The sequence below is a fragment of the Flavobacterium sp. HSC-32F16 genome (assembly GCF_024171645.1).
GTDB lineage: Bacteria > Bacteroidota > Bacteroidia > Flavobacteriales > Flavobacteriaceae > Flavobacterium.
In genome coordinates, this window is the sequence record NZ_JALKAC010000003.1 from 57672 (window position 1) to 115342 (window position 57671).

The 57671-nt window shown below is 32.7% G+C and carries 50 protein-coding genes (2 of these 50 cut by a window edge); 28 read left to right on the forward strand and 22 right to left on the reverse strand.

All coding sequences use genetic code 11. From position 1 onward, the window contains the following. From gyrB to asnB (L1276_RS11680), 4 genes are all read right to left on the reverse strand, one after another. Window positions 1–1303 carry the 5' portion of a DNA topoisomerase (ATP-hydrolyzing) subunit B gene (gene gyrB, locus L1276_RS11665; RefSeq protein ID WP_253787978.1) on the reverse strand. 638 nt of this gene lie to the left of the window's left edge, so only the first 1303 of its 1941 coding nucleotides appear in the window; the start codon lies at window positions 1301–1303; the stop codon falls past the left edge of the window. A 364-nt stretch (window positions 1304–1667) separates the two neighbouring features. Beyond that, on the reverse strand, window positions 1668–4406 hold the full coding sequence (locus L1276_RS11670; protein ID WP_253787980.1) for a pitrilysin family protein: 2739 nt from the start codon (window positions 4404–4406) through the stop codon (window positions 1668–1670). Window positions 4407–4610: 204 nt separating this feature from the next. After that, on the reverse strand, window positions 4611–6227 hold the full coding sequence (asnB, locus tag L1276_RS11675; RefSeq protein WP_253787982.1) for an asparagine synthase B: 1617 nt from the start codon (window positions 6225–6227) through the stop codon (window positions 4611–4613). 312 nt (window positions 6228–6539) lie between these two features. Beyond that, complete coding sequence (asnB, locus tag L1276_RS11680; protein ID WP_253787985.1) at window positions 6540–8216, reverse strand: asparagine synthase B; 1677 nt, start codon at window positions 8214–8216, stop codon at window positions 6540–6542. 504 nt (window positions 8217–8720) lie between these two features. On the opposite strand from asnB (L1276_RS11680), the gene L1276_RS11685 reads away from it, so the two are divergent. Genes L1276_RS11685 through L1276_RS11695 form a run of 3 tightly spaced genes read left to right on the forward strand, consistent with a single transcriptional unit; the run spans window position 8721 to window position 10051 of the window. Continuing rightward, window positions 8721–9149 carry an SRPBCC family protein gene (locus tag L1276_RS11685; protein ID WP_253787987.1) on the forward strand — a complete coding sequence of 143 codons (429 nt, stop codon included), beginning with the start codon at window positions 8721–8723 and terminating at the stop codon, window positions 9147–9149. Continuing rightward, window positions 9124–9585: an EVE domain-containing protein gene (locus L1276_RS11690; protein ID WP_253787990.1), complete on the forward strand. Its 462-nt coding sequence runs from the start codon at window positions 9124–9126 to the stop codon at window positions 9583–9585. The genes L1276_RS11685 and L1276_RS11690 overlap by 26 nt, the downstream gene beginning before the upstream one ends. Before the next feature lie 10 nt (window positions 9586–9595). Continuing rightward, window positions 9596–10051 (forward strand): MarR family winged helix-turn-helix transcriptional regulator, encoded by a 456-nt coding sequence (locus L1276_RS11695; RefSeq protein ID WP_253787992.1) that lies wholly within the window; start codon window positions 9596–9598, stop codon window positions 10049–10051. A gap of 37 nt (window positions 10052–10088) precedes the next feature. Here the strand turns inward: L1276_RS11695 and L1276_RS11700 are convergent, their stop codons facing one another. From L1276_RS11700 to L1276_RS11715, 4 genes are all read right to left on the reverse strand, one after another. After that, entirely contained in the window at window positions 10089–10538 is a 450-nt protein-coding gene (locus L1276_RS11700) for a hypothetical protein (RefSeq protein ID WP_253787994.1), read from the reverse strand. 180 nt (window positions 10539–10718) lie between these two features. Next, window positions 10719–12476 (reverse strand): TonB-dependent receptor, encoded by a 1758-nt coding sequence (locus tag L1276_RS11705; RefSeq protein WP_253787996.1) that lies wholly within the window; start codon window positions 12474–12476, stop codon window positions 10719–10721. 146 nt (window positions 12477–12622) lie between these two features. Continuing rightward, complete coding sequence (locus L1276_RS11710; RefSeq protein ID WP_253787997.1) at window positions 12623–13486, reverse strand: PhzF family phenazine biosynthesis protein; 864 nt, start codon at window positions 13484–13486, stop codon at window positions 12623–12625. A 91-nt stretch (window positions 13487–13577) separates the two neighbouring features. Next, complete coding sequence (locus L1276_RS11715) at window positions 13578–16595, reverse strand: tetratricopeptide repeat protein (RefSeq protein ID WP_253787999.1); 3018 nt, start codon at window positions 16593–16595, stop codon at window positions 13578–13580. Between the two features lie 298 nt (window positions 16596–16893). Here L1276_RS11715 and L1276_RS11720 point away from each other — a divergent pair, with 298 nt between their 5' ends. From L1276_RS11720 to L1276_RS11730, 3 genes are read left to right on the forward strand one after another with little or no spacing between them, the layout of a single operon-like run. Then, entirely contained in the window at window positions 16894–17577 is a 684-nt protein-coding gene (locus L1276_RS11720) for a cell division ATP-binding protein FtsE (protein ID WP_253788001.1), read from the forward strand. After that, complete coding sequence (locus tag L1276_RS11725) at window positions 17577–18458, forward strand: glycosyltransferase (RefSeq protein ID WP_253788009.1); 882 nt, start codon at window positions 17577–17579, stop codon at window positions 18456–18458. The genes L1276_RS11720 and L1276_RS11725 overlap by 1 nt, the downstream gene beginning before the upstream one ends. Before the next feature lie 7 nt (window positions 18459–18465). After that, complete coding sequence (locus L1276_RS11730) at window positions 18466–19392, forward strand: glycosyltransferase family A protein (RefSeq protein ID WP_253788011.1); 927 nt, start codon at window positions 18466–18468, stop codon at window positions 19390–19392. On the opposite strand, the gene L1276_RS11735 is transcribed toward L1276_RS11730, so the two are convergent. Both L1276_RS11735 and L1276_RS11740 read right to left on the reverse strand, forming a co-directional pair. After that, complete coding sequence (locus tag L1276_RS11735) at window positions 19375–19782, reverse strand: FdtA/QdtA family cupin domain-containing protein (RefSeq protein WP_253788013.1); 408 nt, start codon at window positions 19780–19782, stop codon at window positions 19375–19377. The two genes, L1276_RS11730 and L1276_RS11735, sit on opposite strands and share 18 nt — an antisense overlap. Further along, on the reverse strand, window positions 19779–20606 hold the full coding sequence (locus L1276_RS11740; protein WP_253788015.1) for a glycosyltransferase family A protein: 828 nt from the start codon (window positions 20604–20606) through the stop codon (window positions 19779–19781). The genes L1276_RS11735 and L1276_RS11740 overlap by 4 nt, the downstream gene beginning before the upstream one ends. 41 nt (window positions 20607–20647) lie before the next feature. On the opposite strand from L1276_RS11740, the gene L1276_RS11745 reads away from it, so the two are divergent. Continuing rightward, window positions 20648–21775 (forward strand): glycosyltransferase, encoded by a 1128-nt coding sequence (locus L1276_RS11745; RefSeq protein WP_253788017.1) that lies wholly within the window; start codon window positions 20648–20650, stop codon window positions 21773–21775. Window position 21776: 1 nt separating this feature from the next. Here L1276_RS11745 and L1276_RS11750 read toward each other — a convergent pair whose 3' ends face one another. From L1276_RS11750 to L1276_RS11780, 7 genes are all read right to left on the reverse strand, one after another. Further along, complete coding sequence (locus L1276_RS11750; RefSeq protein ID WP_253788020.1) at window positions 21777–23105, reverse strand: hypothetical protein; 1329 nt, start codon at window positions 23103–23105, stop codon at window positions 21777–21779. A 109-nt stretch (window positions 23106–23214) separates the two neighbouring features. Beyond that, on the reverse strand, window positions 23215–24489 hold the full coding sequence (locus L1276_RS11755; protein WP_253788022.1) for an O-antigen translocase: 1275 nt from the start codon (window positions 24487–24489) through the stop codon (window positions 23215–23217). Between the two features lies 1 nt (window position 24490). Continuing rightward, entirely contained in the window at window positions 24491–25591 is a 1101-nt protein-coding gene (locus L1276_RS11760) for a DegT/DnrJ/EryC1/StrS aminotransferase family protein (protein WP_253788024.1), read from the reverse strand. Then, window positions 25588–26538, reverse strand: coding sequence for a FemAB family protein (locus tag L1276_RS11765; protein ID WP_253788026.1), 951 nt, complete (start codon window positions 26536–26538; stop codon window positions 25588–25590). The genes L1276_RS11760 and L1276_RS11765 overlap by 4 nt, the downstream gene beginning before the upstream one ends. Before the next feature lie 105 nt (window positions 26539–26643). Next, window positions 26644–27246: a trimeric intracellular cation channel family protein gene (locus tag L1276_RS11770; protein ID WP_253788028.1), complete on the reverse strand. Its 603-nt coding sequence runs from the start codon at window positions 27244–27246 to the stop codon at window positions 26644–26646. Window positions 27247–27332: 86 nt separating this feature from the next. Next, complete coding sequence (locus L1276_RS11775; protein WP_253788031.1) at window positions 27333–28181, reverse strand: hypothetical protein; 849 nt, start codon at window positions 28179–28181, stop codon at window positions 27333–27335. 121 nt (window positions 28182–28302) lie between these two features. Beyond that, window positions 28303–29046, reverse strand: a complete 744-nt coding sequence (locus L1276_RS11780) for an RDD family protein (RefSeq protein WP_253788033.1) — start codon at window positions 29044–29046, stop codon at window positions 28303–28305. A gap of 20 nt (window positions 29047–29066) precedes the next feature. On the opposite strand from L1276_RS11780, the gene L1276_RS11785 reads away from it, so the two are divergent. From L1276_RS11785 to L1276_RS11865, 17 genes are all read left to right on the forward strand, one after another. Continuing rightward, window positions 29067–30047, forward strand: coding sequence for a stage II sporulation protein M (locus tag L1276_RS11785; protein WP_253788034.1), 981 nt, complete (start codon window positions 29067–29069; stop codon window positions 30045–30047). Between the two features lie 12 nt (window positions 30048–30059). After that, the gene (locus tag L1276_RS11790) at window positions 30060–30827 is read left to right on the forward strand and encodes a DUF4129 domain-containing protein (protein ID WP_253788036.1); all 768 of its coding nucleotides are present in this window, start codon (window positions 30060–30062) and stop codon (window positions 30825–30827) included. Continuing rightward, entirely contained in the window at window positions 30827–32032 is a 1206-nt protein-coding gene (locus L1276_RS11795; RefSeq protein WP_253788038.1) for a DUF4350 domain-containing protein, read from the forward strand. Before L1276_RS11790 ends, L1276_RS11795 begins: the two co-directional genes overlap by 1 nt. Window positions 32033–32057: 25 nt before the next feature. After that, window positions 32058–33071: a MoxR family ATPase gene (locus L1276_RS11800; protein ID WP_253788039.1), complete on the forward strand. Its 1014-nt coding sequence runs from the start codon at window positions 32058–32060 to the stop codon at window positions 33069–33071. Between the two features lie 99 nt (window positions 33072–33170). Continuing rightward, window positions 33171–33779, forward strand: a complete 609-nt coding sequence (locus L1276_RS11805; RefSeq protein WP_253788041.1) for a hypothetical protein — start codon at window positions 33171–33173, stop codon at window positions 33777–33779. A gap of 23 nt (window positions 33780–33802) precedes the next feature. Further along, window positions 33803–35134 (forward strand): DUF58 domain-containing protein, encoded by a 1332-nt coding sequence (locus tag L1276_RS11810; RefSeq protein WP_253788043.1) that lies wholly within the window; start codon window positions 33803–33805, stop codon window positions 35132–35134. Between the two features lie 60 nt (window positions 35135–35194). After that, on the forward strand, window positions 35195–36562 hold the full coding sequence (locus tag L1276_RS11815) for a S41 family peptidase (protein WP_253788044.1): 1368 nt from the start codon (window positions 35195–35197) through the stop codon (window positions 36560–36562). Window positions 36563–36686: 124 nt separating this feature from the next. Next, on the forward strand, window positions 36687–37772 hold the full coding sequence (locus L1276_RS11820; RefSeq protein ID WP_253788045.1) for a phosphoglyceromutase: 1086 nt from the start codon (window positions 36687–36689) through the stop codon (window positions 37770–37772). Between the two features lie 173 nt (window positions 37773–37945). After that, a complete protein-coding gene (locus tag L1276_RS11825) occupies window positions 37946–38734 on the forward strand; it encodes an RNA methyltransferase (protein ID WP_253788046.1) in 789 nt (262 codons plus the stop codon). Between the two features lie 200 nt (window positions 38735–38934). Then, window positions 38935–41157 carry a bifunctional (p)ppGpp synthetase/guanosine-3',5'-bis(diphosphate) 3'-pyrophosphohydrolase gene (locus tag L1276_RS11830; RefSeq protein ID WP_253788047.1) on the forward strand — a complete coding sequence of 741 codons (2223 nt, stop codon included), beginning with the start codon at window positions 38935–38937 and terminating at the stop codon, window positions 41155–41157. 88 nt (window positions 41158–41245) lie between these two features. Further along, window positions 41246–41710, forward strand: a complete 465-nt coding sequence (locus tag L1276_RS11835; protein WP_253788048.1) for a Fur family transcriptional regulator — start codon at window positions 41246–41248, stop codon at window positions 41708–41710. 91 nt (window positions 41711–41801) lie between these two features. Then, complete coding sequence (locus tag L1276_RS11840; RefSeq protein ID WP_253788049.1) at window positions 41802–43073, forward strand: adenylosuccinate synthase; 1272 nt, start codon at window positions 41802–41804, stop codon at window positions 43071–43073. Window positions 43074–43127: 54 nt separating this feature from the next. Continuing rightward, a complete protein-coding gene (locus L1276_RS11845; RefSeq protein ID WP_253788050.1) occupies window positions 43128–43712 on the forward strand; it encodes an NUDIX domain-containing protein in 585 nt (194 codons plus the stop codon). 93 nt (window positions 43713–43805) lie between these two features. After that, window positions 43806–45266: a lipopolysaccharide assembly protein LapB gene (locus tag L1276_RS11850; RefSeq protein WP_253788051.1), complete on the forward strand. Its 1461-nt coding sequence runs from the start codon at window positions 43806–43808 to the stop codon at window positions 45264–45266. A 36-nt stretch (window positions 45267–45302) separates the two neighbouring features. Then, window positions 45303–46796, forward strand: a complete 1494-nt coding sequence (locus L1276_RS11855) for a S41 family peptidase (RefSeq protein ID WP_253788052.1) — start codon at window positions 45303–45305, stop codon at window positions 46794–46796. Window positions 46797–46834: 38 nt separating this feature from the next. Beyond that, window positions 46835–47626, forward strand: coding sequence for a DUF4261 domain-containing protein (locus L1276_RS11860; RefSeq protein ID WP_253788053.1), 792 nt, complete (start codon window positions 46835–46837; stop codon window positions 47624–47626). A gap of 95 nt (window positions 47627–47721) precedes the next feature. Further along, window positions 47722–48618: a L,D-transpeptidase gene (locus L1276_RS11865; RefSeq protein WP_253788054.1), complete on the forward strand. Its 897-nt coding sequence runs from the start codon at window positions 47722–47724 to the stop codon at window positions 48616–48618. Window positions 48619–48736: 118 nt separating this feature from the next. Here the strand turns inward: L1276_RS11865 and guaB are convergent, their stop codons facing one another. From guaB to L1276_RS11885, 4 genes are all read right to left on the reverse strand, one after another. Next, entirely contained in the window at window positions 48737–50209 is a 1473-nt protein-coding gene (gene guaB / locus L1276_RS11870; protein ID WP_253788055.1) for an IMP dehydrogenase, read from the reverse strand. 141 nt (window positions 50210–50350) lie between these two features. Then, window positions 50351–51751 (reverse strand): DUF5723 family protein, encoded by a 1401-nt coding sequence (locus tag L1276_RS11875; RefSeq protein ID WP_253788056.1) that lies wholly within the window; start codon window positions 51749–51751, stop codon window positions 50351–50353. Next, window positions 51748–52293, reverse strand: coding sequence for a hypothetical protein (locus L1276_RS11880; protein ID WP_253788057.1), 546 nt, complete (start codon window positions 52291–52293; stop codon window positions 51748–51750). Before L1276_RS11880 ends, L1276_RS11875 begins: the two co-directional genes overlap by 4 nt. 74 nt (window positions 52294–52367) lie before the next feature. After that, window positions 52368–53234, reverse strand: a complete 867-nt coding sequence (locus tag L1276_RS11885) for a hydroxymethylglutaryl-CoA lyase (RefSeq protein ID WP_253788058.1) — start codon at window positions 53232–53234, stop codon at window positions 52368–52370. A gap of 403 nt (window positions 53235–53637) precedes the next feature. Between L1276_RS11885 and L1276_RS11890 the strand changes: the two genes are divergently transcribed. Together L1276_RS11890 and L1276_RS11895 are read left to right on the forward strand one after the other, a co-directional pair. Continuing rightward, entirely contained in the window at window positions 53638–54249 is a 612-nt protein-coding gene (locus L1276_RS11890; protein ID WP_253788059.1) for a SatD family protein, read from the forward strand. After that, window positions 54246–54959 (forward strand): DUF3307 domain-containing protein, encoded by a 714-nt coding sequence (locus tag L1276_RS11895; RefSeq protein WP_253788060.1) that lies wholly within the window; start codon window positions 54246–54248, stop codon window positions 54957–54959. Before L1276_RS11890 ends, L1276_RS11895 begins: the two co-directional genes overlap by 4 nt. On the opposite strand, the gene L1276_RS11900 is transcribed toward L1276_RS11895, so the two are convergent. Beyond that, window positions 54948–55979, reverse strand: a complete 1032-nt coding sequence (locus L1276_RS11900; RefSeq protein ID WP_253788061.1) for a quinone-dependent dihydroorotate dehydrogenase — start codon at window positions 55977–55979, stop codon at window positions 54948–54950. The two genes, L1276_RS11895 and L1276_RS11900, sit on opposite strands and share 12 nt — an antisense overlap. A gap of 211 nt (window positions 55980–56190) precedes the next feature. On the opposite strand from L1276_RS11900, the gene L1276_RS11905 reads away from it, so the two are divergent. Continuing rightward, window positions 56191–56781: a hypothetical protein gene (locus tag L1276_RS11905; RefSeq protein WP_253788062.1), complete on the forward strand. Its 591-nt coding sequence runs from the start codon at window positions 56191–56193 to the stop codon at window positions 56779–56781. A gap of 39 nt (window positions 56782–56820) precedes the next feature. Beyond that, a protein-coding gene (locus L1276_RS11910) for an OprO/OprP family phosphate-selective porin (protein ID WP_253788063.1) crosses the window boundary here: on the forward strand, window positions 56821–57671 show its 5' portion. Its footprint extends 370 nt past the window's final position; only the first 851 of its 1221 coding nucleotides appear in the window; its start codon is at window positions 56821–56823; its stop codon lies off the right edge, out of view.

A 57671-nucleotide genomic window follows, 5' to 3' on the forward strand; every position in this document is an offset into this window, starting at 1 on the left:
CCTCGACTAAGTATACCTCACATCTTGCCGGATCCTGCTCAGAACAATCTGATAATTTTCCTGGCAGTCCGCCTCCACCCATAACAGTTTTACGCTGTACCATTTCACGGGCTTTTTTCGCAGCGTGACGAGCCTGAGCAGCTAAAATTACTTTTTGAATAATGATACGAGCGTCATTTGGATTTTCTTCCAAATAATTCTCTAACATTTCTCCAACCGCCTGAGAAACAGGAGAAACCACTTCTCTATTTCCTAGTTTTGTTTTTGTTTGTCCTTCGAATTGAGGTTCTGAAACTTTTACCGAAATAATAGCCGTTAATCCTTCACGGAAGTCATCTCCCGCGATTTCAAATTTCAATTTATCTAACAATCCAGAAGCATCAGCATATTTTTTAAGGGTTCTTGTTAAACCACTTCTAAAACCTTGCAGGTGTGTACCTCCTTCGTGTGTGTTAATATTATTTACGTAAGAAAAAATATTCTCCGTATAACTTGTGTTGTAGATTAAGGCAACTTCTACCGGAATTTCACCTTTATCATTATCCATACTGATTACGTGGGAAACAATTGGCTCACGGTTACCATCCAAATAACGAATATATTCTTTAAGTCCTTCATCAGAGTGAAACACTTCACTTCTGAATTCACCTTTATCATCCACTTCTCTTTTATCTGTAAACGTAATTGTGATTCCTTTGTTTAAGAAAGAAAGTTCACGCATACGCGCTGACAATGTATCATAAGAGAACTCTATGGTCTGTGTAAAGATTGTACTATCGGGATAGAAAGTCTGACGTGTACCTCTTTTATCTGTTTCTCCAATTTGTTTTACCGGATATAATGATTTTCCTCTTTCGTATTCCTGCTCGTAGATTTTTCCTTCTCTAAACACAGTCGATTTCATATGAACCGAAAGTGCATTTACTACAGAAACCCCAACTCCGTGAAGTCCTCCAGAAACTTTATAAGAATCTTTATCGAATTTACCTCCGGCACCAATTTTAGTCATTACAACCTCAAGTGCAGAAACTCCTTCTTTTTTATGTAAATCAACTGGAATACCACGACCGTTATCTTCAACTGTAACCGAACCGTCTTCGTTAATTGCAACACCAATGGTATCACAATGTCCTCCCATCGCCTCATCAATAGAGTTATCAACAACTTCATAAACCAAATGATGAAGCCCTCGAACTCCTACATCTCCAATATACATCGATGGACGCATTCTTACGTGCTCCATTCCTTCTAATGCCTGAATACTATCTGCTGAATAATTGTTCTTCTTGATTTCTTCGCTCATATAATTTATTCTAAAAAATGTATTTACTGTCTAACACGCAAATATATAAAAACGCAGACTATATACCCATAAAATTCCGACTTAAAGCACTTAAGTTATTAACACAATTGTCTGAAAAACCAAAAAATAATCCTAAAAGTCAATTTTAAATTCCAAATTCATAAATTCCAAATTCTAAAAATGGGAATAACACAAAAATCATTTTGGAAATCTTAAATTCTTGACTTCAAAAATTTCAAATTCCAAACTTTAGCTTTAAAATAAAAAACCGAAATGACATCAAAAATGCATTTCGGTTTTTATGATTAAAATTCTATTTTTAATTTGGAGTTTGGAGTTTTAAAACTTGGTGTTTTCCCAACTCTTAGTTTTTCTTATTAAAATCTCCTGCATAAACTGAACTCATTTTATCCAAAGAAATATATTTTTTCAAAACCTTATTTACTTCCTCAACTTTTAACGCTTTAACTTTAGCTTCAAGTTCATCATAGTCGTCCAAAGGCACATTGAATTGTAAATAAGTGTTAACCAACTCCATTAAAGTATTATCAACTCCTAATCTTGTTTTTCTTTCATTCTGCCAGCTCACCAGATTCGATTTTAATTCTTCTGCTGTAAATCCGTCTTTTACTGCTTTTGCAATTTCTTCTTTTGCAGCCGTTTCTACCGCATTTTTTTTAGTTGGATTCAAGAAAGCATAATAACTCCATGCTGCAACATCATTTGTGATTGGTACATCCACAAAAGAACCTGCACCGTAACTTATTCCTTCTTTTTCTCTTAACCTCATCGGGATTCTTGCACTTAAAAAGCCACCGCTTCCTAGCATTTCATTTGCCATAACAAATGCTGGATAATCTGCATTTTTTCGATCCATTCTAAAACTGATTCTGCCTAAAGCAACTGCATTTTCTTTATCTGGCGTAATAATATCTTTATCCGCTTTTTGAGTTTCAAAATAAGTAGGTAAAGCAAGTTCATATTTCGATTTAGAATTCCATTTTCCAAATGTGTTTTCTAAAATTTCTCCTGTACTTTTAGCATCTAAGTCCCCTACTACACTTCCTACTCCGTTATTACCGCCTAATATGTTTTTGTAAAAATCAACAATTTCAGATTGTTTGATTTTTTTGAAAGCATCTATTTGTTCCTGAATAGTTGGCGTGTAAAAAATACTGCCTTTTGGATATTTTGTAGTTTGTCTTGTAATTTCTGTAAAAGCAACAGCCTGAGGATCATTTAAACTAGACTCTAAATATGTATTGTACTCGCTGATTGTTTTAGCCAATTCGTTTTCCGGGAAAGTTGAATTAGTCAGCAAATCTGCTAAAATCCCCATTACTTCTTTAAAATTTTCTTTATAAGTACTAACACTTACAGATAAAGTTTGTCTTGAAAAATTAAAATTAACAGACGATTTTAATTGATCTAATCGATCCTGAATTTGTTCTTTAGTTTGTGTTTTTGTTCCTGTTTTTAACAACTGAGCCAAAATTCCGGCAACGTCTGTTTTTCCATTTAAATCTTTCTCATTACTAACCGGAAACTTAAAACTTGCCTGAACTTTTCCGCCTTTGATTTCTTTTTTAATCAATCCGTATTTTATTCCGTTGGTTAACTTTCCTTCAACAAAATTTTGTTTTAGATTTTTGATAGACGCTTCAAATGAGGCTGCTTCTTTTTCCAGAGCTTTTCCTTTGTAATCTTTTGTAACTGCTAATAATTGTTCATCTGTATATTCATTAGCTTTTATTCTTACTTCTTCTTTAGCCGGAATAAAGACACCAACTGTTCTGTTATTTGCTCTAAAATATTTTTCAGCAACTCTTTGAACATCTTCTTTTGTCAATTTCTCAATTGCATCTCTATACAAAAAACCAAGTCTGTAATCTCCGGCACCAATAATTTCGGTAAGGTTTATAGCGTAGGAAATTGTATTGTTTTTAACCGCTTCTATTTGCTTGATAATTTTTGCTTTTGCTCTGTTTACATCCTGATCTGTATATTTTGTTGTTGCGATTTTATCCAGTTCAGTTCTAACAATTTCTTTCGTTTCTTTTACATCTTTATCATTGGGCACCGCTACTCCAAAGTAAATAAATCCGGCATCTCTTACAGTAGGCTGCCAAAAATAAATGCTGGATGCTTTTTGTGTTTCAACCAAAGTTTTATACAAATAACCCGATGGATCTGCGGTTAATATCTCGCCTAAAGCATCAATTGCGGCATAATCTTTATCTACATAAGATGCTGTGTGATACAAAGCCCCTACATTTTTGCTGTCTCCCGCTCTTTTAAGTTCTACATACTTTTCTCCGTCTTGCGCAGGCTCGATTGTATACGTTTTATCTAAAACTCTTTTTGGTCTTGGTATTACACTAAAATACTGCCCTACATACTGTAATGCTTTCTGCTCATCAAATTTTCCGGCAATTATAATTGTTGCATTATCCGGCTGATAATATTTTTCGTAAAAAACACGAAGCGTATTCGCTTTTACTCTTTCAATATCTTCTTTACTTCCTATGGTGCTGTTTCCGTAATTGTGCCATAAATAAGCTGTAGAAAGGATTCTTTCCTGCAAAACTCCATCAGGATTGTTTTCGCCTATTTCAAACTCATTTCTTACTACTGAAAATTCTTTATCAAGATCGGTTTGTAAAATGGTAGCGTGAATCATTCTGTCGGCTTCCATTTCAATACTCCATTTCAGATTTTCATCGCTTGACGGGAAAACCTCATAATAATTTGTTCTGTCTAACCAAGTGGTTCCGTTTGCATTTCCGCCTTTGTCTGAAAGCATCTTTTTAATATCGCCTAAATTCTTAGTACTTTTAAAAAGCATATGTTCCAGTAAGTGCGCCATTCCTTTTTCGCCATAACCTTCATTTCTGGAACCAACATTGTAAACAATATTGACTACCATGTTACTTTGAGAGGCATCTGGAATTAAAAGAACTTTTAATCCGTTGTTTAGTGAATACTCCTTAATTCCTTCAACATTGGTAATGTATTTAGGCACCTCCGCCTTTTTTTGTGCATAAATTGGACTTAATGAAACTAATGCACAGCATAAAATTCCACTTAGTAATACGTTTTTCATAGGTTGTGTTTGATTGGTTATTAATTTGTTAATGACGACCAAATATAATATTTTTCTTAAAGTAAAAACCTACATTAACTAAGATTTAGGAATTGCAAAAAATCCCAAGAAAACAATCTAAAAAAAACCGAAACGAAGATTAACTATTCGTTTCGGTTTTATTTAAAAATCCCATTTGGAATTCATAATTTGAAATATTTTAATTTAAACAGCAACTCCAGATTTTGTGCTTTCAAAATTTCCTTTTAAATGAGCCGCATTTGCTCTTCCGCTTGGATCTTGGTTTTCCTGCCATTTCGGAATCCATTTACGAACAGTTTGCGCCGCGCTGACCTGCGGATAATATTTATGAAAAATCGATCTGTAATAGTACGCTTCTTTTGTTGTTGGTGTATTGTATGGAAACTCTGCACTTGCGCCTGCCAATTGCTCATCTGTTACCTGCGAAGCACAATATTCAATTAATTCATCAACCCAATTGTATCCAACACCATCCGAAAACTGTTCTTTTTGTCTCCATAAAACTTCTGTTGGCAAATATGGATTTTCTGATGTTTCAAAAGCTTTCCTTAAAATGTATTTTTCAATTCCGTCATACGTTTTTGGCTGCTTTTCTTCTGTTTTAATTCTGATTGTCACATCTAAGAATTCTTTATCTAAGAACGGAACTCTGGCTTCAATTCCATTTGCCATGGTCGTTTTATCAACACGAAGTAAATCTGCTGTAAATAACTTTTGAACTCTTTCGATTGTTTCATCCTGAAATTCTTCTGCCGAAGGTGCATTTCTAAAATACAAGTGACCGCCAAAAATTTCATCGGCGCCTTCTCCTGACAGAATTACTTTTACTCCTTTTTCACTTATCGCTTTCGACAATAAGTACATTGGAACTCCCGAACGAACCGAAATAATATCATAGGTTTCGATATGCGAGATGACTTTTTCTAAAACAGATACTCCTTCTTCAACCGTAAAATGTACTTCGTGATGATCAGTTCCTAAAAACTCAGCTGCTTTTCTTGCCATACTATTATCTGGAGAATCTGCATCTAATCCTATGGAAAAAGAAGACAGTTTTTTACCGCTTTCCTGTACTAATCTTGAAGCAATTGATGAGATTAAAGAAGTATCTAAACCTCCTGATAATATAACACCAACAGGAACTTCACTCATTAAACGTTTGCGTGTTGCTTCAATTAGGCTTTCTCTAATTAATTCAAAATCCAATGAGTGTGTTGCATTTTTATGATCTTCGTATTCCGGGTGATAATATTTTACAAAACCGCTTTTTGCCGTATAATAATGTCCCGGAGGAAAGGTTGAAAATGATTTACATTGATCTGCAATTGATTTCATTTCTGAAGAAAAATAAATCCTTCCTCTTTCATCTAATCCATAATACAAAGGTTTTACCCCAATTGGATCTCTTCCGGCAATGTATTTATCTCCGTCGATAATTACAAAAGCAAAATCGCCGTCAAGTTTATTGCAAAAATCAAATCCAAATTCTTCGTACAAATGCACGATAACTTCTGAATCAGAATTGGTTCTAAAAGTATGATCTTTTAAAACGGTATCTTTTAATTCCTGATAATTATAGATTTCACCATCGTGAACCATCCATGCTTTGTTTGTTCCCTGAATAGGCTGTTTTCCCGATTGCAGATCAATGATAGATAAACTTTCATGACAAAGTATACTTCCATTTTCCATAATATGTAAATCACTTTCATCTGGGCCACGATGTGACATTCTCTCAGAAAGTTCTTTTACAAGCTGCGGGTCTTTTCCTTTACCTATAACGGCCAATAATCCAGACATACTATTCTATTTTTAATTTTTATTCTTGGGCATCAACTCAAAATAAGCTGAATATTAAAAAATCATTAAGATTTTCTACTGAAGGCAAATCTAAATATTATTTTTTGCTTTCCTATATTTTCAATCTTAAAATCGAAGTGATTTAACTTTATTTCGGCGAATGCCAAATATAAAAAAAGTAAGTTAATTAATTACCGATTCTGTTTTATAAAGTATTGAAAATATAGAATTTAACAATTTAAGACAAGAAAAACGTTCCCTTACGAGAACGTTTTTCTGCAATATATATACTAATTCTAATAATTAACTTGTTTATGCTTTTACATAAGCATCATCGTGTACGCTCGCAACAGCTCTTCCAGAAGGATCGTTCATGTTTTTGAATGCTTCATCCCACTCTAAAGCGATTTTTGTGCTGCAAGCTACACTTGCTTCCTGAGGAACACATAATGCTGCTGCATCGCTTGGGAAATGCTCTGTAAAGATGGAACGATAGTAATATTCTTCTTTAGAAGTTGGAGTCTGCAATGGGAATTTAAATCTTGCGTTTGCCAATTGCTCATCCGAAACTTCTTTGGCTACCACTTCTTTCAAAGTATCAATCCAGCTGTATCCTACTCCATCAGAAAATTGTTCTTTTTGTCTCCATGCAACAATTTCAGGAAGCATATCTTCAAAAGCTTTACGAACAACCCATTTTTCCATTGGGTGTTCTTTGTTGATCATTTTATCCTGCGGGTTGATGCGCATGGCAACATCCATAAATTCTTTATCTAAGAAAGGAACACGGCCTTCGATTCCCCACGCAGCCAAACTTTTGTTGGCACGTAAACAATCGTACATATGAAGTTTACTTAATTTACGAACGTTTTCTTCGTGAAATTCTCTTGCGTTTGGTGCTTTGTGGAAATATAAATATCCTCCAAATAACTCATCTGCTCCTTCTCCTGAAAGAACCATTTTAATTCCCATTGATTTGATAACTCTCGCCATTAACCACATTGGAGTTGAAGCTCTTACCGTAGTTACATCATATGTTTCAAGATTGTAAATTACATCACGAACGGCATCTAAACCTTCCTGAATTGTAAATTTAATTTCGTGGTGAATCGTTCCAATATGTTTTGCTACAACCTGAGCTGCGGCTAAATCCGGAGAACCTTCTAAACCTACTGAGAAAGAGTGTAATTGTGGATACCAGGCATCTGTAGTATCATCTGACTCAATACGTTTTTGCGCAAATTTTTTGGCTACAGCCGAAGTAATAGACGAATCTAAACCTCCAGAAAGTAAAACTCCGTAAGGAACGTCACTCATTAATTGTCTGTGAACCGCTGCCTCAAGCGCTTTTTTGATTTCAGGAATACTTGTTTCGTTGTCCTTAACCGCATCATAATCAACCCAGTCTCTTTTGTACCATTGTACAAATTCACCGTCTTTACTTGATAAATAATGTCCCGGAGGAAATAATTCGATTTTAGTACAATATCCTTCTAAAGCTTTCAACTCAGAAGCTACGTAGAAAGTTCCGTGCTGGTCCCATCCAATGTACAATGGAATAATTCCCATGTGGTCACGAGCAACGAAATACTCATCTTTATCAACATCATAAATTGCAAAACCAAAGATTCCGTTTAACTCATCAACAAAGTTTACTCCTTTTTCTCTGTATAAAGCTAAGATAACTTCACAGTCACTTTCAGTTTGAAAGTTATATTTTCCTTCAAATTGTTTACGCAGTTCTCTGTGGTTGTAAATCTCTCCATTTGCAGCCAAAACCAATTTTTTATCTTCTGTAAATAAAGGTTGTTTTCCTGAAGCTGGATCTACAATCGCCAGACGCTCGTGAGAAAGAATTGCTTTATCATTGCTGTAAATTCCGCTCCAGTCTGGTCCGCGGTGACGAATGATTTTTGACATTTCTAATACTTGAGGTCTTAAACTCTCGGCTTTTTGCTTTAGATCAAAGGCACATACAATTCCACACATAATTTTATATTTTTAAAACTTTAATTTTATTTTGATAAGGCAAAGATGCGGTATCGATTACAATTGAAAAACACAAATACTAATTTCAATTACAATTTATAACCATAATTTTGTTTTTACATATAAAATGTAAAATTTAGAAGTAAAAATAAGCTCGAAACTTGAAAATTTTAATTTGGAACCAAAAAACGCTTTAAAAATGAAAGTTTGATGTGATTCTTTGAATTAAATTTTGAGATTTTTAAATATCTATGAAAAATTCATAAAGAAGAGATAGAAAGTCGTTCTGGAATTATTGGATATACAATTATATAAGACTTTATCCATTAAGTTTATCATTCCGAGGAAAGAGGAATGATAAACTTTTGTTCATTTTAAAAAAAGTAAAATGAGTATATAACGTATTTTTTAGCTGTTTTAAAACTTGTCTAAAAAAATTAACATTAAATATTTTTAATTTAATAAGTACACTTATTATATTTGCACTTATTAAATAAAAAAATTATGTGGACAAAATCGTATTCTGTGATTACAACAGAAATTACCAAAGAGCAAATTTGGAAACTAACAACAGACATTAATAACTGGAAAAAATGGGATGATACCGTAGAAGACTCTCAACTTTTAGGGGAACTTAGAGTTGGTAATTACTTTCTTCTTAAACCAAAAGGAGGGCCTAAAGTAAAAATAAAACTGGTTGAAGTTATTGAAAACAAAAAATTTACTGACTTAACAGTTTTTCCTCTTGCCAAAATGTATGGAGAGCATACTTATGAAGATACAAGCGACGGGCTTAAAATTTCTGTAACAATAACTGTAAAAGGGATTTTATCATTTTTATGGGTAAAATTAGTCGCTAAAGGAATTGTTGACCATTTACCAGCAGACATTGCAAATCAAATTAAAAATGCAAAAAAAATCAGCAATGAGTAGATATTGGATTGCCACTATTTCAAAAGAACACGCACAACTAGCAATTAAAGGCAGCTTCATTCAAGTTTGCCACGGAAAAGAAGCTCCATTGAAAAGAATGAAAAAAGATGATTATATACTAATATATTCTTCTAAAATAAAAATGATGGAAAAAGAAAAGTATCAAATGTTTACTGCGCTAGGAAAAGTAAGTGATGATTGTGTATACCCCTTTCAAATGACAGAGCAATTCAAACCGTTTAGAAGAAATATAGAATTCCTGAAATTCAATGAAGTTTCAATACTTTCGATGATTGAGAATCTTGAATTTATTACAGACAAAAAACATTGGGGTTATCCATTTCGATACGTTTTTTTTGAAATCAATGAAAATGATTTTAACTTTATAACTTCAAAAATGATTTGCGATGAAATGATACTCACAAATCCAAAATAAAAATTTTAAAATGACTAAATCAACAGATAACACTTTTAGTGTAGAAAAACCAGACGACAGCTCTGGTTTTTTGTTGTGGCAAGTAACCAATCTTTGGCAGCGTGAGATCAAAAAGGCTTTAGAACAATACAATATAACACACTCGCAATTTGTACTTATGGCAAGTATACACTGGCTTACGCTTCACAAACAAGAAGTAACCCAAATAATATTATCATCACACACAAAAATAGACCCAATGACAACTTCTACAGTGCTTAGAACTTTACAGCAAAAAAAGTTCATTAAAAGACAGGAGCATGCTACAGATACCAGAGCCAAAATTGTCGTACTTACTGATACTGGAAAAGAAATTGCAAAAAAAGCGATTGTAACTGTAGAAGATTTTGACAAAAAATTCTTTTCCGTTTTAGGCTCAGATACTAAGAGCTTAAATCATAATCTTGCCAAATTGCTAAAAAAATAATAAATACAATTATATATTTTTTTAATAAAAAAGTTTATTATTCAACACTCTCAATAGTATAATTTGTTTTATTGATTTCAAACTCAAAACCAGCTTTATTGCCCATTAAATGATTTCCTAAAGGTGACTGCGGAGAAAGCGCAATAACATTGATACCGTCAATTGCAATTTTAGGAAGCGCTACGCTTACATACAAATAAATTCCGTTTGCTTTTACCAAACTTCCGAAAATGATGTTTTCTGTGTTTTTTGTTGAATCAATTTTATCTAAAACTGCTTTTTGAGCAATAGCTTCTTTTAGTTTATTGGTTAGTTTTTCCTGTTCGATATGCATCATCGACAAAGCCGTTTCATGTTTATCGCCAGCCGAACCTTTAGCATCGTTTTTAGAATCTTCTGTCAATCCTGAAATCATGTCTTTAAAAACATCTATTCGGTCCTGAACCATTTGTAAATAATGAGAATGTATTTTTTGTTTGAAAGTCATTTTTTTAAAGGTACTGAGGTTCTGAGGTACAAAGGTGCAAAGGTTTTTCTGGTGTCGCAAAAAAATAGCCACGAATTCACGAATTTACTCCAAAAAATTCACGAACTCATGGCTAAAAAAAAGGCACGTTTTATAATTTCTATAATTTTGGTGCCTTAGAATCTTTTTGACAAAAACATCTTAAAAATCGAATTTATAATTTCCTCCAACTAAAACCTGGAATCCCTGAACCGGATAATTCAACCATCTTTCATAAGCTTGGTTTCCAATATTGTTTAGTTTTAAGAAGAAAGTTAAACGCTCGTTATACTTATATCCTAAATGTGCATTGGCATCAAAATAACTTTTTAAGGTTGTAATAACCGGATCAACACCCGAATTTAAATTTGACTGCATATCTTTTCGCTCTCCAACATAGAAAACATTTAAACCAGCATACCACTGCTTCGTAATATTAACGTCTAAAGTTGAACTTAATTTCATTGAAGGCAAATTCCATGCTTCAGTCATATTATCTGTATTGTAGCTGTTAAAAGTTCCGTTGATTCCAAAAGTAACATTCTGAGAGAAATCAGCTTTTAATTCTCCATAAAAACGGAAAGTTCTAATATCTTCATAAACTACCCCAAATGAGTTTCCGAAAGCATAATTCTGATTCGAAAAATCTTCAGTATAATCATTGCTTTTAAACAATGCTTTGTCTTTTTCATTTAAATAAGAAGCCGTTAAATTATAGTTGACATTATTAGCCAGTTTTCCTTTTAATCCGGCAAAAACATTATACTGTGTACTGCTTGGTCTCATATTTAAAGTTGGAGACAAAAAAGGATTTTCGGTTACAAAATCAGCATAGGAATTTTGGTTTAAACCTCCGTTTACTCCTGTGTAGAAAATCATCAAATCGCCCACCAATTTATACGATGCGTTTACTTTTGGATAGATATAAAATTTGTTTCCGCTGTTTTCAGAATCTAAAGCATAAAATAAACCAGCACCTAATTCTAATGTCCAATCGTTTTCATTAACCACAAAACTTGGTTCGATCCCAAAGTTTGTCAAACTATACTTTAATGGTTCAAGATTATCCCAAGCATAATTATGATCAAAAGAACCACTTACATGATCTATTATAATATTGGTATTAATTGCCTGATCCATTACATCAACTTTAAAAGTTGGTTTTAGATAAAAACGATTTTCAGAAGAAGAAAAACTATCTGAGAAATGTGTAAATCTGGTTGAAATTTTGCTAAAAATCCCTTCATTAAATTCAGCATTTCCGCCTAATGAAATCGTGTTATAAGAATGATTTGGATTAATTCCTCTGATCAAATCTTCCTGTGTTCCCGGCGGTAAAGTCATCCCGAATTCAGATGGTAATCCATACCAATTGTATACTTGATTTTGGTAACCCAAATCAACACCCCAGGACATATCACGGTTATTTTGTCCATAACCAATATTTAAACCTGTATCGTAAAATTCATCGTTTAAATTCACATCTTTAATTCCGCCTTGCGAAGAATGATGACGCAGCATTCCTGCCAAATAATCATTGTTTCCTAAATCCTGAGTTACGAATAATTCAGCATTAAGAGTTCCATAATTTCCAACTCCAAGTGTTGCATAATTATTGAATAACCTTTCTTTTTTAGATTTATCCACACCTTGCGCATTTCCTTTTGAAGGTGTAAAAGTCGAAGCTACAGGGACAGACAAAATACTATATTTAATAGTTTCTTTCGGCTGATTTCCAGCATCATCGAGTGATGGTGTTTCCTTGACTTTAAAAGCGTCAGATATGGTTGGCGAATAAGGTTTTACCACGTTTACCGTTTCAGTTCCAATACTTTCATTCTTCTTAACTTGCGAAAACGAAAGCTGGACAGCAAATAACACTAGCAAAACGATAATTTTATTTCGGCACTTAATTTTCATATTTATTTCTTTTAAGAGAATAGAGAAAAGAGTATAGAAAATAGACTTACACTATTTCTTAATTCTTAAGCTCAATCTCTTTGTTCAGTTTCTATATTCTAAAATCTATATTTTTGTTCTTTATTCTATTTTCTCTTCTCTAAAAATCAAGCTTCCCACTCTCCTTTGGCAACAAACTGAGCTTTCCCTCCAATTTTAATATCAAACTGGTTATCAGTTAATTTTCCTTTGAAATAAATTTGAGACGGACGTTTTATATAATCTCCCTGATAATTAATTAACTCAAATTCAGGTTTGTGATATTTTAATAAAAAAGCTTCAAGGCACGTACTCGCACTTCCAGTCGCAGCATCTTCTACCAATTGGTTGTGTTCAATACATAACATTCGACTGAATAATTTTGCCCCTTCCAAATAATAAAAGTATAATCCTCTGTGATCTGTTTTGCAATTATTTTTCATCCAATGATCAGCCTTATCTTTATCTAAAACCAAATTCTCTAATGCTCTTTTACTGCTTAATCCAACCATTACAAAAGCACTTCCTGTGGTAACTTCCTGAATTGGGAATTGATTTTCAAAATCTTCTTTTTTCAGATTACTGAATACTGTAAAATCTTCTTTTGAAAATATATCCCAAAATTTTGGCTGCGCTGCTTTTAACCAAATCAACTCTTCAGACTGATGAATCTGGATTGGTCCAATTGGAACCTCCAATTTAATTTCGTCAGGCGAATTGTCAAAAATCTTATTAATCAAAACCCATGACGTCCCAATTATTGGGTGACCCGCAAACTGCATTTCGTGAGCTGGTGTAAATATCCTTATTTCTGCTTTATTGTTTTCTCTATCTAATTTGGTTACAAATGTGCTTTCTGCAAAATTAATCTCGCGCGCAATCTGCTGCATTTCTTCCGAACTTAAATTTTGTGCCTCTAAAAAAACCGCCAATTGATTTCCGGCATATTTTTTATCAGCAAAAACATCAACTATATAAAAAGGTAAACTCATTGTTCTTATTTTTTTCTTCTTAGAGAATCAAGAGGAAAGAGACAAGACATTTATAAAATCTTGCTTCTTGCATCTTCTCTCTAAAATTATCTTATTTATTAATCGACGAATTGGTTTTAGACTCTTCCGCCTTAATCGCGCCTAACTCTCTTTTAGCTTCTTCAACAACATCCGGATAATCAGTAAAATTGTTAATTACGTTATCTAAAATATAAGTCGCCTGATAGCTGTCTTTTAAACCGTAGAAGTTTTTCGCCATTAAAACCAAACTTTTTGCGCCATAATATTTGTAAGCAGAATAGCTTTTTGCCAGTTTTTGAACTGCAGCATTTGAAGCTTCAAATTTTCCTTCTTTCGTTTTAAAATAAGCATCATAATATAACGCTTCGGCAGCTAATTCTCCTTTTGAAGTCGAAGACAATTTTGCATACGCTGTTTTTGCTTTATCTTCATTTCCTGTTTGGATTGCGGCACGAGCTACAATAATTTGAGCATCGGCTTTTACATTGGCATCGGCTTTTGGATTAGCTAAAACTTTATCTGCCGCGATAACCGAATTATCATAATCCTTTTTATCATAATAACATTTCATCAGGTTGGCCTGAGCGAAGTTTTTATTCTGAGGATAATCGGCTTCACTTTCTAAACGAACTAAAACCGGAATTGATTTATCACAATCTTTCGCTTTCAAGTAAATCTGAGCCAGTCTGTTTAACGCCTGTTCTGTAAATTCACTTCTTGGCTGTTCAATTATGTATTGATAATTCGAAATTGATTTCGTTTCAGAACCTTCTGCATAATACAATTGCGCCAGATAGAAATTAGCTTCTAAAGCATGTAATCCTGAAGGGAATTTACTTGTGTAACCTGCAAATCCTGTAATCGCTGCTTTGCTGTTACTTTGGCTGTATTGTTTGAAAGCTGCATCGTAAGTATCGTTATCTAATTCTGCATCTGTAACCGAAACGAAATCTAAGGTTTTAACCCACGTTGCATATTCATCTACTCTTCCTGAATCAACATAAATTAATCTTGCTGTCGAAACGGCTTCAAGCGCTTCTGGAGTTTTTGGGAACTCCGCCGCAACTTTTTTGAATTTCGTCAACGCTTGTTCATCACGATCTGAATTGTAATAAATCAAACCTTGTTTTAAGATTGATTTTGAAGTAAACGAACCGTTTTTGTATTCTGAAATTAACTGATCGTAGGTTTTAATGGCCAAATCATTCTTTTTATCAGCCACATACGTATTTCCTAATTCAAATAAAACATCATCGCGATATTCTGATTTTTTATACATTTTTAAGAAATTGTTCAGCTCATTGATTTTCTGGTCATTTTTTGACATAAAACCATACGAAAGTGCTTTTTGAAACTGAGCGTAATCAGCATCAACACTTTTTGCATCCATTGCTTTTCCGTAAGCTTCCATCGCCTGAGAATATTTCGAATTCACAAAACGTGAATCTCCTAAACGTAAATACGAATCATTCAAACGCACTTTATCTTCTTTATTATTGTCGATCTGAGCTTGAAATGAATTGGCTGCCTGATCGTATTCTTTCAGTTTAAAATACGTGTAACCAATATTATAATTAATGTTTTTGTATTCGTCTGTAGATTTGGCAGCCGGGAGTCCCGCAAATTGTTTGTACGTCAACAATGCATTCTGCATATCGTCATTAAGATATTCCGTTTCGGCTTTCCAAAAAGTGGCACGCGCTGTAAACTCAGGCGTTTTTTGTTCGCTTACAGCACTTTTAAACATTTTTCCAGCTTCAGCATAATTCGATTCATTGTACAATTCAACTCCTCTGTAAAACAATACTTTTTGATAGGCTGCTTTATTTTCTGCCGTTCTGTTTTTTTCTAATAGAGTCAAAGCTTCTTTATAGTTTTTAGTCGAAATGTAAGAGTCAACCAAAAGCTTTTCTACTTCTGCCCTGTTAGAATTGTTTGGATATTTTTTTAAGAAATCAAGTAAAATTCCCGGAACCGTTTGGTACGCGTTTCCAATATCATAACTCACTTTGGCATAATTCAATGCTGCATCTTCCTGAATTTGTGCATTAAAATCCATTTCCGAAGCATTTTTAAATGCATTCAAAGCTTCTTGTTTTTTACCTGTATTTAAATAACTTAAACCTAAATGATAATAGGCATTTTGCGCTACAAAATCTTTTCCTTCAATGATTTTATTGAATTGAGAAATTGCTTTTTCGTAATTTTTCTGCTCATAATACGCATAACCTAATTGGTAGAAATCAGTATTATTCCATTTCCCTTTTTTTCCTGCGTACTGCTCTAAATAGGGAATTGCTTTATCGTATTGTTTTAAATTGAAATAACTTTCACCAATAATTTTATTCAATTCCGATTTTTCCATTTCATTTGACTTTGCCATTGCTTTTTGGCCCAAATCGATTGCTTTTTGGAAATTTCCTAATTTAAAATTCATATCGGCCTGATAGTACGAAAGCTTCTCTTTGTATTTTTCTTCGCCCGAAACCTCATCAAAATATTTGGTTGCTTCTTTGTAATCGTCGCCTTCATATGCCATGAACCCTAAATAATATTTGGCTTGAGAACCATATTCAGGAGAGTTTACGACTTTGTTAAAATACGCTGTTGCTTCTTTTTTCTTTTTAGCAGTAAAATAGCTGTATCCTTTCTGGAAATTAAATTTATCCGATTCTTTTTTGCTCATGTAACTTTCATCAACACGATCAAACCATTGCAAAGCTTTTGGGTAATTTCCTTGTTCAAAGAAATATTGCGCCACTTCAATATAAGCCTGATTTTGTTTGGTGCTTGTTGGATAATCTTCTACAAATTTTTCCATCAAAGCATCGGCATTAGCCTGATTTGTTCTAATTGCACAGTTGGCAATATAATAAGCACAATCTGATTTTACTTCTTCTGTTTGCGCCGTATTATTTTTTACATACTCAAAAATATGTTGTGCCGAAGCGTATTGTTTGTCGTTATATAAAGCCAGTGCCTTGTCAAAATCCTTTAAATCGTAAGTATAAATAGCTGATTTTTGTGCCGAAACTATGGTCGATGTAAGGATAATTTGGAATAAAAAGAACCAGGAAAGTCTATGCATTTTAGTTATATTTAGTATTCAAATTTATCATTTTATACCGTTTATAACGAAACGTTTCTTGAATTTATTATGAATCTTTTTTTTAACAACAAACATTTAGTTACTTCAAACAAACCATATAAGTGATATAAGTAATTATAAGCTAGGTGATTTTAGCAGATTAACTAAATTAAACTTAAATAACTTATACGGTTTAAATTTTCATTCCTTTTTCTACAAATTTTCTTAAGAAATGATTGAAAATTATTTTGAATCCAATCGTTAACTTATTACTTTTACCATTCAAATCAATTTTATTATGTCAGAAACCGTACTATCTCTTAAAGAAGTCACTATATATCAAGAAGGAAGAAAAATTTTATCTCATATTAATTTAGATGTTCAGCATGGTGAATTTATATACATCATTGGAAAAACAGGTTCCGGAAAAAGCAGCTTCTTAAAAACTTTGTACGCTGATTTGCCTTTAACTGAAGGTGAAGCTCATATTGTTGACTTTGATTTGGCAACTTTAAAAGAAAAAGATATTCCGTACCTGAGACGTAAAATTGGTATCGTTTTCCAGGATTTTAAACTGCTTCCAGACCGTTCTATCAAAGACAATATGCTTTTTGTTCTTAAAGCAACCGGCTGGGTCGAAAAAGAAGCAATGGAATACAAAATCGATGAAGTTCTCGATAAAGTTGGAATGAAAGATTTCTTAAACAAAATGCCTCACCAGCTTTCTGGAGGTGAACAACAGCGTGTTGCCATTGCAAGAGCTTTGCTTAACGATCCAGAATTTATCCTTGCCGATGAACCTACAGGAAATCTTGACCCGCAAACCAGTTCTGAGGTTTTAGAAGTTTTAAAAAACATCAATGCTAACGGTAAAACGGTTATCATGGCTACTCACGATTATGCTTTATTGATGAAATTTCCATCGAAAACATTGAAATGTGAAGAGGAAAGAATTTTTGAAGTAGTGCAAAGAAGCGTGTAATGCTTTCCATTTTAATTCCGGTTTTTAATTATAATGCATTTTCATTAATAGAAAAACTGCACAATCAAGCCTTGGAATTAAATATCGCTTTTGAAATTATTTGTTTGGATGATGCTTCAAATCTTTTTATAAATGAAAACCACCCAATTAACCAGCTCGAAAACTGTTCTTTTACTGTTTTAGATAAAAATATTGGACGCAGTTGTATTCGGAATTTATTGGCAGAAAAAGCACTTTATGAGAATTTATTATTTCTTGATGCTGATACATTACCTGTTCACGAAAATTTCCTTTCAAAATATATTTCTCTCATAGATAAAAGCGAAAAAATAGTATACGGAGGTATTTTATACGAAAGAATAAAACCATCAAAAAATCAGCTTTTAAGATGGATTTATGGCACAAAAAGAGAAGCGTTGAATGTTTCTGAGCGAGAAAAAAATCCCTATCTTTCTTTTTTGACTTTGAATTTTCTGATCAAAAAAAGTGTTTTTTCAAAAGTCACTTTCAATGAAAATATTCCAAATCTCAGACACGAGGACACTTTGTTTTCGTATGAATTAAAACAGAAAGAAATTGAAATAATTCACATCGAAAATCCTGTTTTTCATTTGGGAATTGAAGACAGTAAAACTTTTTTAAGAAAATCTGAAGAAGCTGTATTGGGTTTAAAAAATCTAGTCGATTCCAATTTAATTTCTCAGGATTATGTAAAATTGTCTCATTATTTTCAAATCATAAAAAAAAATCATCTTACAACTCTAACTGCTTTTGGCTACAAAGTTTTCAAACCTTTATTTGCAAAGCAGTTATTAAGTAAAAATCCATCGCTTTTTGTTTTTGACATTTACCGATTGGGTTATTATTGTACTTTAAAATAAAAATAGAATGGTATACTTTTCTATAATAATTCCGCTGTACAACAAAGAAAATTTTATCGAAAACACGATACAAAGTGTCTTGAACCAAACTTTTCAGGATTTTGAAATTATTATAGTAAATGATGGATCTACAGATAAAAGTGAAGAAAAGATTCTACAATTTAAAGACGATAGAATTCAATATTTCAGCAAAAAAAATGAAGGTGTATCTCAAACCAGAAATTTTGGTTTAACCAAGGCAAATGCTGCTTTCGTAGTCTTTCTGGATGCCGATGATTATTGGTATCCTGATTTTTTAGAAACTATGCACCATTATAGTACACTTTTTCCAAAACAAAAAGTATTTGCCGCTGCTATAGAAATCGAAACATCAAAAAAAACATTTCGTGCGGCATATTCGATACGCAAAACAGGCGATTTTGAATTTGTAAATTATTTTAGGGCAAGCAGTAAAGAATCTGTAATCCTGACTTCGGGAACTGTTTTTAAGAAAAGTATTTTCAAAAAAACCGGTGTTTTTGATCCTAATATACAAAGCGGACAAGACACGGATTTATGGATTAGAATTGGAATTATTTATCCTGTTTTATTTATCTGGAAAATATTGGTACGCTACACTCATGATGAAAATAGTCTTTCTAAAAACGCCTCTTTAATGAATTCTAAAATGAATTTTTCTAAGTTTCTGGAACTTGAAAAAACCAATCCTGACCTTAAATATTTTCTCGATTTAAATCGGTTTTCGCTGGCTGTTAAGAGCAAACTTACCAATAATAAAATGCAGTTCGACTATTATTATAACGGAATTAATCTGAAAAATTTAAGCTTAAAAAAAAGAATATTGCTTACTCTTCCTTCAAATCTATTGCAAATTTTGATTGGTTTAAAACTTAAAATGACTGAACTGGGATTAGGTTCATCTATTTTTAAATAGTTTAAATTCTTTGTATTCACGGATATAATCGTTTTCTTCAAATTCATCTGAAGCCAAAACCAAACAAACTGCGCCTGATGAAAAATTCTTTAATTCCCTCCAAATTCCGTTTACTATCAGCAAACCAACATTCGGTTTGTTAAGCGTTTCTTTTTTAATTGTTTTTCCATCTTTTAAAACAACATCAAAACTGCCGCTTAAAGCAATTAAAAGTTCATGTTGTTCCTTATGAGCGTGTCCACCGCGTTTACTTCCGCTTGGAATGTCGAACAAATAATATACTCTTTTTGAAACAAACGGAATTGTATCTCCTTCAATAACAGCAAGATTCCCTCGTCGATCCTGAATTTTTGGAATTTCAATTAATTGAATATCGGCATTTGTGGTCATAATTTGCTTTTAGTTAATTCTTTAAATTTTGAAATTCCGTTTATTCCTGCTTTACTTTTTTTTGGTATCTCAGAGATTTTGATGCTTTTTCTTCTAACTAGAAAAAAGACATATTTGATGAGCCAAACATAAGCAAAATTGTGGTACAGCTTATAGAATAAAGCCGATCTCGCGTAAATTATTGAATCTGAACCTTCATTTTTTCCCGATGAAAATTGCGGATGGGAAACGATAATTTGAGGATCAAAACTAACTTTTAAGTTTTGGCTTAAAGCCGATTTTAAAAACAAAAACTCTTCGGCGGTTTCAAAAAAAGAACCAAGTCCGAAGTTTTCATCAAAAGATATATTGCTTTTCTTTATATCATTTAATTTAAAAGCAATTTCGATTGAACTAACATTCCAGATGCTTTTTTGGTTGTGACTAAAAGTTTGAATTGTCTTTTTTTGCGGTTCCAGATCTCCAATTCTTGAATGATTAAAGGTAATAATACTTGATTCTAAATCTTTTTCAAAAGAAGAAAGAATCTTCATTCTTAAATTTTCTTCAAAAATGACATCGTCATCTGTAAAAAGACAAATACTTTTTGATGCATTTTGAATTGCTTTATTTCTGCTTTTCGACAAACCTTTTTCATTGGTATTTAAAACTCTAACCGAATCATAATCAGAATTTAAATTGGTATTTTCGGTTTGATTTACAATCAACAAATTGAAAGTTGAAAAATGCTCAAACGGAAACATGGGCTGTAAAAAATCTAAATTGCTCCTATTTTTGGTCGCAATTAGAATTTCAAAATCATTTTCAGAAAAAACATTTGACATTTTCATATATATTTACGTAAATATAAATATTTCCCGCATAAATGAGAATACTCTTGGTAGGAGAATACAGCCGATTACATAATTCTTTAAAAGAAGGGTTAGAAGCTTTACAACACGAAGTTTCGATTATTGCAACGGGCGATAATTTTAAAAAATTCCCTGTTGATTATTCTATCCACCCAAAGTTTTTTCTGGAAAATACATTTTTAGTTTTTTGCAATAAAGTTTTCTTCCGAATTTTTAAAATTGATTTACAATTGGCCGAAAAAGGAATTCGGTTTTGGTTCTTTCTCCCAAAATTAAAAAACTACGATGTTGTACAATTAATCAACTCAAATGCAATTGAAACGTATCCGTTTTTTTCAAAATACCTGTTAAAGAAGCTTTTCAATCAAAACAAAAAAAGCTTTCTTTTGGTTTGCGGCGAAGATACTCCGGTTATCGATTTTTTATTAAAAGATGAAGTAAAGTATTCGATTTTGACACCGCTTTTACAAAACAAAAAATTAGCGCCAAACTATCGCTTTTCATTAAAATACATGCGTAAAAACTATCGTGATTTATATGATTTTGTAAGTAAAAAAGTTTCCGGAATAATGGTTTCTGATTTGGATTATAAAATTGCATTGCCCGAAAAAATATTAATTCCAAACCCGGTAAATACCGATAAAATTACTTTTGAACCTATAGCTGTTTCTGAAAAAGTAATCATTTTTCTGGGAAAAAATAACAGCAGTGCGATTAAAAAAGGAACTGCATTTTTTGAAGAAGCGGTTTCTATAATTCAAGAAAAATATGACTCTGTCGACATTATAAAAGTTGAAGATGTGCCGTATAACGAATATATCGCTTTATACAACAAATGTCATATTTTACTGGATCAGGTTTATGGCTACGATCAGGGCTATAATGCGCTGGAGGCAATGGCAAAAGGAAAAGTAGTTTTTACCGGAGCTGAAAATGAGTTTACAGCACATTATAATTTAACCGAAAAGGTTTGTGTAAATGCAACTCCTGATATTACTTATTTAGTAAACGAATTGTCTTTTTTAATTGAAAATCCGGATGAAATTACGGCAATAGGAAAATGTGCAAGAGCTTTTATAGAACAAGAACACGATTATATAAAAATTGCTCAAAAATACCTTGATTACTGGAATTTGAAATAAACTAAACTTTAAGTCTCTTTTTGTTGTTCAAAATATTTTTCCTGACAAATAAAATAACAACCAGCATCATCATATATTCAAAAGGAAAGCTGAATCTTGCATTGCCGCCATACGTAACCAAAGCCTGCAGTACTGAGGTTAGAAAAATAATCGTGGTAAAAAGAAGTTCTTTTGTGATACTGCGATTCTTTAAAAATAAAATAAAATGATACGGAATTAAAAACACAAAAAAGGCTTTAAAAATCGAAATTAACAGCGACTGCAAGTACCAGATTCCTAAAAATATTTTGTTTACAAAAGGCAGTGAAAAACTGCTATAATCCCAATATATTTTTGGTTTCCAGAAATCAAACCATGATCTAAAAATAACTTGTTTTACATATTCTAACGGATTTTTTTTTATCGTCGCTTTAGCATAACCGCCAAGTTCTGCCGAAAGTAAGGCAAAATTACCAGCTGTTTTAGGTAGTAAATCACTTTGTGCATCCCAAATTGTCATCGCAATATCGGTTTGAAGATGTGGTTCTAATTTGGTGTTTTCAGCAATTAATTTATCTCGGTGTCTGGCGTAAACAGATCCAATCCATTGGTATTCCGGCGTAGTTTTTTCGGCAAAATAAACACAGTTTTGCGATAAATTAAGACCAAAAAATGTGGTCGACACAAAATATCCGGTATTTATTTTATTGAAATAAGACCATCCAAAATAAGAGATTAAAGGAAACAGCAGAATAATGAGTTTAGAATTTATAATTCTTGAAATTTTAAAGTTCTTCGCAACACTAAATCCATAAATAACAAATGGAATGAAGGCATAAAAAGGTTTGATTAAAACGAGTAAGCCAATAATGAATCCGACGATAAAATCTTTTTTAAAACTTTTATTATCTAAATAATCTGCCGCTAAATAGTAAAACAATACCGAAACAAAAAAGAGAGTTAAAGATTCTACCAATATTATTCTTTCGTAAAAATGAATCTGGAGAAAGCTTTGTAAAAAAAGCGTAATATATAATGCCGCTTTTGAATCGAAATTTAATTTTAAAATGGTTTTAAACCAATAAATGGAAGTAAAAACTCCTAAAACAATCTGATACACAACGGTCAAGGTTGCAGATCCAAATGCTAAAGCTATCAATAACGGATATCCCGGTGTTCTTTCTCCGTTATATAGACTGAGATCGAAGCTTAAAATTTTTTCGGCTAAAAATAAATAACCTTCCGAATCAGGAAACAGCGTTACGTGAAAATATAAAATCGATAATAAAGCACGAAAAAGTAATCCTGCACAAATTAAAATTTTAATTTCTTTAGTAAAAAATGGATCCAAAAAATTAATATTTAGCATTTATAAAAATAGAATTGAAGGCGTTTTAATTTCATTCTGAGCAAATATAACTTCAATAAAAATAGTACAAATGATCGAAATATGGTTTTATTTAAATTAAGCTTTTTCTAAAATAAATCACTAACACCACAAAATAAAGAAAGTTGTCTAAAGCCTGAGCCATTACCATTCCTTCTGTTCCATAATAATTCACAAAAAGCAGACTCAAAAAATACAAAGTGCCAAGAGAAAACAATTCTGAAATAATAAAAGCTTTGGTCAGCTTTTTGGCAAAAAACTGATAACCCAAAATTAATGAGGCTGCTTTAAAAACATCACCAATTAACTGCCAGAAGAAAAGTGTTGTTACAGGCAAAAACTCCTTTGTAAACAATAATTGAATTATGAAATAACGGCTGAAATAAATTACTATTAAACCAAGGCAAAAAAAGGGAAAAATTGTTTTATAGAACTGCCAAAAAATAGACTTCGTTTCGTCATTATCCTGAGCTTTTGAAAGTTTTGGCAAAAAATAAACGGTTAAAATTGTGCTTACAAAAAGTAGATAATAAGACGAAATCCTGGTCATGGTTTCCCAAAAACCAGCTTGATCTAATCCTAACTTTTCAATAAGATTATTTCGAACAGCTAATAAAACTATTGGACCTAAAACAGATGAAACCAAAGCCATTAAGGAATAAGGCAGTAAGTTTTTTATAATTGTAAAATCATACCATTGCAGGCGAACAATTTTTAGGAATTTAATTTCTTTCTGCACAAAATAAAAAGTGATAAAAAACAATAACGAAGGTGTTATTACAATGGCTAATAAAGCGCCTAAAGTATGGTACTTTAATACCAGTATCAGAGAAACCAGTAAGCCAATTAAGTTTCCTGTAATGTTTACCCAAATTACTTTGGTAAATTTACTTAAGCCGTTTAAAACTGCGAGCAGAAAAACAGATACAGTATACCAAGGTAAAGCGAGTGCCAGAATTTTAAATACCAAAGAATTATCTGCATTATGCTCTAATATTTTACCGTTCCAGAAGGAAGCAAAAAAATATAAAATACCGCTTAGAATAAGTGCAACACAGATTAAACTAATAAAAACTGTTGTAATTATTTTTTTTAACCCTTCTTCATTCTTTTGATTTTCAGCAATATATTTTATTATTCCGTTCTGAAAACCTAATATTGAAATGCTTTCTAAAGAAGTTAAAAAATTACGAAGATTCCCCACCAAAGCCATTCCGCCGGGACCCACAAAAATGGCCAGTATTTTTGAAGTTATTAAACCAATTCCTATTTTAAGTCCTAAACTAAAACTGTTTAACGAAGTAATCTTAAACAAAGTAGAGCTGCCTATTTTTTTTAATACTCTCAAACTAATATTTATTTAAAACGGCAATAATAAAATCAACTTCTGAATCATTTAAAACAGGACTTATCGGAAGACTTAAAACCTCATTATGAATTTTCTCTGTTATGGGTAAAGATAAAGTATTCCATTCAGGAAAAGCATTCTGTTTGTGCGGTGGAACGGGATAATGAATAACCGTTTGAATATTATTCTGGTTTAAATATTCTTGCAGTTTTTCTCTATTTTCTGTTCGGATAACAAATAAATGAAAAACATGATTATTTGAAAAATCCCAAAACGGCAATACAATTTTCTTGTTTTTAATTTTAGATAAATAACGTTTTGCAATTGTTCTTCGTTTTTCATTATCGGTATCTAAATTGGGTAATTTTAAGTTTAAAAAAGAAGCCTGCAATTCATCTAATCTTGAATTTACACCAATATAATCGTTATAATATTTTTTTTCGGAACCATAATTTCGAAGCGAAAAAAGCACTTTTGCCAGTTCGTCATCGTTTGTTGTAACAGCACCGCCATCGCCAAGACATCCCAAATTTTTGCCTGGGTAAAAACTGTAGCCAGATGCTGATTTTAAATTATTAATTGTTAATTTTTGATTGTTAATTACACCGTGAGATTGTGCTGCATCTTCTACAACAACAAAATTATGTTTTTGCGCAATTTGATTTATTTTATCCATTTCAGCAGATTGTCCGTATAAATGAACGGCTAAAATGGCTTTTGTTTTTGAGGTAATTTTCCCGGAAATTAAATCGGGATTTATGTTGTAGGTATCTAATTTGGGTTCAACCAAAACCGGAATTAAATCGGCTTGTAAAATAGCCAGAATACTGGCGATATAGGTATTTGCCGGAACAATAACTTCGTCGCCTTTTTTGAGTTTTCCGAGTTCGATATAACCTTTAAAAATCAAAACCAAAGCATCAAAACCATTCCCTACTCCAATACAATATTTAGTCTGGCAATATTCGGCGAAAGCCTTTTCAAATGTTTCCAATTCCTTTCCTAAAATATACCAGCCATTATCTAAAACGGTTTTCAGTTTTTCCTGAAAGACAGTTTCATACGGTTCGTTAATTTTTTTAAGATCCAGAAATGGTATCATTTTATATCTAATTTATAAAAATCCTGATTGTAAACGGTACAGCCTAATTCTTCTTTTTGTTTTAAAAGCCCGGGATGATACCCCAATTCATTATCTTCATTTACAATTCCCATATCAAAAAAATGCTTGCCTTTGCGTTTGTATTTATGAATCAAATTAATAAATAAAAAATCCAGCGCTCTTACTTCTTCTCCGTTTTTAGTAATGGCTCCATATTGCGATTTTACAACATTTTTGGTTTCAAAAAGGGTTATTCCTGCAATAATTTCATCATTTTGATAAACTGAATATTGTTTGATATACTGCGGAAACCTACTTTTTAAAAGAGTTATTTCATCTTTTGAATGAACAGGTTTTGCATTAAACTTCTCAATTAATCTCGGTTCTAAAACTTCGGTCCAAAATGGTCCAAAATTATCTTCTTCTATAATATCTAAATCCAGATTTTCAATTCTTCTAAAATGTTTCAGTTTGCTTTTTGAAATTTTTAAAGGCAGGTTTAGATTTACAGCCAGATTCATTTCTTTTCGTTCTACAACGGCTCCTCTTTTTAATAAAAAAAAGTCAATTTCCTGATTTCCGTCCGGGAAATAAAAGCTTGGAATGGGTTTGTAATAAAAAGTCTCAATGTTATTTTCTTTTAAAAAAGCCAAAACCGCATCTAAAATTAGTGCTGCTTTTTCTCCATTTAGTTTTCTCAAAAAAACCAAACCTCCATACGTAAGTCCCTGATGCGAATAGATAGAATTGCCGCTTTTATTAGCAGGAAGAATGGCTTTTAGCTTTTCTTCTTCGAAAATTAAAAGTGAAAAATCCTGAAAACGATCATTATGGTATTCCATGAAATCACGATGGAATAAAAACGTGGCATTTTTGGCCTGACTCACAAAATCATTCCAGATTTTGTAATCGTTTTGATCGTATTTCTTTACGGTAAGGTTTTTCATTTTTCTGTCACAGATTTTTATGATTACAATGATTTTTTCTTATTCTTTAGCCAAAAAAATCCTTTAAATCTGTTCTATCTGTGGCTAATATTTCTGTTTAAAATCTTATTTATGCTCAAAAGCCGGCAGATACCATTTGTATTTTACTGCCAGTAAACGAACTGAAATAATTATAATTGAAGTGACAAGATACAGAACATCATCTTCTAAATTTAATTTCTTAAGTCCAAAAAATACTATTCCGCCAAAAATACATATGGTAGCATAAATTTCTCTTCGAAAAATCGTTGGAATCTCGGTACATAAAATATCACGAATTACACCTCCAAAACAAGCTGTCATAGTTCCAAGAGCAACACAAATTACTGGATGAAGACCTGTTAAAATTCCTCTTTCGAGACCAATTAAGGTAAAAACACCTAAACCAATTGTATCAAATAAAAACAAAGAAGTACGGAGTTTATCAAATTTTTTTCTGAAAATAATAGCCAGAAAAAAACCTAAAATAATGACATAAACATATTGAAGATTCATCATCCAGCCCACAGGAGTTCTGCCAATTAAAACATCACGAAGTGTTCCGCCTCCTACAGCCGTAACAAAAGCAATTATAAAAACCCCAAACGGATCGAGTTTTTTATGCATTGCCGTTAAAGCCCCAGACATGGCAAAAGCCATTGTACCAATAATATCTAATAAATGAAACATTTTTTCTTAAGTTACATAGGTACAAAGGTGCAGAGATTTTAGTATTTCTCCTATTTTTTTAGTACTATTTCTACTTCAGGTATTTATTATCTTTTAACGTAAATAGGACTTCTTTTTAATAAATACGAGATAGAATCCATCCAGCTGTCTTTTACCGCCAAAAAGGGTTTACGGGTTTGCGAATAAATTTTTGTGGTGTTTTTATACATATCAAAATAAACGGTGTAATAATAGTAAACCTGCGTATTGGCTGTTGTAGTCGAAACATCGTTGGTTTTTACCTTTTTATTATTGTCGCTTACTTTTGCATTTCCTGAATTGTAAGTTGTAGAAGTTGTGCCTGAATTCATTGTATACGAAACTTTGGCAGCAACAATATTATCTACACCCAATATTTTCTCAAGGTCTTCAATTGGCGTTTCATCAATATTATTATGATCAATTCCGGCTTTATGAAGCAAACTGTTTGTCGTTCTTAAATCCTGAACCGTTAACGGCAAAATATTAGACGATTTGTCGAGTAATTTATTGTAAAGATCGTTTTGGGCAAATTTTGCCATATCTTCTGAGCTTTCCTGATTGTCTGAATTTAAATAAGGAACGGGAAGCACCGCAATTGTATTTTGCTTTATTTCTGATGCTGCAATAACAGGCGAAGTACCTGCAGGATTAGTATTTCCCTGACTTACATCAAACGTCTGCGAGCGTCCGCTTGCGAAATCAATTCTGGCAATCTGAGAAACATCTAAGGAAATTACAAGAGTTTCCCCGGGAAGTGAATATTCTACAGTTTTATCAGATATTTTAGAAATTGTTCCTTCAATAATCTGATAATCTCTTTTTATAATTTTATCCAGTTTTTTTCCGCCTTGAGCGAAAGTAAAAACAGAAACAAACAACATCAATAATAGGGCAGTCAGCTTTTTAATCATCATAATATCTACAATTTAGTTTCCTTATATTGGTTTTATAATTCCAGTTTGTTAAAATTATAAAAAATTTAATGATAATCACGCTAAGAAAAACAAATACAGCGTTTTAACTGCACAAAAAAAATTACATATGCTGTGTATAAAAATTATAATCTTTTAAAACTACCCTGATAAAATCAGAGTTATTTCCGGATTGGTTTTTAATTCCGGCAACACTTTCAATTTTAGCTACTAGTTTGTAAATGATTTCATGATCATTTTTTTCTACAGCTCTATGGAAAGTCTCTTTAATGATTCGCATATCATTATCTGATAATTTAATCACCAAAGGATAAGTCGGCACATAAGCATCGCCTATTTCTTCTAAGATCGTATGACTTATATTAATTTTATTTTTGAGTGTAATTACGGCTGTTCCCGCCACCATATCACCCAAACGCTGTGCTTTTTTACTTGAAATAATTGTAATTAAAGCAACAAGGCCGTAAAAAGAAGTAAAATCGATTATTCTAAAAAACCATCGCATTAAATAATCGCCAAAACCTGCCTGATATCCATCTATTTTTACGACTTTTATCTTCACAAGTTTTTTCCCAAAAGATTGACCTTCAAAAATACTTTCTAAGGTTATGGAGTAAATCATCCAAGGAATAAAAAGCACTATAAAAACCGCTGCTCGGGACCAGGTATCTAAGCTATCCAATACCTGACCAAGATTAAGCCAGTTAAAAACAATTAATAAAACTACGATTGCATATGAGATTTTAATGCCTAAATCTATAAAATAAGCCCCCATACGTTCGCCTGCCGTTGCAGCGATAAAATTTATTTTAACATTTTGTGTCGTATTAATAGATAATTCTGACATATTTCATATTTTAGCCCTCAATGAGAGAAGTTGCATTTATAAAACAAAATAAAGAAAAATGGCTGGAATTTGAGCTAGCTATTTTTGGTAAAGCTAAGAAAAATCCTGACGAATTAGCTAATTTGTACATTCAATTAATGAATGATTTGTCGTATGCACAAACCTATTACCCTAAAAGTAAAACAGTTGTCTACTTAAATCACCTTGCATCGCAGATTTATCAAAAAATTTATAAAACCAAACGCACTGAAAAAAACAGAATTGCTGAATTTTTTAAAACCGAAGTGCCTTTATTACTTTACGAATACAAAAGGTATTTGCTTTACGCTTTTGTTTTGTTTTTTGCTACCGTTGCCATGGGCGTAGTATCGGCGCGTTACGATCAAAACTTTGTTCGGTTAATTTTAGGCGACGATTATGTTAATATGTCCTTAGAAAACATCAAAAAAGGAAATCCAATGGCGGTCTACGGATCGGGATCTAATTGGGGAAGTTTTATTGGTATTACGATGAATAACCTTTATGTGGGAGCAAAATGTTATTTGTACGGAATTTTTGGAGGAATTGGAACGTTTTATATTTTCCTTCAAAACTCATTAATGCTGGGATCTTTTCAGTATTTCTTTTACGAAAAAAATGTATTCTGGCAAAGCGTTCGCGGTATCTGGATTCATGGTTCAATGGAAATATTTGCCATAGTAATCGAATCGTCTGCAGGATTTATTTTAGGAGCTTCTATCCTGTTTCCTAAAACTTTTTCGAGAATGAACTCTTTTAAAATTGGTTTTAAAAACAGTTTTAAAATATTTTTAAGTACTTTTCCTTTTACAATAAGCGCAGGATTTCTGGAAGGTTTTATAACCCGATATTCAATTGATATGCCCAATTGGTTAAGCAGCTCAATTATATTAGTGACACTTGGAATAATTTCATTTTATTACTTGGTTTATCCTTTTATTGTTTATAAGAAAATACAAAACCTATCAGCCAAATCGAATTAATACAAACCAGTAATGAATAGAATTTTCTTTCTTTTTTATTTTCTTTTCTTTTGCGGTATTTCAAACGCACAGGATTCTTTGCTGAAGGAAGAACCTCCAATAATTAATTCTGTAAAGTTTACCGAAAAAGACATTCTAATTGACTCAGAATCAGTTGAAGCCAAAACTTTCTCAAAAAACTTCCAAAAAAAATATACCGATTCTGATTTCGTCTACGAATATAAAGCTCCAGAAAAAAACCTTTGGGATCGTTTTAAAGACTGGATTGCAAGTTTGTTAAGAAAACTGTTTTCTTTTAATGATCCGCAGACTTCTTTAAATGTGGCAGTTACATTACTTCGAATAATTGGGGTGGCTGTTATTATTGTGGTAATTTATTTGATTGTAAAAGCCATTATCAATAAAGAAGGGCAATGGATTTTTGGTAAAAACGCCAACAAAAGAACCGTTTATTACTCAGAACTTGAAAAGAATATTCACCTTTTAGATTTCGAGAAATTAATTAAAGAAAGTCTGGAAGCCGGCGAAAAACGTACTGCTGTGCGATATTATTATTTATGGCTTTTAAAAACAATGGCGCAGCATAATTATATTGAATGGGATATCGAAAAAACAAATTCAGATTATTTATACGAAATTCAAAATCCCAAACATAAAGAAGAGTTTATGTATTTGTCTTACCTCTACAATTATATTTGGTATGGCGAATTTGAAATTGATGAAACGGTGTTCAATAAAACCGAAAATAGATTTAAGAATGCTTTAAAAACCTTTAGCTGATGAATAAAAGTATAAAAATATACATAGCTGTTTTGGTTCTTATTTTAATCTTAATTCTAATAGGAGATTACAACAAACAAAAACCAATCGACTGGCGTCCAACCTACTCTGTTAACGACAAAATCCCTTACGGCTTATATGTCTTTGACAAAGAAATTGGCGGTATCCTTAAAAAACAAAAAATTGAAAGAATTTCTGACATCACGCCGTATGAGTTTTTAGATTCAAAATACGATGAAGATACTTTGGTTGAAACTTATTCTGTAAAAGGAACTTTCATCAATATTTCGCAGCAAAATAATATTGACGAACAATCGGTAAAAGAAATCATGTATTTTGTATCGCACGGAAATAATGCTTTTTTGAGCATGACCGATTTTCCTAAAACTTTATTAGATAGTTTAAAATTTGAATATTCATCTAACTTACTTAAAACCAAAGATGCTTCGGTATGGATGGCTAATAAAAAACTAAGTTCAAAAATATACAAATCGACCAGTGAGATAGCCGATTATTTTTCTAAAATCGACACATTAAACACCACTGTTTTAGGTTACGAAGGAAATCCGAAATACAAAAAAAACATCAATTTTATAAAAGTACCTTATAAAAACGGATATTTCTTTTTACACGCAAATCCGGTTGCTTTTACAAATTATAATCTGCTGAAAAAAGACCGTTATCAATATACCGAAAAAGTATTATCCTATATTCCGAAAGGAGATGTTTTTTGGTATACAAAATCGCCAAATGATGAAAATATTTCGGCCTCACCGCTTCGTTATATTTTTAGTCAGCCTGCTTTAAAATGGGCTTGGTACTTATTTTTAATCGGAATGCTGATTTTTATATTGTTCAATGCCAAAAGAAAACAACGAATAGTTCCTATTTTACAGCCATTGTCTAATTTAACGATTGATTTTACCAAAACAATTGGAAATCTGTATTATCAGGAAGGCGATCACAAAAATATAATTGATAAAAAAATCATTTATTTCCTGGAAAGAATCCGAACCGAATATTTAATCGATACCACAAATCTGGATGACGAGTTTGTAAAAAAACTGCAGCATAAAACCGGTAAAGACGAAAAAGACATTCAGGAACTCGTATTTTTAATCAACGAACATCGAAATAGTTATCACGCAAATATTGAAGAGGATTTAATCCGAATTAATAATGCAATAGAAAAGATTTTACATTAAACTCAATCAGAAAAACATACCAAACATGGACGATATTAATACATCAAAAACGGAAATCACAAACGAAAATGTGAATTTTGAAACGAGATTAAATTTAGCTCCTCTTTTAGATCACGTTAATGCGATTAAAAAAGAAATCGAAACCGTAATTGTAGGACAGCACAAAATGGTCGATCAGCTTTTGGTTGCTATTTTATCAAACGGACACGTTTTATTAGAAGGTGTTCCGGGAGTTGCTAAAACCATCACGGCAAAACTGCTTTCTAAAACTTTACATATTGGCTTTAGCCGAATTCAGTTTACACCGGATTTAATGCCTTCGGATATTTTAGGTACTTCAATCTTCAACCTGAAAACTTCAGAATTTGAGTTTAAAAAAGGGCCTATCTTTTCTAATTTAATTTTAATTGATGAGATAAACCGTGCTCCGGCAAAAACTCAGGCCGCTCTTTTTGAAGTTATGGAGGAACGCCAGATTACGATTGACGGATCAGGATATAAGTTAGAAACTCCGTTTTTGGTAATTGCAACCCAAAATCCAATAGAGCAAGAAGGGACGTATCGTTTACCAGAAGCACAATTAGACCGTTTCTTGTTTAAAATCACGATTGATTATCCAAAATTAGACGAAGAAATTCTGATTATTCAAAGAGAACATTTATTACAGGATCATGGTAAACTGGAAGCTATAAAAACGATTCTTTCTTCATCTGAAATCAATCAATATCAAGCTTTAATCAAACAAATTAGAGTGGAGCAGAATTTACTGGAATATATTGCTCGAATTGTAGTAAATACGCGCGAAAATGCCTTTTTATATTTAGGCGCTTCTCCTCGTGCTTCTATCGCAATTTTGAACGCTTCAAAAGGTTTCGCTGCCATTCGCGGACGCGATTTTGTAACGCCTGAAGATATTAAAGAAGCTGCTATTCCGGTTTTACAACACCGCGTAATCGTAACACCAGAACGCGAAATGGAAGGAATTACCAGCTCTGAAATTATTAAACAAATCATTGAAACTGTCGAAATACCGAGATAAGTTAGTATTCCGTTTAAAGTTAGCACTGGGACTGAAAACTGTAACTGAATACTGTGACTGATCCAGATAACTATCGGGAGCGACTGTAAACTTAAAAAAATGACCATTAATAAATTACTTTTCCTATTCTCACTTTGGATTATGGCGGTTAGCTTTAAACCTTCGGGTGATGTTGTTTTAGAAAATGAAAGAAAAACATTTTATTTTGCCACTGACAAACAACAGCTTGAAAGTTTAATTCGAAAAACGTATGAGTGGGTAGAAAACAAAAACTCAAACCAAGATTTTGATCCTATAGAAAACAAAAAAGGCGACAAATATGTTGGATTAAACCTAAACATGCATAAAAAAAGACTGGAAGAACTTAAAAAAACGAATTTCTTCTCACAGCAATTTTTAGACAATTACAATAAAATTGCACTAAAACTTGACGCCAATCTTAAAAGTAAAAAAATAGAATGGCTTGTTGGAGAGATGCCTCCTTTTGGCAGCGATTCAAATGCGTGGTGCAATTGTCAGGATAACCCTGAACAATATTGGAAAACAATGAAAATTAAAGATCTTAAAATCGATAATAATAAAGCTTCCTTTAAATGGATCTGGTCATGGGAAGGTGAATACAAAGTTACAGCCGTTAAAGAAAACGGTGTCTGGAAAATTTCTTACCTTGAAGGTTTTGATTTTGAAGAATTCACCCAAATTTATTAGCAAAATATAAAAAATTAAGAAACTTGAAATCAATAAAAAGTCTATACCTGAATAATTTCTTTTTCTATGTGCTTTTGGGCATTATAGTATTATTTGTCTGCGCTTTTATATTTCCCAATTTATACAATGCGGTTTGGTTTGTTCTTTTGATTTTAGTGACTTTTCTCGCACTTGATTTTCTGATTTTATACTTAACAAAAACAGGAATTGAAGCCGAAAGAATTGCTCCCGAAAAGCTATCGAACGGAGATTTAAATCCAATAAAAATTCAAATCAAAAATCAGTATACTTTTCCAATTTTAGTTAAGATAATTGATGAGATTCCGTTTCAGTTTCAGGTTCGTGATTTTAAAATTGTAAAATCCATAAAAGCCTCCAACCATCAGGAATTTGGTTACGACCTGCGTCCTACAGAACGCGGCGAATATCATTTTGGTGCTTTAAATGTATATGTTTCTTCTCCTTTAAGATTAATTTCAAGAAGATTTTCTTTTGCAAAAGATCAAATGGTGCCAACGTATCCGTCCTATATCCAATTGAGAAAATACGATTTGCTGGCCTTTTCGAATAATTTACATCAATACGGGATTAAAAAAATCCGCCGAATTGGACATACAATGGAATTTGAACAAATTAAAGAATATGTTCAGGGCGATGATCTTCGAACTTTAAACTGGAAAGCCACAGCAAAGAAAAATTCTCTGATGGTTAATCAGTTTCAGGACGAAAAATCACAGTCGGTTTACATGGCAATTGACAAAGGACGCGTTATGCAAATGCCTTTTGACGGGTTAAGTTTGTTAGATTATGCGATAAATTCAACTTTAGTTTTATCGAATGTAATTTTGAAAAAACAAGATAAAGCCGGACTTTTTTCTTTCTCTAAAAAAGTAGAAAACCGAGTTTTTGCCGAAAGAAGAGGCTCTCAGATGCAAAAAATTCTGGAGACTTTATACAACGTTAAAACTGATTTTTTCGAAAGCGATTACAGCCGATTATATGTTGATATTAAGAAAAACATCAACCAAAGAAGTTTAATTATTCTGTACACCAATTTCGAAACCATGGATGGTTTAAATCGCCAATTGCCCTATTTAAAAGGAATTGCGAAAAGTCATTTATTGGTTGTTGTCTTTTTCCAGAATACGGAATTAAATGCTATTATCAATAAAAAAACCGATACCATCCAGGAAGTTTACGACAAAGTAATTGCTGAAAAATTCATGTTCGAAAAACGATTAATTGCTAATGAATTAAAGAAATACGGAATTCATTCGGTTTTAACGCAGCCAGAAAATTTGACTTTAGATGCTATTAATAAATATTTGGAAATTAAGTCCAGAGGGATTTTATAAATTCTTTATTTCTTCCAAAAATCATCAATCAAAAAGCATCAATCAAAATCCAATACATAAATGAAACAGCTGTTTATCACTGCTTTATTATTTTTTACCCTAACTTTTTTTGGACAAATCCCAAACACCTTAACGCCAAATGATAAAGTTTATGGACTTTCAAAATTCTGGCAGGAAGTAAATTACAATTTTGTATATCTTGATAAAGTAGACAGAACAATGTGGGATAATCGATACAAAGAGCTTATTACCATTGTTCAAAACACAAAAAACGACTACGAATATTACCGCGAACTTCAAAAATTTTGTGCTTTATTAAAAGACGGACATACAAATGTTTATTTTCCAAAAAGCATCCAACCAATGAATGATATGTTTGGCAGCTACAGATTATTCACTAAAAACATTGAAGGCAAAGCCATAATTATCCGAACAAATTACAGCAAAAAAAATGAAATTCCCGTGGGAAGCGAAATCATTGAAGTGAATGGAAAATCAACTCAAAAATTTATTGATGAGAATACTGCTCCTTACCTATCTTCTTCTACCGATTATGTTTTAAAGGATTTAAGTATTTCAAATCTATTAAAAGGGCTTGAAGGAGAAACTTTTATAATTAAAATAAAAAAGCCAAATAACAAAATCATTGAGCTGTCATTAACGCATAAAAAAACAGAGGAAAAAGAAGTTTTTCCTGCCGAAACCAAAAAACAGCTTTTAGATTTTAAATGGGCAAATAAAGAAACAGCTTATCTTTCATTAAATTCATTCAGTGATGAAAAAATTGATAGTTTGTTCGTTACAAAACTTCCTGAATTATATAAGGCAAAATCATTAATCGTTGATTTACGCAGTAATGGAGGCGGAAGTACAAGTATTGGAACCGAGATATTACAATACCTGACAAATGATACCATCCTTTATGGATCGCGCCAAAAAACAAGAGATCATCTTCCGGCTTACAAAGCATGGGGAAAATTTATAGACGCTAAAGACACCATAAACATTCCGTGGAAGAAAAAAGCCTATTTATCTTATCACGATCAATTTTATTTTGATTTTGAATATAATCCAACTACTATTCAACTAAATTCTAAAAGAATTGTAGTTCCAACAGTAATTTTATTTGGTCATAATACCGCTTCGGCCGCTGAAGATTTCTTGATTTTTACCGATAATCAAAAACATATGATTAAAATGGGCGAAAAATCATATGGAAGTACAGGACAGCCTTTTTTGTTTGATTTACCCGGAGGCGGATATGCCAGAGTCTGCACCAAAAAAGACACTTATCCGGATGGAAGGGAATTTGTAGGCTATGGAATAAAACCTGATATCGAAATTGCACCTACTCTAAATGATTATCTAAACAATAAAGACAGCGTATTAGAAGAAGCCGTTAAATATTTAAAAACTCAGAAAAAGTAATTTCAAACTATTAATTTTCAATAATCGAAGAAACATAAAAAATGTTTATTTCTTAAAACTGAATAATCAGCCATTCTGTTTTTTATAAATATCTTTAATCTTCTAATTTGTAAAACTATAAGGAATGAAAAAATCAATTCTAATTCTATTTATTTTAACCCGCTTTTTATCTTCTGCACAAAAAACAGAAAACATAATCATTATTACAACTGACGGATTTAGATGGCAGGAAGTTTTTAAAGGATTAGATACTGCAATTGCCAATGATAAAAAATTCAATCAGGGAGACAGCACTTACATTTACAAAAAATATTCAGGTTTAGATTTTACAGCGTCACGCCAAAAAATTATGCCTTTTTTTTGGTCAGAAATTGTCTCGAAAGGACAAATTTATGGCAATCGTGATTTAGGGAATAAAGTTGATGTTGCTAATCCGTATTGGTTTAGTTATCCCGGATACAGCGAAATCATGACCGGAAATGTCGATGTTAAAGTAAATTCAAACGGTTATCAGGCCAATCCAAACGTTAATATTTTAGAATTCTTAAACAAACAGCCAAAACTAAAAGACAAAACTGCAGCCTTTGGTGCGTGGGATGCTTTTGACCGAATTTTAAATGAAGAAAGGAGTGGTTTTCCTGTAATTTCTGCTTTTGATAATGTGGGTGGTAACAAACCAAATCCAACTCAAAAACTATTAAACGAAATGCGAAATAATTCGTTTAAGCCTTTTCATGAAGATGAATGCTTGGATGTTTTTACACATTACCAGGCAATGGACGAGCTTAAAACCAAGAAACCAAAAGTTTTATACGTTGCGTATGGCGAAACCGACGAATGGGCACATCATGGTGATTACAGATCGTATCTGGATGCTGCGAACCAAGTCGATAAATGGATTCAGGAAATATGGAATTTTGTGCAAAATGATGCTCAGTACAAAAACAAAACCACTTTATTTATAACCGTTGATCACGGGCGCGGTGATAAAATAAAATCGCAATGGAGAGATCACGGCGCTGATATTGAAGGCGCATCGCAAATTTGGTTCGCCGTAATGGGACCGGAAATTGCCCCAAAAGGTGAAATCAAAACAGATTCTCAAATTTACCAAAAACAATTCGCTCAGACTTTTGCAAAAATCATGGGATACAATTTTACAACAGATCATCCTGTAGAAACTGAGGTAAAAGAAGTTTTTGAAAAATAGATTTTTTTTCGCCACGAATTACACGAATCTCCACTAATTTATTTTAATTGCGTTCAATTACAATTCGTAAAAATTCGTGTAATTCGTGGCAAAAACTATAACTATTCAAAACCTTGCAGGACGAAAAAAACTCTGTACCTTTGAGCCTTTGCAACTTTGAGCCTTAAAAAAAAATGAAACAAATAACTTCAGTTCAAAATCCGTTTATAAAATCGCTTGCTTTATTACAGGAAAAAGCAAAAGCCAGAAAACAAACCGGAACATTTTTAATTGAAGGACAACGTGAAATTTCATTAGCCATAAAAGGCGGTTACGAAATTGAAACCGTTTTATTTTTACCTGATTTAGTTACCGAAAATCAAATCAATAAATTAGTTTCTCAATCGGTTCAGTTAATCGAGATCAACAAAGAAGTGTATCAAAAACTGGCTTACCGCGATACCACCGAAGGTATTTTGGCTGTAGCCAAAACCAAGTCGCTAAAATTATCTGATCTAAAATTATCAGACAATCCATTAATTTTAGTAGCCGAATCACTTGAAAAACCAGGAAATGTGGGTGCAGTTTTACGTACTGCCGATGCAGCAAATCTGGATGCTGTTTTAATTGCAGATCCAAAAAGTGATTTGTACAATCCGAATATTGTACGTTCAAGCGTTGGCTGTTTATTTACCAACCAAATTGCAACCGGAACAACTGAAGAAATTATTGCTTTTTTAAAAGAAAAAAAGATCAGTTTTTATTCGGCAACTTTACAAAATTCAACTTCATATCATACCCAAAACTTCATGACTCCAACTGCTTTGGTTGTGGGTACAGAGGCAACAGGATTATCTCAGAAATGGCGTGACGAAGCAACACAAAACATCATTATTCCAATGCAGGGAGAAATCGACAGCATGAATGTTTCTGTCGCTGCCGCTATTTTAATTTTTGAAGCTAAAAGACAAAGAGGATTTTAGATTTTAGATTTATAAAAAATCGCTCTGCTCTTTTTTATTGGAATTTGGAATTTATTTTTAAGTCGAAGTCTCTTTTCAGCAATGAAATTTCTATCACGATCCAGAGGCGTCGGGACGGGGACTAAAATCTAAAATCAACAATCCATTCCCTTGTGTATGTTGGAACTTATTCTTATTTTTAGTACTTGAACTATGCCGTTATGATAGAAATAGATATTGAAAAAGAAAACAAAGCGATTGCGCAGGAATACAAGGAATTACTTAGGATTAGTTACCAAACTTTATCTCCTGCTGATAAGAAATTAATTCGGAAAGCTTTTGATGTTGCTGTTGATGCTCACAAAGAGCAAAGACGCAAATCTGGAGAAGCGTATATCTTTCATCCTATTGCAGTTGCGAAAATTGTTGCCTCAGAAATTGGTCTGGGCGCGACTTCTATTGCTGCAGCTTTATTACACGATGTTGTAGAAGATACACCAATTACGGTTGAAGATATTGAGCGTTTATTTAACCCAAAAGTGGCTCAATTGGTTGAAGGCTTGACCAAAATTTCGTTAGTTCAAAAAGACTTAAATGCATCAATGCAGGCGGAGAATTTCAGGAAAATGATCCTTACTCTGAACGATGATGTGCGTGTAATTTTGATAAAACTGGCCGACCGTCTGCATAATATGCAGACCATGGACTCGATGGCGGAATATAAACAGACGAAAATTGCATCTGAAACCCTTTATATTTATGCTCCTCTCGCCCATCGTTTGGGACTTTATAATATCAAAACCAAATTAGAAGATTTGGGTTTAAAATATACAGAACCTGCTGTTTATAATGACATTGTAAGTAAAATTAGAGAAACAAAAGAAGAACAGGATGCTTATATCAAAGATATTTCGGATGTTTTAAAGAAATCGCTGGATGCCGAAAATATCGATTATATCATAAAAGGCCGTCCGAAATCTATTTATTCGATTCGCCGTAAAATGCGTGCACAAAACGTAAGTTTTGATGAAGTGTACGACAAATTTGCACTTAGGATTGTTTATAAATCAGATCCGCATGATGAAAAATTCATTGCCTGGAAAATATATTCCATCGTAACTGATCACTACAGACCTAGTCCGAGCCGTTTGCGTGACTGGATTTCATCTCCTAAATCAACTGGATATGAAGCACTTCACATTACCGTAATGGGACCAAAAGGCCGCTGGGTTGAAGTTCAGGTTCGAAGTGAACGTATGGATGAAATTGCCGAAAAAGGTTACGCAGCACATTACAAATACAAAAACGGAGCTAGCGAAGAAAGCGGCTTAGATGTCTGGTTGAATTTACTTCGCGAAGCTTTAGAAAACCCTGAAACCAATGCGGTAGATTTTGTTGAGGATTTCAAAATGAATTTATATTCAAAAGAAATTTTCATCTTTACGCCAAAAGGAGAAATAAAATCGCTTCCAAAAGGTGCGACTTCTTTAGACTTTGCGTTCAGTATTCACTCTGAAATTGGAATTAAAACAAGAGGAACTCGTGTAAACGGACGTCTTGTTCCTTTAAATCACGAATTAAAAAGCGGTGATCAGGTTGAAGTGATTACATCGGCCAACCAAAAACCAACAATAAACTGGCTGGAATATGTAACCACTTCCAGAGCAAAAAATAAAATTAAAAACGTTCTTAACGAGAACACAAAAAAAATTGGCGAGGAAGGAAAAGAATTACTTACCAGAAAACTGAAACATTTAAAAATTACGCTTAACGAACAAGTTACAAACGAGTTAGTTAACTTTTTTAAATTAAAAACGAGTTTAGATTTATTTTATCGCGTTGGAATTGGCGCTATCGAAAATCAGCAGTTAAAAGATTACGCAGCACAAAAAAGCAATACGTTTATCAATTTCTTTAAAAATAAAATCAAAAGAAATAAAGATACAACAGCCGCAGAAGATATTCATAAACCTGTTATCAGCAGTAATTACGATATGCTGGTTTTTGGAACTGAACATGATAAACTCGATTATAAACTTTCGCAATGCTGTAACCCAATTCCGGGTGACGATGTTTTTGGTTTTGTAACCATAAACGAAGGTATCAAAGTGCATAAAAAAGATTGTCCAAACGCTATAGGAATGCAGTCAAATTATGCCTACCGAATTATGAGTGCGAAATGGATTGATTCTTCGCAAGAAGAATTCAAAGCCATTATCAATATTACAGGAATGGACGTTTTGGGACTTACAAATCAGTTAACTCGTGTTATTTCGAATAATATGAGCGTTAATATTCAAAGTATTTCTTTGAGTACAGATGCCGGAATTTTTCATGGACAGATTGCTGTTATTGTTCAAAACAATACAATTCTGAAAAAAATGATCAATGCTATTAAGAAAATTGACGGCGTCGACAAGGTTACAAGAGAGTACAGAACCTAACTTTTTAGGGAAACTATAAGTTTTTTGTAACGAAACTTTAAACGCGAAACTTTTATTCATTAAAAATAAAAAATTATCTTTGCAGGATATGACACTTATTTCAACTGACAACACTAAGAATCAAGAAATTGTAAAAAATGTTTTTACAATGTATCTTGAACAAAAAGGGCATCGCAAAACTCCTGAGCGTTATGCTATACTTCAGGAAATTTACGATAGCGAGGAGCATTTTGATATAGAAAACCTATACATCAAAATGAAAAACAAAAACTACCGTGTGAGCAGGGCTACGCTTTACAACACGATTGAGTTATTGTTAGACTGCGCTTTGGTTAGAAAACATCAATTTGGACAAAATCAGGCTTACTACGAAAAATCATATTTCGATAAACAGCACGATCACATTATCATGACAGATTCTGGTGAGGTAATCGAATTTTGCGATCCAAGAATTCAAACCATCAAAAAAACTATCGAAGAGATATTTGATATTGAAATCACAAATCACTCGCTTTATTTCTACGGAAACAAAAAGCAGAACTCACAGTCTTAAAACAAAGAGTTTTTCAAAAATTAAAAAAAAGAAAATTAACTACATAATCAGTAGGACATCTTAGATTGTCCTAACGCAAATTAAAAACAGAATGACCGTAGATTTATTACTAGGATTACAATGGGGAGATGAAGGTAAAGGAAAAATTGTTGACGTTCTTACCTCAAATTATGATATTATTGCACGTTTTCAAGGAGGACCAAATGCAGGACATACATTAGAATTTGATGGAATTAAGCATGTACTAAGAACTATTCCTTCTGGAATTTTCCACAAAAATTCAGTAAATATCATCGGAAATGGAGTTGTAATTGATCCGGTAGTTTTTCAAAAAGAAATTGAAGGTTTAGAGAAATTTAATCTTGATATTAAAAGTAAATTAATCATTTCAAGAAAAGCACATTTAATTTTGCCAACGCACCGTTTGCTTGATGCTGCTTCTGAAGCATCAAAAGGTAAAGCAAAAATTGGTTCTACTCTTAAAGGAATTGGTCCAACTTACATGGACAAAACAGGTAGAAACGGATTACGTGTTGGTGACATTGAATTAGAAGATTTTAAAGATCGTTACAGAGCTTTGGCTGACAAGCACGAAGCTATGATTGCTTTTCATGATGTTGCTATTCAATACAATTTAGCTGAATTAGAAAAAGAATTCTTTGAAGCTATTGAAGAATTAAAAAAATTAGATTTTATTGATAGTGAAGAATATATGCACCAAGCTCAAAAAGCAGGTAAATCTATTCTTTGCGAAGGTGCTCAGGGATCTTTATTAGATGTTGATTTTGGAACTTATCCTTTTGTAACTTCATCAAACACCACTGCTGCTGGAGCTTGTACAGGTTTAGGAATTGCTCCTAACAAAATCAAAGAAGTTTACGGAATTTTTAAAGCTTACGTAACTCGTGTTGGAAGCGGACCTTTCCCAACTGAACTTTTTGACGAAGTTGGTGCTACAATGGCAAGAGTGGGTAACGAATTTGGATCTGTAACTGGAAGACAAAGACGTTGCGGATGGTTAGATCTTGTAGCTTTAAAATATGCTGTTCAGGTAAATGGGGTTACACAGTTAATGATGATGAAAGGTGATGTCCTTTCTGGTTTTGAAACTTTAAAAGTTTGTACTGAGTACAACTACAAAGGACAAAACATCTCTCATTTTCCATACAACATTGAACCAGAAAATGTTACTCCAATTTACAAAGAGTTTAAAGGATGGAAACAAGATTTAACAGGATTAACAAATTACGATCAATTACCTATTGAGCTAAAAGAATATATTGAGTTTATTGAAAAAGAAATCGAAGTGCCAATCAAAATTGTATCGGTTGGACCAGACAGAAAACAAACAATAACAAAATAACACATCTAAAACGCTCTGAAAATCAGGGCGTTTTTTTTATGAAACAATTTCCAAATGAGAAAAAACCCAGAAATTGAAATAACAGATACCCAATTATTATCAGACAATTGGTATGTATTAAATAAAGTTACTTTTAACTACAAAAAGGAAAATGAAAAAGTAGAATCTCATATTCGCGAAGTGTATGACCGCGGAAACGGCGCCGGAATATTATTATACAATACTGCGAAAAAGACCGTTATATTAACGCGACAATTTCGTTTACCCACTTTTCTTAACGGAAATAAAACCGGAATGATGATCGAGGTTTGCGCAGGGCTTTTAGATAAGGACAATGCTGAACAGGCTATTATTCGCGAAACTGAAGAAGAAACAGGTTATCGCTTAAAAAAAGTTCAAAAAGTGATTGAAACTTATATGTCTCCTGGATCTGTAACAGAGATTTTATATTTATTTGTGGGAGAATATGATGAAAGCATGAAAGTAAGCTCAGGCGGCGGACTTGACGCTGAACAGGAAAACATAGAAGTTCTGGAATACACTTTTGATGAAGCGTATGCCATGATAGAATCTGCCGAAATTACGGATGCTAAAACAATTTTACTATTGCAGCATGCTAAAATAAAAGATTTGATTTAAGTAAGGTATTTTTTATTATTTTTAGACTGAAATTGGGTTTTGATTTTTGAAAAAGAGCACTCAATTTCAGTCTAATCTAACCAAAATACCAAAATGAAATTAAAATTTTTACTCTTCTTTTTAACTTTCTCCGTTTATTCCTTCTCACAAAAACTTCAACGTACTGTTTTTGATTACGAAAAATTAAAATCTGATAATTTTGCTGCTTGCGACGAAACTGTTGCCAAAGAACAAGAAAACATTTCAATTAAACTTCAGGAAAACAACAGTACAGCTGCCATAGCTATTTCTAAAAAACTGTATGATAATAAAAACGATTGTTTTGGAACCTTTGAGGTTTACGGATATTCTTTGTTTCGAAACGGGCAATGGTTTGAAGGAATTGATATTATCGAAAAAGGGATTACGAAATTTGGGAGTGTTCCAGAATTAATAAAAAGAAAATCTGAAATGAGTCTGGAAATGGCAGAATTAGGCACCAGACAAAAAAACATTGATGGAAATTCCGTTTTTAAAGCAGATTCACTTCAATATAATGAAGATCAATTTAAAGAGGAAAACCTAAAATCTGCTCTTATTGATCTTGAATATCTGATCAAAGTATACGGTCGAAGTGAGGAAATTTATTATGCTGCTAAAATTCAACAGCTTTTAACAAATTACACTAAATCTAATGAAACATTCAAAACTCTTTTGAATGATGAAAAATATAAAAATGCTGCTTTATTTAATATTGCAGACAATTATATTGCACTAAAAGACTTTACCAGTGCTGAAGCAGAATTTAATAAAATGCTGGCAGAAAATCCCAAAGAAGCCATAATCTATGATAAGTTATCCGAAATTTATGAATTTAAAAAAGACAAAGCAAAAGCAACAGAATTAGCGAGCAAAAGCATGTTCTACCAGAACATCCCGTCTGATTCAGATTTGGAATACAGCAAAGAAAATTTAGAACTGCTGCAGTTTTTTGGATCAGATGAAAATAAACCCGCTAAAAAATTAAAAAAACTTCAAGAAATTTTAAATCAAAACAAACCGCAATATACAATCGATGTATGTTTGATGATTTTAAAACTGCATACAAATCACGGAAACGGCGTTGAAGAAAAAGCCACTGAAATATTAAAAAACATTGGAAAACCATCCATAGAAAAGGTTAATAAACTGTTTCAAAGTAATGTATCGACCTGTACAATTACTAATTTGGCCGATGTTATGGCAGGTGTAAAGGATGAAAACTCATGGGAACTCATGAAACAATACTTATCTTATATCGCAACTATGCCCATGACATTGATTCCGCCAAATTTACCCGAAAAAATGATTCAGTTTAACGAAGACAGAGGCATAACAGAAATCCTTACAACGGTAAAACCTTTACTAACGAAACAAGAAAACAACGAAGATCCGCTTAGTCAACTGGGAGGTTTTGGGCAATATGTTTATTATTCTCCTTTAGGAAAGGTAAGTAATGAAAAACTAAAAAAAATTGCGGCTGAATTAAAGTATTCAGATAAAGAATTTAGTTTACTAAAAGATAAAATTAAGTAACCGAAAAATCAATATTTAGATTCTAAAATCCATGAAATGCTAAAATTTAAAATATTTCTTATTCTGTTTTTCCCATTTCTTCTAATGGGGCAAAATGAAAAATTCGCAGTTGAAAAATTAAAGCAGGACTTGATCCTTTTTAAAGAAATAAGAGAAAAAGCTAATTCAGGAATTTATAAATACCGCACCAAAAAGCAAATCGACAGCATATATTTGTGGGCATTTACACAAATAAACGAACCTAAAGAATTAATAGATTTCTATAAAATAATTCTTCAAATTACTGATTTTGAAGGAAGCCTGCACAATGACACTACACTTCCTGATGATTTTGAAAAAAAATATTCATCAGGAACTGTTTTCTTTCCTTATCCGGTAAAAATTGTTAATAACCAGCTGCTTCTTAATTTTAAAAATACCGAAATTCCGGCAGGATCTCAAATTCACAGCCTTAACGGAATTGAAACAAAGAAACTCTTGTCTTCTTTTTACAAATATTACACAACTGATGGTTATAATATTACAGGTAAATCAATTGGAATTGGAAGTGCATTTGCCAAATATTTCGAATTCGAATATGGTCCTCAAAAGAAATTCTCTGTAGAATATTCTCTTCCAAATGAAACACAAAAACGTAAAAAGATAATTCTGGCTGTTTCAAACGAAACCCGAAAGCAGAATTTTAAAAACCGTCATTCTCTTGCTATTGATAGTTTACAATATAGTAGAGCAAAAGATAAATATCATTTTAAAGTAATCTCAGAAAAAACAGCATTACTTTCTATTCATACTTTTCTAATAGGCCAAAATGCAAAAGACAAAGAGCATCTTGCTTACAAAAAATACCTGGACAGCTGTTTTGAATATCTCTCAAAAAACAGTGAGATTAAAAATTTGATTGTTGACGTTAGAAATAACGGCGGCGGAACAGATCCAAATGACATTGTTACTTTTTCTTATCTCTCTGCTAAACCATATCGTGAAAATGCATCGGCTTATGTTAATTTTCAGGAAGTTCCATTTTCGGAATATTTAGTTTACGAGGAAACTGAAACACATAAAAAACAGGAAGAGAAAAAAGATTTTCAAGATGAATTAAAAGAAGAATTTCCAAAACTGGAAAGCGGTAAATATTTTCAGGATAAAAAATTCAATCAGCTATTACAGCCTGATAAAAATAGTTTTAAAGGACAAATCTATTTACTAATAAGTCCACGAATAGCTTCTGCGGGTTCATTGTTCGCATCTTTGACCGCAGGAAATACAAATGCAATAGTCATTGGCGAAGAAACGATGGGAGGTTATTACGGACACAACGGCCACACTCCTATTGAATATGAATTACCAAATACAAAAATCAAAACACAATTTTCTATTGTAAATTTAGAACAGAATGTTCCGAAAAAAACAAATCAAATTTTTGGAAGAGGAATTATTCCAGATTATGAAGTCAAACAAACTTTAGAAGATTTTCTACAAAATAAGGACACGCAATTTGAATATACTTTGAAATTGATTGAACAGAAATAATATTTTATAAAAGCATAAATAGAAAAAAAAATATAAATATGGGATTATTCAACTTCTTTAAGAAAAAAGAAACTTCGCCTGACACAACTGAAAAAAGCACATTACTTGCTATGCCAATGTTTAACGACAGTGAACGTTATGTTGTTGCTGATGTTTTAGAAGATTTAAAAAATTATTGGGGAGTATTAATTACAGATTTCACAGGAGATGACAATTCTGCTGTTTTTAAAATAAATGATGAATTAGTGATACTTACGTATCTGCCTGCTCAGATCCCATGGGATGAAATTTCCAGAACTGCTCAATATGCATACAATTGGCAGACTGCCGAAGAAGATTTAAAAAACCATAACGGACATGCTATTGTTTCTGTTATTTCTACACAAAAAAGTCAGGTCGAATCATATAGCATTTTAAGCAAATTACTTTCTTCTATATTATCAACATCAAATGCGATAGGAGTTTATCACGGAAGCCAAACATTATTAATTCCAAAATCGCAATATCTAGAAAAAAGCAGTAATCTTCTTCAAAAAAAATCGCCGGTACATTTGTGGATTTATATTGGAATTCGAACATCTAACGAAGGAAATAGTATTTACACATATGGATTAAATGAGTTTGGAAAACAAGATATAGAAGTTATAAATTCCCAACTAGAAATTGAAGAATTGTATGGCTTCATTTCAAATATTGCTGCTTATGTTATCGACAGCAATATTACCTTTAAAAGTGGTGAAACTCTTGGTTATACTGCAGAACAGAAAATAAAAATAACCTCTTCAGCAGGAATATTAGTTGAGGGCAATACTTTAAAATTAGAAATGTAATTTTAATGATGTGAAAATCCAACAAACAATTCAAAAAATTATGTAAAGTATATAGCTCAGTATGGTTATAATTTTATTTTTATAAAATACGACCTATGAAAAAGTTATATTACACAGCAAACGTACTACTTATATTGATGTTAGGATTAATCGTTTCTTGCAAAAAAAGTGACACCATAACCCTTACTGATAATACAGAAAAAGAGAAACCAAAGAAAACAATTGAGCACAAGAAACCTGAATCAACTGTTTCTTATCAATTTACAAATGCGAAAGAATGGCTGAAAGCGAATGAAGCCGACAGCACAAAAATGGATATCGTTTATGCAGTAAACAGAACTGATAAAGCAAATCTTAAAAAACTGGATTCAGTGGTTGTACCAACTGATTTTAGCGGAGATTTGGTTTATTACCTTTCATTTCCTTTACATGTTGCTGTTTTAGAAGATGTATCTAAAATTATTATTTTCTCTTATCCTACTCAAACTTTTGCCGCTTATGAAAACGGTGAATTAGTTCGTACAGGCCCTACAAATATGGGTAGAAAAAAAGATCCTACACCAACAGGATTATTTTTTACCAATTGGAAAGCAGAAAAAACCACGAGTACTTTTAATGACGAATGGGAATTAAAATGGAATTTCAATATCGAAAATAAACTTGGCGTTGGTTTTCACCAATATGAATTGCCGGGTTATCCAGCTTCACATTCCTGTTTAAGATTATTAGAAAAAGATGCTAAATATCTATACAAATTTGCAGATGAATGGATTTTAAAAGATAAAGAAAATGTAAAAGTAAAAGGAACTCCGGTTGTTGTTTTTGGAAGTTATGATTTTGATGGCCCAAAACCATGGCTGAAATTAGCATCTGATCCAAAAGCTTTAAGCATTTCTGAGAATGAAATTGAAAATGAAGTAAAACCGTTTATTCAGAAGATTTTAGAAAATCAGAAACTGAGAGAGACAGAACCTCAGACTGCTGCTCTTTAACTATTTTTAAGCTTAGATTTCAATTTCCTAAAATAAAATCTAAACTCATTTTATAAAACTAAAAAAGGCATAAGAAATTGATTCTTATGCCTTTTTTATATTTGAAAAAAAAATAAAATTATCTAGAATAATTAGGAGCTTCTTTTGTAATTGTTACGTTATGCGGGTGACTTTCAGTGATTCCGCTTGACGTGATTCTAACAAAACGTCCAGATTCCTGTAAAGTAGGAATATCTTTTGAACCACAGTATCCCATTCCGGCACGAAGACCTCCAATAAACTGAAGCATACTTTCGTTTAATTCACCTTTGTAAGGAACACGCCCCACAATTCCTTCCGGAACTAATTTTTTAACGTCGTCTTCAACATCTTGAAAATAACGGTCTTTAGAACCTGTCTGCATTGCTTCAACAGATCCCATTCCGCGGTATGATTTGAATTTTCTTCCTTCAAAAATGATAGTTTCTCCCGGAGACTCTTTTGTTCCTGCTAATAATGAACCTAACATTACACAGTCAGCACCCGCAGCAATTGCTTTAGGGATATCTCCAGTGTAACGAATTCCACCATCAGCAATAACTGGAACCCCAGTTCCTTTAATCGCTGCAGCAACTTCTAAAACTGCCGAAAATTGAGGAAAACCAACACCTGCAACGATACGTGTAGTACAGATTGAACCAGGTCCAATTCCAACTTTTACACCATCAGCTCCATTTTCTACTAAATATTTAGCAGCTTCCGGAGTTGCAATGTTTCCAACGATAACATCAATTTGAGGGAATTTTGATTTTACTTCTTTTAATGTGTTTACCACACCTTCTGTGTGTCCGTGTGCTGTATCGATAATGATAGCATCTACACCTGCGTTAACCAAAGCTTCAGCTCTTTGAACTGCATCTCCAGTAACTCCAATTGCAGCAGCAACTCTTAAACGACCAAAAGAATCTTTGTTAGCGATTGGTTTTTGAGTCAGCTTTGTAATATCTCTAAATGTAATTAAACCAACTAATTCGTTTTTAGAATTTACAACTGGCAATTTTTCGATTTTGTGACCTTGTAAAACTACTTCGGCTTGTTCTAATGAAGTTCCTTCGGCAACAGTAACTAAGTTTGTACTTGTCATTACCTCAGCGATTGCTTTTGCTCCGTTTTTTTCAAAACGTAAGTCACGATTGGTAACAATTCCTTTAAGGATTTTGTTTTCGTCAACGATTGGAATACCGCCAATTCCAAATTCTTTCATGGCGTTTTTAGCGTCGGCGATAGTTGAATTCATTGGTAATGTTACCGGATCGATAATCATTCCTGCCTCAGCACGCTTTACTTTTCTAACCTTCGCAGCTTGCTGCTCGATTGTCATGTTTTTATGTAAAACTCCAATTCCCCCTTCTTGTGCCATAGCGATTGCCATTGCACTTTCGGTCACTGTATCCATAGCAGCAGATACAATTGGAACGTTTAATGTTATATTTCTTGAGAATTTTGATTTGATACTCACTTCGCGGGGAAGCACATTCGAGTAGTTAGGTACTAATAATACATCGTCGTAAGTTAAACCTTCGCCGATAATCTTGGAGTTGTGTGCTATCATGGTGCAATTTCTAGTTGAATTGCGTGCAAATATAGTGAATAAATTGCTAACTTGAATACTAACTTATTCATAAATTTAACTTTACAGGAAAATACTTATGAATTTAAATTTCAAATGCTCACCCCTAAATTCAAGATATTTTTACTTTTTAGAATCTTGAATTATAAAGTTGAAACCAAATTGAAAGGCAAGACTATTGGCCTTTGAAACATCTTTATATTCGAAAATATTATCTACTAAAGCATAAATATTAAATTTCCCAACAGTTCCGGAAACTCCCAAACCAACGTTTGTTTTAGAGTATGGGTCGATTGTATACGTGGCTTTTACATCTAGTTTCTCAAAAATGCTTCGTTTATAAAAAGCCGTCAAAGCTATATAAGGATCATTAGTGGGCATTGTCATAACAAACAATTGTGCACCAACTGCATTTAAGTACCTTTTTTCATCTGGAACTTTACAATTACAATCTCCGTCATATCTGGATTCTCCAAAAGAATATTGAATAGACGAATTAAATTTTACAGGACGCCAGGTGGTATACTTACTATAAAGTTTTTCTTCTGGAATGGCTTTTTCAAAATCATCAAAAATATCTTTTGGCTCATTTACAGCATCAAAAATTGGATTTACTCCATCGTACTGATAACTTCCTTTGTATCTTCTTGTCTCAACATCTTTGGATTGTCTAATAAATCCAACATCAATTACACTGGCTGTAAGCTGTAAATTATCTTTTAAATAATACGTCAGTCCGGCATCAAATCCTAAACCCAAACTTCCGTTAAAAAAAGTATTGTGAGCAATATCGCCTGGAACATTTCCTTCGTACTCATCTTTTGTAAATTTAGCAATTCCAGCTGTTTTAACTTCTAGATTAGATTCAATTATTTGAGTGTACATATTAGTTCCAGTTCCCGGACCTGTATATATATATCCTGAATTTTTGGTTGAAGTTGCATTGGCACCGCTGGAATAAATTTTAGCGCGTCCTCCTAAAACAAGTTTCTTATTCAGCTTTTTGTGAAAACCAACATGAAATACAGAAAGTACTTCGGCACGAACATTTAAATCGCCTAAATTAAATGATCTTCCAATATAATCCCTATTTCCGTCTACAGCCAAAATGGCAAGATCTTTTGGAAAATACATTAAAAAATCAAATTCCTGATAGGCTCCAAATGAAACATACGATTGACTATTCTCACCTCCTACTCTAAATCCGCCTGAAAATATTTCTAATTGCTGATTGACCTGCGTTTTATCATTTGCTGCTGATTTATTGATAATACTTCGAACCTTGTCATTAAAATCGACTCCATTATTGGCAAACAAATCATAAGCAGAAAAACTGCTTGAACCTGTATTTACAGAAACTCCGGAAAGAAGTGGAATACCAAAATAATATTTATACGAAACATCGGCACCGGGGTTTACAAGTGACGACTGCGGAATTGATGTAAAGTTGTACAGAATTTGCTTATTTTGAGCCAAACAACAAAGCTGTACTGTAAGTACTAAAATTAACAGTGCTTTTCTCATTCGATTCTCATATAAGCGGTTGCACCTGATTTGAATTTTAAGTTCCCCGAAATATCGCCTGTTCCGGGTTCAATCGTTACAACAAAACCCACTTTTACGGTTCGTTTTAACAAAGCAAGTCGCTCTCCTTCAAAAACTTCAGTTGGATATTTTATGATATTTGCAGTCCCATTATATTGCGGAACATTTAAAGTAATGGTTTCCATGGGCTGATCGTTTGCATCAATAAACGTTATTTCAACCTTAAAAGCCCTATTAAAAGTGTTTTCGGTTTCAAAATTGAGTTCGGCTTTGGTTAGATTATCATTTAAAAACTTATTTTTAAAAACATCAAAATCCTCAACGTCAGGCGGTATTTGATGCGCAGTTCCATCATCATCAATTTCATTTGCCTTGACATTAAAGTGCGCCACATTTGCTACAAATACAGGCTCTATTTTAAAATCGTCAATTTGATCAAAGTCTAAATCACTAGAACAGGAGAGAAATAAAATGGCAGAGAATAAAATCGCAGAAATTCTATGAATCAAATTAGGCTTCATGTAGATTTTTTTTAAGATAAATAAAAAACGATCTCGTTTACAACATATTGCCTAATGTACGAAAAATTAGCTGTTTAATGAAATTTTCCAAACAATTTTGACGCTTCATTATAAGCGCTTTCAAAACTTAAAGAATTAAGTCCTGTTATTTTTTTATTAGCCGTAAAATAAGAAACCAATTTTTCTGTCGGCATATTCCCTGTTAGTTTATCTGTCGCCATCGGACAACCTCCAAACCCCTGAATTGCACCGTCAAAACGAGTACATCCTGCCTTTGCTGCGGCATCTATTTTCTCAAACCAGCTGTCAGGCGTTGTATGAAGATGTGCTCCAAATTCAATTTCGGGATATTTCGGAATTAAATTTGAAAACAAATAAGTAATAACTTCTGGCGTAGAACTCCCTACAGTATCCGAAAGCGATAAAATTTTAACGCCCATTCCTGCCAGTTTTTCAGTCCATTCCGCAACAATTTCAACATTCCACGGATCTCCGTATGGGTTTCCAAAACCCATAGAAAGATAGGTAACTACTTCTTTATTTTTTTTATCGGCTATTTCCAGAATTTCTTCAAGAGTAATTAAAGATTCAGCAATCGTTTTATGTGTGTTACGCATCTGAAAGTTTTCAGATATCGAAAAAGGAAATCCTAAATATTGAATAGCTTCATGTTCTGAAGCTAAAGCCGCACCTTGCGTATTAGCAATGATCGAAAGAAGTTTGCTGTTTGTTTGAGATAAGTCTAATTGTGCCAAAACTTCGGCCGTATCCTGCATTTGAGGAATTGCTTTTGGAGAAACAAAACTTCCAAAATCGATTGTATCAAACCCTACACGAAGCAAAGCTTGTATATAGGTTACTTTATTTTTTGTTGGAATAAAAGTTTTAATGCCCTGCATGGCATCTCTTGGACATTCGATAATCTTGATCTCTTTATTCAAAGCTTATTCTTTTGTAAAAGCTAAGTTAGGTTCTTTTTTAAAGAAATAAAAATTAACTCTTTGCGAATTATTTATTTTAACCTTATCAGGCTGTTTTTTTTAACCACATAAGTTATATAAGGTCATTTAAATTTAATTCATGAATAGTTTTTGTTAGAGCAATATAAGTTTTCTGAGTTATTTTTTTTAACCGTATAAGTTATTTAAGGTCATTTAATTTTAATGCTGGATCGTTTCTTGGAAGTTAAATACAAGTATATCTGTCTTTATTACGTAATATCGTAATAGATTTTTTTATTACACAAAAGCGTAATATTTTAAAATATTACCAAAAAGTGTAATAATTAAAAATATTACTTATATTTGTAATAGAATTTTTATTATTTTTTAATTATATTTGATTATGACTAGTGTAATTACAGGCGACATAATTGGTTCAAGACAACAGGAATCGCAGCATTGGGTCGAAGATTTAAAAAAAATACTGGCTCCGCTTGGCAAAACACCAGGCGAATGGGAAGTTTATCGTGGTGATGAATTTCAAATTGAAGTTAAAAACCCCGAAGATGCTTTATTGACTGCTGTTTTAATAAAAGCACATTTAAGAGCCATAAAATCTGATGCGAGGATGAGTATTGGCTTTGGAGACAAAACGCATAATGCAGTGAAAATTTCTGAAAGTAACGGGACGGCTTTTATCAATTCGGGGGAACTTTTTGAAACTTTAAAAAAGCAAAAAGTGACTTTAGCATTACGAACAAATGATATTTCTTTTGATGAAAAGCTGAATTTAATGATTCAGCTGGCTTTGACTTTTATGGATAACTGGCTGGTACAATCGGCAGAATTTGTTGCAAAAGCTATAGAAAACCCAAGTCTTTCGCAGGAAGAACTGGGACAAAAATTAGGTATTAATCAAGCTGCAGTAAGCCGAAGACAAAAACGTGCTCAGTTTGATTTGGTTATGAATTTAGATCGTTATTTTAGAACACAAATAAAACAATTAGCCCCATGATTTTATTTATAAAACTGCTTTTGGCACATTTGTTAGGCGATTTTATCTGGCAGCCTAATTCCTGGGTAACCGATAAAGAAAGTAAAAAACATAAAAGTATTTACTTATATCTTCATATTTTACTACATGGTGTTTTAGCCGCAATTCTAGCCGGAGAAATCCGTTTTATTCCTTATGCCTTTTTAATTGCCTTTACACACGGAATCATCGATTTAATCAAACTGCATTTTCAAAACAGAAAAACGAAACGCACTTGGTTTGTAGTAGATCAAATTGCACATGTTTTGGTTTTAATTGGCGTTGTTCTTTTATATGAAAACAAAGGAATAATTTACTTTTGGCAGAATAATGAATTCTGGATTTTAATAACCGGAATTTTATTGATTACTAAACCTACTTCTATATTCATAAAAACTATCATTTCAATCTGGGCGCCTGAAAGCCAAAACAGCCATCAGGATAATTCTCTGATAGCTGCCGGAAATTATATTGGTATTTTGGAACGCTTGTTTGTGTTCGGATTTATCTTAACCGGACATTTTGAAGCGATAGGATTTTTACTGGCCGCTAAATCTATTTTTAGGTTTGGAGATTTAAAAGAAGCCAAAGACCGAAAACTGACCGAATATGTTTTAATAGGCACTTTAATCAGTTTTGGAATTGCAATATTAGCCGGAATAGTAGTTCAGGCTGTTCTTTTACTGCCCTAAAACTTTTTTGTTTATCGCTTTTATCAACGCTGGACCTTCATAAATAAAACCTGTGTATAACTGCACTAAACTTGCTCCTGCGTTTAATTTTTCGATGGCGTCATCGGCAGAATGAATTCCTCCTACTCCAATAATTGGGAATGCTTTATTGCTTTTTTCCGAAAGAAAACGAATTACTTCTGTAGAACGTTTTGTTAATGGTTTTCCAGATAAACCTCCCATTTCTGATTGATTTTCAGATTGTAAACCGTCTCTTGAAATTGTAGTATTAGTTGCAATTACACCTGCAATCTGCGTAGTTTTTACAATATCAATAATATCCAATAACTGCTCATCTGTAAGATCCGGAGCAATTTTTAAAAGAATTGGTTTTACTTTTTGAGTACTTGTTTTTTGCTTTTCAACATTTCTATTTTGCAAAGTCTGCAATAAAGCCGTTAAAGGTTCTTTGTCTTGCAGTGCTCTTAAGTTTGGTGTATTTGGAGAACTAACATTCACCACAAAATAATCTACATGATCAAACAAAGCATCAAAACAAATGATATAATCGTCAACTGCATTTTCGTTCGGCGTTACTTTATTTTTTCCTATGTTTCCACCAATTAAAACGCCCGAGTTCTTTTTCAAACGTTCTACAGCTTCCAGAACACCGCCGTTGTTAAAACCCATTCTGTTAATAATCGCCTGATCTTCTTTTAAACGAAATAAACGCTTTTTTGGATTTCCTTCCTGACCAACCGGAGTTACAGTTCCAATTTCGATAAAACCAAAACCAAAATCAGAAAGCTCTTTGTACAGTTTCGCATCTTTATCAAATCCTGCTGCAAGTCCAACCGGATTTTTGAATTTAATTCCGAAAACTTCTCTTTCTAAACGAGCGTCTTTTACTTCATAAATTGATCTTATAATTGCCGAAACTCCAGGAATTTTTGAAATAAATTTTACAAATGAAAAAGTAAAGTAATGTACTTCTTCCGGATCAAACCAAAAAAGTATTGGGCGAATTATCAATTTATACATAAGAGTTGTGTTGTTGTTATTTTGGCTGCAAATTTAAATATTATAGTTTAAAAAGGTGCTTTTTTATAAAAAACAAATTATATCATGTTGCAAGTTATAATATGAAACGATTTCAAGCCTTTTAATAAAGTTCTTCGGTTTATTTATTCTTTAATTTTGAGACATTTAAAAAAATAGCACTGCCCATTTTCTTTTCAAAAAATTAAGAATTATGCAAAATGAAGCAAAAATCAATAACCATCCGGAAAAAACAGTTCTTCTAATCGCACTATTTTTTTTATCCGGTTATATTCCAATTAAAGCTCAGGAAACAAAAGAAAAAGCTTTTAGTTCTCACCATCAAATAGGAATTTCAATAAATCATGTACATGTTTTTGAAGGCAGAGATGATGAAGGAAATCGTGAAGTTTTAAGTCTGCCTGCATGGGGAATAGATTATACTTTTCAGTTTCATGAAAAATGGGCTGTTGGTCTTCACACCGATTTTGTAATTGAAAAATTTAAAGTCGAAAAAGTGTATGCAAATGATGAAGATAAAGAAATTGTTGAAAGAAGTTATCCTATTGCTCCCGCAATAATGGGAATTTATAAACCTAGTGAATCCTGGAGTTTTCTTTTAGGATTTGGAGGCGAATTTGCCAAAGAAGAAAATTATTTTTTAACCCGAGTTGGCACTGAATACGGATACGAACTTCCGAAAAACTGGGAAATTTTTGGAACATTCAGCTATGATCTCAAATGGAAGGCTTACGACAGCTGGGGAATTGGGTTAGGAATTGCAAAAAACTTTGGAGAAAAATAAAATTCCAGATCAAATACAAATTACAAATCAGCGGCGTATATGTACAAGACAAATAAAACAATTCGTATTTTAAAAATTTACTTTTTATTACTGCTCTTATTACTTGCCTTTAAATCAAAAGCACAGCAAGAAAAAGACACAACTAAATTAATGAATTTTAAATACGGTAATAAAGGCATTGAATTGAGAACCAACGACAATAAATTTCTATTTCAATTACAAAGCCGGTTTCAGTTTCGATTTTCTACACCCAATGATACTGACCCATTAACGTATGATGACTATAGTCAGGATAAAAAAACAACTTTTAAAATCAATCGTGCAAGATTAAAAGTGGGAGGTCATGCCTTCGAGCCGTGGTTAAATTATTATTGGGAATACGAATTGAGCCAGTCTAATTTATTAGATTTTAGAATTATGGTCGAAAAATGGGAATGGCTGAGTTTTAAAGCCGGACAATGGAAAGTTGAGTTTACAAGAGAACGTTTCATTAGCAGCGGTGAACAACAGACTGTAGAACGATCTTTAATCAACCGTCCGTTTACAGCAGACAGACAAATGGGCGTTGAAGTTTACGGCCATCTTAAAGGAAAAGGCATTGCTGATTTTAATTACTGGGCAGCCGCCCTTACCGGAACCGGGAGAGGAAATACTTCTAATGACGATAATAACTTAATGTATTTTGGAAGGGCACAATGGAATTTTTTAGGAAGATTTCTTGATTTTGAAGGAAGTGATATTGAATTTCATGAAAAACCAACGCCTATAATTGCACTTTCTGGATTAACAAACCGAAGTCCCTATACCCGATTTTCTCAATCTGGCGGAGGTTATTTAGAAGGATATGAAGATGGTGCTCCGGGACAATATCGCGTTAATCAGTGGAATTT

Excerpts from the sequence above, each read along its gene's own strand:
- asnB (WP_253787982.1), bottom strand. The coding sequence starts at position 6,227 with ATGTCTGGATTATTGGCCGTTATAGGTAAAGGAAAAGACCCGCAGCTT.
- L1276_RS11790 (WP_253788036.1), top strand. The coding sequence starts at position 30,060 with ATGAATAGAATTTTCTTTCTTTTTTATTTTCTTTTCTTTTGCGGTATT.
- L1276_RS11855 (WP_253788052.1), top strand. The coding sequence starts at position 45,303 with ATGCTAAAATTTAAAATATTTCTTATTCTGTTTTTCCCATTTCTTCTA.
- L1276_RS11865 (WP_253788054.1), top strand. The coding sequence starts at position 47,722 with ATGAAAAAGTTATATTACACAGCAAACGTACTACTTATATTGATGTTA.
- L1276_RS11880 (WP_253788057.1), bottom strand. The coding sequence starts at position 52,293 with ATGAAGCCTAATTTGATTCATAGAATTTCTGCGATTTTATTCTCTGCC.
- L1276_RS11875 (WP_253788056.1), bottom strand. The coding sequence starts at position 51,751 with ATGAGAAAAGCACTGTTAATTTTAGTACTTACAGTACAGCTTTGTTGT.
- L1276_RS11830 (WP_253788047.1), top strand. The coding sequence starts at position 38,935 with ATGATAGAAATAGATATTGAAAAAGAAAACAAAGCGATTGCGCAGGAA.
- L1276_RS11905 (WP_253788062.1), top strand. The coding sequence starts at position 56,191 with ATGCAAAATGAAGCAAAAATCAATAACCATCCGGAAAAAACAGTTCTT.
- L1276_RS11845 (WP_253788050.1), top strand. The coding sequence starts at position 43,128 with ATGAGAAAAAACCCAGAAATTGAAATAACAGATACCCAATTATTATCA.
- L1276_RS11800 (WP_253788039.1), top strand. The coding sequence starts at position 32,058 with ATGGACGATATTAATACATCAAAAACGGAAATCACAAACGAAAATGTG.
- L1276_RS11720 (WP_253788001.1), top strand. The coding sequence starts at position 16,894 with ATGTCAGAAACCGTACTATCTCTTAAAGAAGTCACTATATATCAAGAA.
- L1276_RS11835 (WP_253788048.1), top strand. The coding sequence starts at position 41,246 with ATGACACTTATTTCAACTGACAACACTAAGAATCAAGAAATTGTAAAA.
- L1276_RS11670 (WP_253787980.1), bottom strand. The coding sequence starts at position 4,406 with ATGAAAAACGTATTACTAAGTGGAATTTTATGCTGTGCATTAGTTTCA.
- L1276_RS11900 (WP_253788061.1), bottom strand. The coding sequence starts at position 55,979 with ATGTATAAATTGATAATTCGCCCAATACTTTTTTGGTTTGATCCGGAA.
- L1276_RS11770 (WP_253788028.1), bottom strand. The coding sequence starts at position 27,246 with ATGTTTCATTTATTAGATATTATTGGTACAATGGCTTTTGCCATGTCT.
- L1276_RS11840 (WP_253788049.1), top strand. The coding sequence starts at position 41,802 with ATGACCGTAGATTTATTACTAGGATTACAATGGGGAGATGAAGGTAAA.
- L1276_RS11740 (WP_253788015.1), bottom strand. The coding sequence starts at position 20,606 with ATGTCAAATGTTTTTTCTGAAAATGATTTTGAAATTCTAATTGCGACC.
- L1276_RS11725 (WP_253788009.1), top strand. The coding sequence starts at position 17,577 with ATGCTTTCCATTTTAATTCCGGTTTTTAATTATAATGCATTTTCATTA.
- L1276_RS11730 (WP_253788011.1), top strand. The coding sequence starts at position 18,466 with ATGGTATACTTTTCTATAATAATTCCGCTGTACAACAAAGAAAATTTT.
- L1276_RS11890 (WP_253788059.1), top strand. The coding sequence starts at position 53,638 with ATGACTAGTGTAATTACAGGCGACATAATTGGTTCAAGACAACAGGAA.
- L1276_RS11700 (WP_253787994.1), bottom strand. The coding sequence starts at position 10,538 with ATGACTTTCAAACAAAAAATACATTCTCATTATTTACAAATGGTTCAG.
- L1276_RS11685 (WP_253787987.1), top strand. The coding sequence starts at position 8,721 with ATGTGGACAAAATCGTATTCTGTGATTACAACAGAAATTACCAAAGAG.
- L1276_RS11825 (WP_253788046.1), top strand. The coding sequence starts at position 37,946 with ATGAAACAAATAACTTCAGTTCAAAATCCGTTTATAAAATCGCTTGCT.
- L1276_RS11895 (WP_253788060.1), top strand. The coding sequence starts at position 54,246 with ATGATTTTATTTATAAAACTGCTTTTGGCACATTTGTTAGGCGATTTT.
- L1276_RS11805 (WP_253788041.1), top strand. The coding sequence starts at position 33,171 with ATGACCATTAATAAATTACTTTTCCTATTCTCACTTTGGATTATGGCG.
- L1276_RS11715 (WP_253787999.1), bottom strand. The coding sequence starts at position 16,595 with ATGCATAGACTTTCCTGGTTCTTTTTATTCCAAATTATCCTTACATCG.
- L1276_RS11780 (WP_253788033.1), bottom strand. The coding sequence starts at position 29,046 with ATGTCAGAATTATCTATTAATACGACACAAAATGTTAAAATAAATTTT.
- L1276_RS11760 (WP_253788024.1), bottom strand. The coding sequence starts at position 25,591 with ATGATACCATTTCTGGATCTTAAAAAAATTAACGAACCGTATGAAACT.
- L1276_RS11765 (WP_253788026.1), bottom strand. The coding sequence starts at position 26,538 with ATGAAAAACCTTACCGTAAAGAAATACGATCAAAACGATTACAAAATC.
- L1276_RS11705 (WP_253787996.1), bottom strand. The coding sequence starts at position 12,476 with ATGAAAATTAAGTGCCGAAATAAAATTATCGTTTTGCTAGTGTTATTT.
- L1276_RS11850 (WP_253788051.1), top strand. The coding sequence starts at position 43,806 with ATGAAATTAAAATTTTTACTCTTCTTTTTAACTTTCTCCGTTTATTCC.
- asnB (WP_253787985.1), bottom strand. The coding sequence starts at position 8,216 with ATGTGTGGAATTGTATGTGCCTTTGATCTAAAGCAAAAAGCCGAGAGT.
- L1276_RS11795 (WP_253788038.1), top strand. The coding sequence starts at position 30,827 with ATGAATAAAAGTATAAAAATATACATAGCTGTTTTGGTTCTTATTTTA.
- L1276_RS11820 (WP_253788045.1), top strand. The coding sequence starts at position 36,687 with ATGAAAAAATCAATTCTAATTCTATTTATTTTAACCCGCTTTTTATCT.
- L1276_RS11710 (WP_253787997.1), bottom strand. The coding sequence starts at position 13,486 with ATGAGTTTACCTTTTTATATAGTTGATGTTTTTGCTGATAAAAAATAT.
- L1276_RS11775 (WP_253788031.1), bottom strand. The coding sequence starts at position 28,181 with ATGATGATTAAAAAGCTGACTGCCCTATTATTGATGTTGTTTGTTTCT.
- L1276_RS11745 (WP_253788017.1), top strand. The coding sequence starts at position 20,648 with ATGAGAATACTCTTGGTAGGAGAATACAGCCGATTACATAATTCTTTA.
- L1276_RS11860 (WP_253788053.1), top strand. The coding sequence starts at position 46,835 with ATGGGATTATTCAACTTCTTTAAGAAAAAAGAAACTTCGCCTGACACA.
- L1276_RS11695 (WP_253787992.1), top strand. The coding sequence starts at position 9,596 with ATGACTAAATCAACAGATAACACTTTTAGTGTAGAAAAACCAGACGAC.
- L1276_RS11815 (WP_253788044.1), top strand. The coding sequence starts at position 35,195 with ATGAAACAGCTGTTTATCACTGCTTTATTATTTTTTACCCTAACTTTT.
- guaB (WP_253788055.1), bottom strand. The coding sequence starts at position 50,209 with ATGATAGCACACAACTCCAAGATTATCGGCGAAGGTTTAACTTACGAC.
- L1276_RS11735 (WP_253788013.1), bottom strand. The coding sequence starts at position 19,782 with ATGACCACAAATGCCGATATTCAATTAATTGAAATTCCAAAAATTCAG.
- L1276_RS11690 (WP_253787990.1), top strand. The coding sequence starts at position 9,124 with ATGCAAAAAAAATCAGCAATGAGTAGATATTGGATTGCCACTATTTCA.
- L1276_RS11785 (WP_253788034.1), top strand. The coding sequence starts at position 29,067 with ATGAGAGAAGTTGCATTTATAAAACAAAATAAAGAAAAATGGCTGGAA.